Origin of the sequence: Clostridium yunnanense, assembly GCF_016595795.1 — a bacterium.
Classification (GTDB): Bacteria; Bacillota; Clostridia; order Clostridiales; family Clostridiaceae; genus Clostridium_AR; species Clostridium_AR yunnanense.
In genome coordinates, this window is sequence record NZ_JAENHN010000034.1 from 1 (window position 1) to 40,865 (window position 40,865).

36 protein-coding genes are annotated in these 40,865 nt (G+C 30.1%); 30 read left to right on the forward strand and 6 right to left on the reverse strand.

The genetic code is table 11. The features are described 5' to 3' along the window. The first annotated feature begins 443 nt into the window (after positions 1 to 443). Positions 444 to 677: a hypothetical protein gene (locus JHL18_RS11235; RefSeq protein ID WP_200269174.1), complete on the forward strand. Its 234-nt coding sequence runs from the start codon at positions 444 to 446 to the stop codon at positions 675 to 677. A gap of 12 nt (positions 678 to 689) precedes the next feature. Here JHL18_RS11235 and JHL18_RS11240 read toward each other — a convergent pair whose 3' ends face one another. Beyond that, on the reverse strand, positions 690 to 1,280 hold the full coding sequence (locus JHL18_RS11240) for a J domain-containing protein (RefSeq protein ID WP_200269176.1): 591 nt from the start codon (positions 1,278 to 1,280) through the stop codon (positions 690 to 692). After that, a complete protein-coding gene (locus tag JHL18_RS11245) occupies positions 1,273 to 2,184 on the reverse strand; it encodes a DUF5685 family protein (protein ID WP_200269178.1) in 912 nt (303 codons plus the stop codon). Before JHL18_RS11245 ends, JHL18_RS11240 begins: the two co-directional genes overlap by 8 nt. A gap of 575 nt (positions 2,185 to 2,759) precedes the next feature. On the opposite strand from JHL18_RS11245, the gene JHL18_RS11250 reads away from it, so the two are divergent. Beyond that, entirely contained in the window at positions 2,760 to 3,104 is a 345-nt protein-coding gene (locus JHL18_RS11250; RefSeq protein WP_200269180.1) for a hypothetical protein, read from the forward strand. Between the two features lie 226 nt (positions 3,105 to 3,330). Here the strand turns inward: JHL18_RS11250 and JHL18_RS11255 are convergent, their stop codons facing one another. Further along, the gene (locus tag JHL18_RS11255; protein ID WP_200269182.1) at positions 3,331 to 3,843 is read right to left on the reverse strand and encodes a QueT transporter family protein; all 513 of its coding nucleotides are present in this window, start codon (positions 3,841 to 3,843) and stop codon (positions 3,331 to 3,333) included. 138 nt (positions 3,844 to 3,981) lie between these two features. Between JHL18_RS11255 and JHL18_RS11260 the strand changes: the two genes are divergently transcribed. Both JHL18_RS11260 and JHL18_RS11265 read left to right on the forward strand, forming a co-directional pair. Further along, the gene (locus JHL18_RS11260; RefSeq protein ID WP_200269184.1) at positions 3,982 to 5,175 is read left to right on the forward strand and encodes an EAL and HDOD domain-containing protein; all 1,194 of its coding nucleotides are present in this window, start codon (positions 3,982 to 3,984) and stop codon (positions 5,173 to 5,175) included. A gap of 120 nt (positions 5,176 to 5,295) precedes the next feature. Then, on the forward strand, positions 5,296 to 5,511 hold the full coding sequence (locus JHL18_RS11265) for a hypothetical protein (RefSeq protein WP_200269186.1): 216 nt from the start codon (positions 5,296 to 5,298) through the stop codon (positions 5,509 to 5,511). Between the two features lie 485 nt (positions 5,512 to 5,996). Here the strand turns inward: JHL18_RS11265 and JHL18_RS11270 are convergent, their stop codons facing one another. Then, positions 5,997 to 7,472, reverse strand: coding sequence for a nicotinate phosphoribosyltransferase (locus JHL18_RS11270; protein ID WP_200269188.1), 1,476 nt, complete (start codon positions 7,470 to 7,472; stop codon positions 5,997 to 5,999). Positions 7,473 to 8,046: 574 nt separating this feature from the next. On the opposite strand from JHL18_RS11270, the gene JHL18_RS11275 reads away from it, so the two are divergent. The 16 genes from JHL18_RS11275 (at position 8,047) to JHL18_RS11350 (ending at position 25,758) form a co-directional block, all read left to right on the forward strand. Beyond that, positions 8,047 to 10,053 (forward strand): ATP-dependent helicase, encoded by a 2,007-nt coding sequence (locus tag JHL18_RS11275; protein ID WP_200269190.1) that lies wholly within the window; start codon positions 8,047 to 8,049, stop codon positions 10,051 to 10,053. A gap of 569 nt (positions 10,054 to 10,622) precedes the next feature. Further along, a complete protein-coding gene (locus JHL18_RS11280; RefSeq protein ID WP_200269192.1) occupies positions 10,623 to 10,949 on the forward strand; it encodes a hypothetical protein in 327 nt (108 codons plus the stop codon). Between the two features lie 727 nt (positions 10,950 to 11,676). Continuing rightward, entirely contained in the window at positions 11,677 to 12,996 is a 1,320-nt protein-coding gene (locus JHL18_RS11285; RefSeq protein WP_200269194.1) for a DUF6271 family protein, read from the forward strand. 16 nt (positions 12,997 to 13,012) lie between these two features. Continuing rightward, on the forward strand, positions 13,013 to 14,038 hold the full coding sequence (locus JHL18_RS11290) for a glycosyltransferase family 2 protein (protein WP_200269196.1): 1,026 nt from the start codon (positions 13,013 to 13,015) through the stop codon (positions 14,036 to 14,038). 27 nt (positions 14,039 to 14,065) lie between these two features. Beyond that, the gene (locus JHL18_RS11295) at positions 14,066 to 15,088 is read left to right on the forward strand and encodes an ABC transporter ATP-binding protein (RefSeq protein WP_200269198.1); all 1,023 of its coding nucleotides are present in this window, start codon (positions 14,066 to 14,068) and stop codon (positions 15,086 to 15,088) included. Continuing rightward, the gene (locus JHL18_RS11300) at positions 15,085 to 15,897 is read left to right on the forward strand and encodes an ABC transporter permease (RefSeq protein WP_200269200.1); all 813 of its coding nucleotides are present in this window, start codon (positions 15,085 to 15,087) and stop codon (positions 15,895 to 15,897) included. The genes JHL18_RS11295 and JHL18_RS11300 overlap by 4 nt, the downstream gene beginning before the upstream one ends. Positions 15,898 to 15,899: 2 nt before the next feature. Further along, positions 15,900 to 16,709: an ABC transporter permease gene (locus JHL18_RS11305; protein WP_243277864.1), complete on the forward strand. Its 810-nt coding sequence runs from the start codon at positions 15,900 to 15,902 to the stop codon at positions 16,707 to 16,709. 30 nt (positions 16,710 to 16,739) lie between these two features. Continuing rightward, complete coding sequence (locus JHL18_RS11310; protein WP_200269202.1) at positions 16,740 to 17,909, forward strand: DegT/DnrJ/EryC1/StrS family aminotransferase; 1,170 nt, start codon at positions 16,740 to 16,742, stop codon at positions 17,907 to 17,909. Positions 17,910 to 17,927: 18 nt separating this feature from the next. Continuing rightward, positions 17,928 to 18,644, forward strand: a complete 717-nt coding sequence (locus JHL18_RS11315) for a PIG-L family deacetylase (RefSeq protein WP_200269204.1) — start codon at positions 17,928 to 17,930, stop codon at positions 18,642 to 18,644. Next, positions 18,622 to 19,644, forward strand: coding sequence for a hypothetical protein (locus JHL18_RS11320; protein WP_200269206.1), 1,023 nt, complete (start codon positions 18,622 to 18,624; stop codon positions 19,642 to 19,644). Before JHL18_RS11315 ends, JHL18_RS11320 begins: the two co-directional genes overlap by 23 nt. After that, complete coding sequence (locus JHL18_RS11325; RefSeq protein ID WP_200269208.1) at positions 19,641 to 21,029, forward strand: methyltransferase domain-containing protein; 1,389 nt, start codon at positions 19,641 to 19,643, stop codon at positions 21,027 to 21,029. Before JHL18_RS11320 ends, JHL18_RS11325 begins: the two co-directional genes overlap by 4 nt. A gap of 62 nt (positions 21,030 to 21,091) precedes the next feature. Further along, entirely contained in the window at positions 21,092 to 22,228 is a 1,137-nt protein-coding gene (locus JHL18_RS11330; RefSeq protein ID WP_200269210.1) for a glycosyltransferase family 4 protein, read from the forward strand. Then, positions 22,225 to 23,172, forward strand: a complete 948-nt coding sequence (locus JHL18_RS11335; protein WP_200269212.1) for a GTP cyclohydrolase I FolE2 — start codon at positions 22,225 to 22,227, stop codon at positions 23,170 to 23,172. Before JHL18_RS11330 ends, JHL18_RS11335 begins: the two co-directional genes overlap by 4 nt. A gap of 25 nt (positions 23,173 to 23,197) precedes the next feature. Then, the gene (locus tag JHL18_RS11340) at positions 23,198 to 24,196 is read left to right on the forward strand and encodes a Gfo/Idh/MocA family protein (RefSeq protein ID WP_200269214.1); all 999 of its coding nucleotides are present in this window, start codon (positions 23,198 to 23,200) and stop codon (positions 24,194 to 24,196) included. 25 nt (positions 24,197 to 24,221) lie between these two features. Beyond that, positions 24,222 to 24,698 (forward strand): HD domain-containing protein, encoded by a 477-nt coding sequence (locus JHL18_RS11345; RefSeq protein ID WP_200269216.1) that lies wholly within the window; start codon positions 24,222 to 24,224, stop codon positions 24,696 to 24,698. Between the two features lie 61 nt (positions 24,699 to 24,759). Further along, a complete protein-coding gene (locus JHL18_RS11350; protein WP_200269218.1) occupies positions 24,760 to 25,758 on the forward strand; it encodes a glycosyltransferase family 2 protein in 999 nt (332 codons plus the stop codon). A 726-nt stretch (positions 25,759 to 26,484) separates the two neighbouring features. On the opposite strand, the gene JHL18_RS11355 is transcribed toward JHL18_RS11350, so the two are convergent. Beyond that, on the reverse strand, positions 26,485 to 27,324 hold the full coding sequence (locus tag JHL18_RS11355; RefSeq protein WP_200269220.1) for a class I SAM-dependent methyltransferase: 840 nt from the start codon (positions 27,322 to 27,324) through the stop codon (positions 26,485 to 26,487). A 797-nt stretch (positions 27,325 to 28,121) separates the two neighbouring features. Here JHL18_RS11355 and JHL18_RS11360 point away from each other — a divergent pair. The 8 genes from JHL18_RS11360 to JHL18_RS11395 all read left to right on the forward strand — a co-directional run bounded on the left by JHL18_RS11360 (position 28,122) and on the right by JHL18_RS11395 (position 36,753). Further along, a complete protein-coding gene (locus tag JHL18_RS11360) occupies positions 28,122 to 28,466 on the forward strand; it encodes a PadR family transcriptional regulator (protein ID WP_200269222.1) in 345 nt (114 codons plus the stop codon). Continuing rightward, a complete protein-coding gene (locus JHL18_RS11365; protein WP_200269224.1) occupies positions 28,456 to 29,118 on the forward strand; it encodes a permease prefix domain 1-containing protein in 663 nt (220 codons plus the stop codon). Before JHL18_RS11360 ends, JHL18_RS11365 begins: the two co-directional genes overlap by 11 nt. Before the next feature lie 421 nt (positions 29,119 to 29,539). Beyond that, positions 29,540 to 30,013 carry a hypothetical protein gene (locus JHL18_RS11370; RefSeq protein WP_200269226.1) on the forward strand — a complete coding sequence of 158 codons (474 nt, stop codon included), beginning with the start codon at positions 29,540 to 29,542 and terminating at the stop codon, positions 30,011 to 30,013. A gap of 134 nt (positions 30,014 to 30,147) precedes the next feature. Next, the gene (locus JHL18_RS11375; RefSeq protein ID WP_200269228.1) at positions 30,148 to 30,624 is read left to right on the forward strand and encodes a hypothetical protein; all 477 of its coding nucleotides are present in this window, start codon (positions 30,148 to 30,150) and stop codon (positions 30,622 to 30,624) included. Between the two features lie 289 nt (positions 30,625 to 30,913). Next, positions 30,914 to 32,908 (forward strand): cell division protein FtsA, encoded by a 1,995-nt coding sequence (locus JHL18_RS11380; RefSeq protein WP_200269230.1) that lies wholly within the window; start codon positions 30,914 to 30,916, stop codon positions 32,906 to 32,908. Positions 32,909 to 32,920: 12 nt separating this feature from the next. Beyond that, a complete protein-coding gene (locus tag JHL18_RS11385; protein WP_200269232.1) occupies positions 32,921 to 34,111 on the forward strand; it encodes a M20 metallopeptidase family protein in 1,191 nt (396 codons plus the stop codon). Positions 34,112 to 34,163: 52 nt separating this feature from the next. Beyond that, positions 34,164 to 35,129 carry an RluA family pseudouridine synthase gene (locus JHL18_RS11390; RefSeq protein ID WP_200269234.1) on the forward strand — a complete coding sequence of 322 codons (966 nt, stop codon included), beginning with the start codon at positions 34,164 to 34,166 and terminating at the stop codon, positions 35,127 to 35,129. A 13-nt stretch (positions 35,130 to 35,142) separates the two neighbouring features. Continuing rightward, positions 35,143 to 36,753, forward strand: a complete 1,611-nt coding sequence (locus tag JHL18_RS11395; protein ID WP_200269236.1) for a putative polysaccharide biosynthesis protein — start codon at positions 35,143 to 35,145, stop codon at positions 36,751 to 36,753. 141 nt (positions 36,754 to 36,894) lie between these two features. Here the strand turns inward: JHL18_RS11395 and spoVB are convergent, their stop codons facing one another. Next, a complete protein-coding gene (spoVB, locus tag JHL18_RS11400; protein ID WP_200269238.1) occupies positions 36,895 to 38,391 on the reverse strand; it encodes a stage V sporulation protein B in 1,497 nt (498 codons plus the stop codon). A 127-nt stretch (positions 38,392 to 38,518) separates the two neighbouring features. Between spoVB and JHL18_RS11405 the strand changes: the two genes are divergently transcribed. After that, entirely contained in the window at positions 38,519 to 39,793 is a 1,275-nt protein-coding gene (locus tag JHL18_RS11405) for a PQQ-dependent sugar dehydrogenase family protein (RefSeq protein WP_200269240.1), read from the forward strand. Between the two features lie 145 nt (positions 39,794 to 39,938). After that, on the forward strand, positions 39,939 to 40,664 hold the full coding sequence (locus JHL18_RS11410) for a zinc dependent phospholipase C family protein (RefSeq protein WP_200269242.1): 726 nt from the start codon (positions 39,939 to 39,941) through the stop codon (positions 40,662 to 40,664). Positions 40,665 to 40,865 lie beyond the last annotated feature (201 nt).

Genomic DNA, 40,865 nt, shown 5'->3' on the forward strand with positions numbered 1-40,865 from the left:
TTTTAATCATTTGAATCACCCACATAAATTTAATAATTTAAGTATAACATAAAAGACCTAGAAAATTGTCTCCTGACAATTTTCTAGGTCTAATTTGCTAAAAGGGACTTTTTCAGTGCCCTCGAAAACCGCTTCAGTGATTTTTTTGCGCATCTGCCTTTTCGAATGCATATCTTTAATACTTTTTATTAAATCTTTTAATATAATAGGAAATTGCTACTGTTAAAGCATAGTCATATATTAAAAATACAGCTTCAGCTGCTAATATAAGCTGCCAAAGTGGAAAACTATTACTAATATTAGTTAGTAAAAAAATATTATAAAACTTATATATTACAAAGAAGCATAAACTAAAGAATAAAGTTTTTAGTATATATTCTATAACAATAATATTGATGCGTTCCACAAAGTATTTAATAAATCCATAAGAACCAAAAAATATTATGTATGCAAATGCAATAGATTTATTTACTAATAATAATGCTAAAATAGAAGATGCAATATATACGAGTACTGAAGATGATATAGAAGTTGCCATAATAGATATTGGAATTATTATTGAAGCTAGGGTAACAAGAGCTAATTTATTTGTAGGTAAGATTCCAGACAAATATAAAAAAATTATTGTTAGGGCTACAAACAGCCCTCCCTTTGCAATATGGCTTGCTTTCATATAAACTCCTTCTTTCTTAGCAGCAACCAATAAGGTCTCCGCCAAAGCATTCACAAATTGAATCTAGACACCATAGCTGTAAACAGCAGTCAAGATTATCGTTGGTTCTTGTTGTTCTATAATAAGATTGTCTATATGAATTATTTCTTGACGATATTCTATTTAAGGTATCTCTATATTCCCCATTAGTAGGGTCTAGATTGCATGCTTGTTGAAGATAATTATAAGCTGAATCCATATGGCCTTTTTGAAGCATAACTACGCCATATAAATAATTCCATTCTGCATCACGCATTCTCATATTATTTAGCTTATACTCTGCATCGGATATTCTTCCAGAAGCTAAGTCTCTACGTATTTCAGCATAATTTGTAGAACCATTAGAAGAATAGTTGGTGTTATTACTATAGCTAGTGTTTTTTGCGTTTTTTACAAGATAATCATAAGCTTCATTTAATTCTCTCATTTTATCTTCTGCTAAATCCTTTAATGGATTATTGCCATACTGATCTGGATGATATTTTTTAGCCATTTCTCTGTAGGCTTTTTTTATCTCATCCTCTGAAGCGCCTTCCTTTATACCAAGTATTTCATAAGGATTATTCATAAAGTGTCCTCCCGTCGGTTGTATTATTAATTTCATACTTTTTAATTACTGAATCATATTTTTCCATTAAACCTAATCCGAGGATGTTATCCAGGATTTCTTTGTTTTTGGCTAAATCTAACTCCATAAGTGAATTATAACATCGAGATGCATAGCTTAAAAGAGAAAACTCTGCTCTTGGAACTATACTTTCATAAAATTCATGAAAATTTAAGTTTTTGTCATTAAGACAACTATTGAAAACATTGAATTTTTTCTTTTCCATATCATCTTTAAGGTCATCCAAAGCATCTATTAAATAAATCCATTTTCCAAGATTATATCCTAAATTGTATAGTATGTCTCTTAAATGCGTGGAGTCATTGATGAATTTTGAAGGGAATTTACGCATCAGCTCTCCAGTAAGATTGCCAAAGGGATGAGCTATTTCGTCTAAGGTATATTTTGAGTAATTGTTCTCTTTTTCTGTGAGATTATTTAATTCAGTATTTATTAATTCATTGATAACTGAATATTTCTTTGAAAATAGATTTTTACTGTTAACAAAGATTAGTGACATAATTTTAGCTTTTGTACTTTTATCATCATTAATATCATCTACTAACTTATAATAGAATAAAGCTACATTTATATGTGCAGCATAATCTAAGGCTGAAGTATTCTTTGCAATTATTTTTTTTTGTGTAGGATGAAGAGCGCAGGTTATTTTCTTATAATCAGTTTCTTCTTCGATTAAAGAATTAAGTAAAATAGAAAGAAAGGTCATATCGTAATTTAGTGATAATCTAGGTATGTTACCATAAATAGATTTTATAGAATGACATAAACCACAATAATAGGATTTGAATCTTTCATAATCTTTAACCTTAAGCTCAAGCCTACATGGTACTACATATCCAAACAAATATATACACTCCTTAGTTTTGAAATTAATATAAATAATTATAACAAAAAAAAGCAAAGTTAATAGGTTTTTAAGGTAAATTTTATATAGAGGCTTGAATTGCTATGCTTTTTGATTGATAAATATTAAACAATGCACAAAATATTAGATATATAGATGAAAACTCTAGAGAAACTTTAGAAGATTATTTTTCTAATTGATCTTAGAAACTTATTATACAAGGGTTCCAACTTCAACTATTAAGTTATGTATGCCTAAAATTCATAAGTGCACGATTTTCGAACATGCATAACTTAAGTTTTCGTAATGGAACCCTATATACTGTATAGAAGAAGAAAAAGTAGAGCAAAATTATTGGTAGGAATTAATGTTATGATAATAAATACAAATAAATAAACTTTAGAAATATCTTTCATTTATTATTGATACAAAGTATAAGTGTTACTTGACAAAGTGCTTTTAACATATAATTAAATAAAGAATATCGTCAAATTCCTTTACTACAGTATATGAAAGTGGTAAACTTAACCTTAGTAGCGGAAGTCATATATTTTATTTTAAGGAGGTACTAAAATATGGCAAAGTATAAAATCGGTGATGAGTTACTTATCATTAATGATCCAAACGAAGAAAAAGATAAACTTAAAGAACTAACTAAATTAAGTATAGATGGTGACTATGCTCAAATTTCTTGGGGATTAAAGGTTGTTAAGGTAGAATTTGAAAAACCTTATATTACATTAACATATAGAAATGCAAATGGCGAATTAAACAAAGTATTTGCTGAGTGTCGTGATGTTGAAAACTTCGATCAAGAAAAAGTACTTGAAAAAGCATTACTTAAAGCATTCCAAAATGAAATCATAAATATAAGTGTTTCTAAAAATACAGTGCATCCAGAATGCAGATATAATAGATAGTATTCACCTAAACAGTAAATAGTGTAATTAATATAAATAAAGGGAAGATGTTATACTACATCTTCCCTTTGTGATATTAAATATCTTAAAGGATTTGCAAATTAATACGATATAAGTAATAATTGTATATAAATAACCAGTAAGTGTATTTTTTCTAACTGATTACAATATTACAATAAGAGTAGAGATGAATATATAAAATAAAAAGGCAAAGGTTGTAACACCTTTACCTTGTAATTTTTAGTATATTTAATATAGAACTATTTTTTAACAATCCTTTGAAAAGTATGTATCCTGCTATAGAAACTACTACAAACTCTCCAATTGCTACTGAACCGGAAGTAAGTATTAGTGGATGGATCCATAACTTTGTTTCGGGAATAAATCCTAAATAGAATAGCTCTCCACCTACTAAAAGTCCATTTATTATTGTAGGCCACAAAGTAGCAACAAATAAGTTTTTTGTTCTGCTAATGCAAAATACAGATAGAAATGTAGCAGAAGTGCCTACTATCCAGTCAATTGGACCTAATGGGCTAGATATATTAGCTAAAAAGCATCCTAAAACCAAACCAGGTATGTACTTTTTGTCTATAAATGCTAGAAGGACTAAAACTTCTGAAAACCTAAATTGGAAAGGTCCATAACTTATATAAGATAGAGTAACTGTCATAACCACGTATATAGCAGTAATTACAGCGGTATAAGTTAAAAATTTAATATTGGATTTTGTACTCATTGAAATTCCTCCTTTTTTTTAGTGGGTACAAGGATAAAACACAAAAATCTAATGTATTATATCACAAATATACATATAATAAAATAAGTTTTAAAAATAGACATAATTTTGATTACATATAGAACTAGAGGAGATTATATGGAAATATTTATAGCTAGACAACCGATATTTACTAGAAGCAAAAAAGTTTTTGGGTATGAACTACTCTATAGAAATAGCTATACTAATAAGTTTGAGAATATAGATGGTGATTTAGCGACTAGGGAACTTTTATCGAATACAGCTATAATCGAACTGAGTAAACTTACTGAAGGGAAAAAAGCCTTCATAAACTTTACTAAAAATACTTTGATTGATGAGTTACCAAAGCTTCTTCCAAAAGAGATAGTTATTGTAGAAATACTTGAGGATGTAGAATTTACAGAGGAAGTCATTGGTGCATGTAAGAATCTGAAAGCTAAGGGGTATACGATTGCAATAGATGATTTTAGTAATGAACAAGATATAAGTTCTTTAGTTGAGATTATAGATATTGTTAAAGTTGATTTTTTATTAACCACAGAAGAAGAGCAAAAAGTAATATGTAAAAACTTAAAGAGATTGAATATTAAAGCATTGGCTGAAAAAGTAGAAACAGTAGAGGATTTTGAAAAAGCTCTAAAGGTAGGATATGACCTTTTTCAAGGATATTTCTTTAGTAGACCAAAGATAGTTACAGGTAAGCATAGTCCTATAGCTAAATCAAGTTTTATAGTGTTTATCAAAGAATTGAAAGATAGTAATTCAGATTTTGAGAGTTTAGAAAGATTTATTAGAAGAGACCCCTCATTATGTTATAAGTTAATTAAATATATTAATTCAGCACATTTCGGTATGCCAAACAAGATTAATTCTGTAAAACAAGCAATTACATTACTCGGACCAAGAGAATTAGAAAAATGGGCTATACTAGTAAGTTTCAATATTTTTACTAACCAAGAGTATGAGGAACTATCTAAAAATGCAATGGTGAGAGCTCATTTTTGTGAGACTTTATGCAATTCTATTGACAGTAAATTGGGAGCCTCAGCCTTTCTAGTAGGGCTTTTCTCTTATTTGGATGTTATTTTTTCAACCGATATGAAAAATTTGATGGAAGAATTGCCTATAGAAGAAGAAATAAAGAGAGCGCTTATAAAAAAGGATAATTTTCTTTATGAAATACTTAATGTGGCGATTAACTATGAAGCTATGAACGAAGATGAAATCACTAATTTTAATCAAAAGCATAATATTGAAACTTTGTCTAATATATATTTAGAATGTTTACAATGGTTAAACATAATTACATAAAAAAATTTAACTAAGTGAAATTGTTAACAAAATGTTTCTTTATTTTTTTGTCAAATTAAAATATAATAACTCTATAGAAAAATGGCAAAGATTATCTTAAATGTTAAAGGGGGGATAATTATGGGGCAATGTCCTTTTTGGTCAAATTATAACCATGCAGTAGAGTGTGATCAGGAATGTCCTATGAAGAGTTCATCACAGGATAAAGATGAATGTGTCTTTAATACACATCTAACAGCAACATCACTAAAAGAAGTGACAAGGATTACAGATTTTACAGAAGAAATTGAAGAGGATTACTTTATTAAAAAATTTAAAGCTTCTTCAAGCTACTAATTTTTTGAAGTATCGATTAAAGTTGAACATATTCAATTACATAGTATATAATTGAAAATTAATTAAAGATGTGACCGCTTAGTCTTCAAATTATTTTGAAAACTTGTCTTATTTATGACGAGGCTTTTAAAATATGAGCTTAGTAATTAAGTGGAACATTTATAAATGTTTAACATATATAAAAGGGCATTACCTAAACTGAGGATAATTTTAAAAGCCTTCATATGTTTTGTTGAAGGCGTTTAAAAATTTAAAATACAGTATGAGGTAATGCTCTTTTATAGGGTTCCATTACGAAAGCTTAAGTCATGCACGTTCTAAAATCGTACACCTATGACTCTTAGCATTGATAAAGTAATAGTTGAGCTAGCAACCCTATGCTTTTTTATACGGAATTATAACAAGGTAAAGTTTGCTGAAAATTATTTTTTTGTGGAAATGAAAAAACAGTCTAAATAGCGTTAGACTGTTTTTGCTGTAAAGTATTACTTGTATTGATCAGTATATTTATGTAATAAGCTTTGTTTTAAGCTCCATAAATTACTTGATAAATCTACATAATAAGTATGTGGATTCTCAAATCTTAAAACTTCAGGCCAAAGTTTCTCTGTCTCTTCACTTGCAAAATCTTTTATTTCTAGAACAGATGGACTTTCGTAAACTTGCTTTCCTTTGTCAAATACTTGAACCATCAAATCTTTAACATAGAAATTTGAAAGTTTCTTTCTCTTCCATGTGTATACAGGATCAAAGATCTCTAGGGTGCTGTCAGTACCTATTACTTCGTTATTTAAAGCAATTAAATCTGCAATGGCCATATCATTATCTTTATCAAATATTCTATAAATCTTTTTAAAACCAGGATTAGTTATCTTTTCTTCATTTTCACTTATCTTAATCTTTGGAATTATATTATCATCATCTTCGATAGCCACTAGCTTATATACACCACCGAAAACAGGTTCTGATTTAGCTGTTATAAGTCTTTCGCCAACACCAAAAGAATCTACTTTTGCACCTTGAGCTATTACATCATTTATTATGTGCTCATCAAGAGAGTTGGATATTACAATTTTGCAATCACTATAACCAGCATTATCAAGCATTTTTCTGCATTTTTTAGTAAGATAAGTTATATCACCACTGTCAATTCTTATTCCTTTAGGTCTAAGACCTTTTGGTTTTAGTACTTCATCAAAAACCTTTATAGCATTAGGGATACCAGATTTTAATACATTATAGGTATCTACTAAGAAAGTACAGTTTTCTGGATAAACTTCAGCCCAAGCCTTAAAAGCTTCATATTCACTTGGATAAAGTTGAACCCAAGAATGTGCCATAGTTCCTGATGCCGGTATATCAAACATTTCCTCAGCTATAGTACAAGCGGTTGAAGCACAGCCACCTATTACCGCTGCTCTTGCTCCGTAAATTGCACCATCATATCCTTGAGCTCTTCTAGAACCAAACTCCATAACTGTTCTGCCCTGAGCAGCTCTACAAATTCTGTTTGCTTTTGTAGCAATTAGAGTTTGATGATTTATAGTAAGAAGTATCATAGTTTCAATAAATTGAGCTTGGATAACTGGACCACGTACAGTTACAAGAGGTTCATTTGGAAATACAGGGTTACCTTCTGGAACAGCCCATACATCACAACAAAAATCAAAGTTTTCAAGATAATTCAAAAACTCTTCAGCAAATATTTGTTTGCTTCTTAAGTAATCGATATCTTCCTTTGTAAATTTCAAATTGCTAAGATACTCTATAAGCTGTTCTACTCCAGCCATTATACAGTATCCACCACCATCAGGTACTCTTCTAAAAAACATATCGAAATAAGCGATCTTATCTTTTAATCCATCTCTTAGATATCCATTTCCCATAGTAAGTTCATAAAAATCTACAAGCATTGTTAAGTTTCTTGAACTTCTCACATCGAAGTTAGTTTCTTTTGTCATAGCAAATCTCCTTTACATGAAATACCATAAGGATATTGTAACCTTATAAATAAATTATTACAATATACTTAGTGATTTTTAGGCTTCATAAGGGGAAATAGCTTAAGTTTTAATTAATAATGTCAATAATATAGAGGGAAGCACTGAAACTTGAGCGTATGATTTTTAACTATATACGAAAAGTGAAATTTTAAAGATAGCTAAACCACATTTCAGTGTTTTAAAAGGTTTTTATATATTTTTTATAAAAGGGCAGAGTATTTCAGTAATGGAAGACATATGCCAGTTTATCAAATTTAAAATAAATGTTATACTTTACTTATTTATGTGGATGAACTGCTTCATAATTAACTTTATATTTTCAAAACTCCTCTCAGAACCCAGAGGAGTTTTGAAAATAGATTTAGGGGTGAAGTGTTTCATCTGCTTAAGCGGAATAGATAATCCAGTTCTATCTAATAAAATCAAGTAATACTCGTGTTAACTGCTAATGGTAATAAGATTATGAAGGATAGATCTTATTTGGAACTGGTTTATCTATATACATATACATTTCTAGAAAGTAGGAAATAAGTTGGCTAATTTAGATGAATTTCAACAGAGAGCAGTAAGATGTAATAGTAGAAATACCTTAGTTATTGCAGCACCTGGTAGCGGCAAAACTATGGTTATAATAAATAGAATTAAGTATTTAATAGAAGAAAGAAAGGTGGATCCTAGTAATATAGTTGTAATAACTTTCACTAGAGCTGCAGCTCTTAATATGAAAGAAAGATTTATGAAGCTATGTAATTTGAGAAATTATCCATTCTTCGGTACCTTTCATGGTTTATTTTATAAAATACTAAAAAGACATGAAAAAAATGTAGATTTAATAAATCCAGGTGATGGATATAGACTAATAAATAAAATCTTACTTGGTAAGCTTGATGAAGTTGGAGAAGAAAAAGTTAAAGAGGTACTAAATAATATATCAATTTTCAAGACCTCCAACACATCAATGGTTGAATTTGAGGCTTCTATAAGCAAGGATGTATTTATTGAATGTTATGAGGCATATGAAGAGTATAAAAATCAGAGAAATCTCATGGATTTTGATGACCTGCAGCTAAAATGTTTGGGACTTTTTATGAGAGAGCCAAGGATTCTAAATGGTTATAGAAATCTCTTTAAATACATTCTAGTTGATGAATTCCAAGATTGTGATGAACTTCAGGTAAGTCTTCTTAAACTTTTAAATGGACAAAATTCAGTATTTGCAGTGGGAGACGAAGATCAATGTATCTATACCTTCAGAGGTTCTAGACCGGAATATATGGTAGAGTTTGATAAAAACTTCGATCAAGGCGAAAAATTTTATTTAAATTATAACTATAGAAGTACTAGCAATATTGTTGATTTGTCTAAAAATATTATATCAAACAATAAAAATAGAAATAATAAAAAGATTCAATACTTTAGGAAAGAAAGCGGCAGACTTGAGGTTGTTATTCCCTTTAATGAAAGCGAGCAAATAGAAGATATAATAAGCAAGGTAGAAAGCTCTAAGAATAAAGGAGATAGATATAAGGATAACGCAATTCTCTATAGAACTAATATGGAATCAAGAAGTATAATAGATGGATTAATAAGACATAAGATTCCTTTTAAGCTTCTTGATAAAGAGTATAACTTTTTCCACCACTTTATTTGCAAGGATATTTTGGCGTACTTAAAGTTATCTATTGATCCTTGGGATATAGAAAGCTTTACAAGAGTGATAAATAAACCTTTCAGATATATATCTAAAGGAAGTTTAGAAAAGGTAAGCAGATCTATAATTAAGGAAAGCAATTTTAAGAAACTAATGGAACTAGAAGATATACACCCCTTCCAATTAAAGAAGTTGGACGAACTTCAACGAGATATATCTAATCTAAATAAAATGACCTTAAGCAGTGCAATAGATTTTATATTGTTTGAACTAGAATACTACAGTCACCTTAGAGAATATAGTGATAAGTTTAAGCAAAGTATAAGCGAACTTGATGAAATAGTAGAGGAATTTAAAGAAATAAGCAGAGAGTTTAAATCAATAATAACTCTCTTAGCTCATGTAGAGACTGTAGAAGAAAACATTAAAAATAGTATAAGAAAAAGTGAAGAAGATTCTGTAATACTAAGTACTATCCACGGCGTAAAAGGTATGGAGTTTAAAAATGTATATGTTATAGACGTTAATGAAGAGATAATCCCTCATAAGAACGCAGAGGAAGACGGAGAAGAAGAGAGAAGATTATTTTATGTTGGAGTAACCAGAGCTAAGGATAACCTATTTATATACTCTCCGAAGATGCTAAGAGGAAAGTTTAAAGTCAGATCAAGATTCTTAGACGAGATAGCTATTGATAAATATATAGTAAGAGAAGATTATGGATTTAACTCTGGAGATAGAGTGTTCCATAAGAGCTTTGGTAGTGGAACTGTTAAAGGGACAACTGAAGACAACATTGATATAACTTTTGATGATGGAATGGTGAGAGGGTTCTCTATAAAGATACTGGTTGAGAATATGCTTATAAGTAAGATTGATAAGCAGTAAGTAATAAATTAAATTGAGTGGAAGTGGAGTGCTTAATTAAAGCTTTTAAAATGATAAAATGCCTTTAAACACTGATTTTAAGCATAACTTCTTAAATTGTTAAAAAGTTTTCATGTTAAGAATATAACTTCTTAAAAATATAAAAATTTAACATTTTTAATAGTGAAAAACCTTAATATTCACTGTGAAATTCAAATAAATGTAGAGAAATCTTATAATCTATAGTAGCATCTATAAGATTCAGAATAAAAAAGAAGAGTATTATTTTATAATTAAATAATAATATTGTTATGATAATCAAAAGGGATGAACTTTAAATTCATCTCTTTCTTCATATACACAGTTAATTTAATCTCTATATGTTAAGTCAGATAAAAGTGCAGGTAAAGTAAATCGGTTCTTAGCAGGATCTTTAGTGCGGATTAAAAGCAATTTTGATGAAACCTATGAGTAAACAGATTGTTGGCGCAGTATGTGTTTATAGAGTGATAGACAAATGAGATTAGTTTGACTTTATATGGTAAAAATAGTAACATTAAGCTAAAAGTAATTATTGAAGGAGTTTTCTTATGAGTAGTAGGTTCAGAAAATTTATAATCTTCTTAGGCATAGTTAATTTGATTTTTTCAGCTTTAGTTTTTGCAAATCTAGCATCGCCAATGGAAAGAGTCTATGGAATACCATCTTTAGTGACTTTCATTTCAGTACTTGGGATATTAAGATATAAGAAATGGGGAGTTTATCTATATTTTTTCAGCTTAATGATTTCACTTATAATACACATTTCGATGAAAGCTGATTACATCAATCATCTGTTTTTAATTTTAAATCTTCTGCTTATCTATCCGGTAAGATATTCATGGAGAAGTTTTTCGGGAATAGGCACTATAAAATAAATATAGTTAAAAGTTTGTTATGTTTTAAAAGGTACTTCGAAAGAGAAGTACCTTTTAACTTTTTTATCTGCCAAATTTTCTTGGTGTATTTGAGATAAGGACCAGGGGAAGAAGAAGATATCATAAAATAACATAAGAGAGGCTTGATTATCTTAAAAGTATGCAAAATCTTCTAAAGGATAAAAGGAACCTTAAAAATATACATTGTGAGAAAGAGATATATCTATTTATTTGGACAGATGTGCTATACACTTGTGGAAAAACTAAAATGGGTAAGCTGAAAAATATATAAAAGAGGTGTATAAATTTTAAATAAAATGGCTTTTAGTAAAAAATATCTATTACTATTTCGTGAAAGGAAACAAAAAAATAATTATTTTTTATATAGTTAGAAAAAAATTACAGGAATATATTCACATGCGGATAGTGTTGTGTTAATATAATTAGGTAAGCAAGCAATATATTAACAATAGTAACAGAATATTGGGAACTAAAAAATATCACTCTTGTAGATTTGTATAGATTATAAAGTAGTTATTAGCAATAAAATGAAAAATTTCAATGCTAATAGTCTAGTAAATTATACAAATTTTATTTTTATTAAGTTTGATGTTGAAGTTGCTTTGAAACTAAATGTAAAGGATTAGATTGTGAAACACTTATTTATTAAAAGTTACGTAATTTATACGTAATCATTAAACAATGTAAGGAAGAAGGGAAGAAAAAAATGGAGTTATTTGTAATACCCACTCATAGGATTTGTAATGAAGCAGTAGAGTCAATCCTAGAAGAGATTAACTATATTAAGAATCAGGAAGTCGATTTTGGACTTGTGGTACTTGATAATAGTAAAAAAGAAATATTCTTGGATAATCATGATTTTTTACTAAGTGTGAGAAATAGTCACAGAAATTTACACATATATCATATAGGATTAGATTCTATGTTGAAAATAGTTAAGGGAATAAGCGATAAATGTTTAATTCCTTATGATGAACTTAAAGAAATGCTTTATCCTGATGATATTAACTATGGTAAGATTGGCAATTTTGTTTATCTAATAACAGTTTTATTAGGAGCTAAGGGGTTTCATCGTAGAGATTCAGATTGCTTTGTTTTTGAGATGGAAAAGGAATCTTATCCTATTATTCCCGAGGCTAAGTATTTAGGAAATAAAGTTAAAGAAATTGAAAACGTTATGAAACAGGAAGAGTTAGATTATAAAGAGGATGAAAGAGTCTATATTGTTGGAGGAGATTACTCTGGAAACTGGGATTTAGATACACAGAAGGTTAATGAAGCAAATCCTAGGGCGATGGAATATATGATGAGAATATGTGGAATTCCAGAAGAGGATATTCATGAACAGTTCGAGATTAAATACAATCAGGAAGAAGATGAAGAAAATAAACTACCGGTTTTAAGCAGTGTTTTTGAAGTGAGTCAGTCCCCAGAATGCGGAAACATAAGTATGTATGAAGTTTTTAGGTATATTCCTAATTTCATTGGTCAAAACGGGATAGGGTTTGATAATCATACTTATTTCATTACTTTTTTGGTTAAGGCACCCGTGATATATCATTTTAATAGGATTTTGCATATGCATGATGAAAATAGAATCAAGGATATAAACTTATCCAGCTATTGGAGAGGAATAGCGAAAATGGTTGATTTTGATTGCTATCATTTAGAGTTTATTGAGGCTGGATTTGGAGATATGATGTGCAAAGATGGAGTTGGAATTAATGCAATAAAAGAGAGCTATCAAGAATTTTTACCAGATTCATTTGAAAAAATATTCGATGAATTACAGTATGAGAAAAGAATTAATAGAATTGAAACAATTGCAGAAAAGGTATTAAGACCTACTAATATTGAGGATTATGTAAAAGTAGCTGACTATTTACAAGAAGAAAAGCATAATATAATCAATCAATTAGATGAGGAATATAAGTTAAGTATCAAATTACAAAGAAGTTGGAAGGATATCATTAAAGCATTAGATGCAATGACATTACATTATAATGATTTTATTCAAGAAATTTAAAAGAAGGGAAGGAAAAATGGTTAGTATAATTATGCCAACTTACAATCGGTGTACAAGCATAGAAGCAGCTATCCAATCGGTGGAAAGACAAAGCTACAAAGATTGGGAACTTATTATTGTGGATGATTGTAGTAGTGATGATACATCTAGAATTGTTGAAAGAAAAATGAAAGTTGATGAGAGAATTTTATACATTAGAAATTCAGCGAATATGGGACCAGCTGCTACGAGGAATGTTGGAATCTATAAAGCAAGAGGTGAGTATTTAGCATTTCTAGATTCGGATGATGAATGGATGGATTATCATCTAGAAGAAAGCGTTAGTTTACTTGATAACTCTGATTATCAAATTTGTAGTGCTCTATGGACTGAAAAAAAAGGAGATAACTGTGTTAATGTGGCTGAAAGTGACTGGTTTAGAGAATCAGCAAAACAAATGAGTTCGGACCTAAAGGTTGATATATCAGAAAAGTATTGGTTTTTTGGAAATGATTTTTTTGAATATATAATTAATACAGGTTTTTATTGTTTCCACATTAATACAATAGTTATGGACAGGAGAATCGTTGAAAAGATAGGTGGATTTGACGAAAAGCTTAAAGCAAGTGAGGACATGGATCTCTTATATCGTATCTTCGAAAACTATAAGTTAGCTTTTATCAATAGGGAACACTTCGTATATAATTTCGGAAATGATAATATATATGCTTTCGTAGAAAGAGATAGAATATATGAAAATAGATATAAACTAGATAGAAAAACAAAGGACAAGGTCCTCTTAAATCTGAAAAATAAGATTGAGTTTTTCCAAAAATTAGATAAACGTTTAAAAGAGAATAAAGAGTTATACAACAATGTTAAAAAGAGCATTAAATTTAATATATTAAGGAGATATTTAACAATCTTTCTTTTGAAATCAGATAATAAAGATAATAAAAAAGAAAGATACGTGTGGAATTATGCAAGCAGCTTAAAAGATTATTTAATGATACTTTTTTATAGAAATGAAAGGTATGTAAACCTTTATTTTTGCGACGATTAAGATTAAGAATATATAGGAGATATGGCAATGAGTACAATTGTTGATATTAAAAACTTAACAAAAGATTTTAAAGTATTGAATAGAAGATCTAGTTTAAAAGGAAGCATTGCCGATCTATTTTCAAAAGACTACAGTATAGTAAAAGCTGTAGATGGGTTGTCTCTACAAATTAATGAAGGCGAAATTGTTGGATTTTTAGGGCCGAATGGAGCAGGTAAATCAACAACAATTAAAATGATGATTGGGGTTTTGAAACAAACTAGCGGTGAAATAGTTATAAATGGGTTAGATCCATATAGAGATCACTCTAAATATTTAAAAGATATAGGTGTAGTATTTGGACAAAGAACTCAATTGTGGTGGGCACTGCCAATTAGAGAATCCTTCAATATCTTAAAGGATATTTATGAAGTTAATGATGAGGATTTCAAGGATAATATGTTACTGTTTGATGAGATAGTGGGTATTAACAATATAATTGATAAACCTGCTAGGCAGTTATCTTTAGGACAGAGAACTTTGTGTGATATACTAATTGCTTTTTTGCATAATCCTAAAATTGTGTTCTTAGATGAACCAACAATTGGATTAGATGTGTTAATGAAATATAAGATTCATAAGCTGATTAAAGATTTAAATGAAAGAAAAAAAACTACAGTAATTCTAACAACGCATGATATGGGCGATGTAGACGCATTATGTAATAGAGTTATAGTAATTAATAAAGGAAAAAGCATTTATGATGATAGCATTGAGAGCTTAGTTAAGTTTTTTGGAGAATATAAAACACTAAATATTAGATATAGTAGTGAGAAAAATTATTCAAAGGGAGAGCTTAAGGCAATAATAGAGAGTTGTTGTGAGGATATAGATGCTGTACAAGTAACTGAAAATGAACAGTGTCTAGACTTGCTAGTAGATGAAAGAAAAATACGGGTATTAGATCTTTTAAATTCTATCCAAAGTTATATACAAATAGCAGACATTAGAATATCAGAAGTATCGACTGAAGATATTGTGCGAAAAATGTATGAGGATGGAGTGAAATGATGATAGTGAGCGCGAAAAAATACTTTTCAATGATTCGAGGCGGAATGATTGAAGGAATAACTTTTAGATTTAGTTATCTATCCACATTAATTGGGAATATAATTTATCTTATTGTCATCTATTTCCTATGGAAGTCCATCTTTGCTTCAAGTATGCGTGATACGGTTAACGGGATGAATTTCAATGAAACTATGATTTACTTAGTAATAGCTGTTGCTATTAGTAACTTTATTGAGGTCCAAGTTGTTTGGGAGATGGAAAGAATTTTTCAAACTGGAAAGATAATATTAGATATAACAAAGCCGATCTCCTTTCCGAAATATTTGTTTTTTCAAATGATGGGGAGGCGTGTTGATTATTTTATCACTATATTTATCCCAATGTTTATTATTATTTTTTTTATGACAGACGGATTCATTAAAATAGGATTAAATTTAGTCTTCTTTTTCATTAGCTTATGTATCGCAATTGTTATCAGTTATTTTATAGATTTTATTATTGGATTGATAGTTTTTTATACTCATGCTACTTGGGGAATTAACACTATGAAAAGTGTAATTATATCACTTTGTTCTGGAGCATTGATTCCGTTAAGTTTTTTTCCTCCAAAAATAAAGAATATTATGGATTTGCTACCCTTTAAAGCCATTTATGATATACCAATAAACACTCTGATCAGTGGTGATTTAGATGTTTTCAATTGGGTAAAGCTTTTTGCATTTCAAGTTTTTTGGTGCATAATTTTGATGATTATCGGAATTTGCTTTTGGAATAAATCTAAAAAAGCAATTGTGATAAATGGGGGTTAAAAATGAGAAATACTAAAAGATTTTTGGTTCGCTATATGAGCCTATATAAGCATTTGTTTATTCAAGAGCTTAAGAATAGGATGAGCTATAGAATGGATTTTTTAATTTCAGTTATAGCTATGATTTCTACAAACATTGCAGGGTACTTAACTTTTTGGATTATATTTCAAAACTTCAATTCTATAGGTGGATATAACTATTATGAAATGATGTTTTTTTATGGGTTTTACTTAATTACCATAACACCATGCCAAGTATTTTTTTCGAATAACTGGAATCTATCAGACAAGGTATATACTGGTGACTTTATTAAGTATTGTATAAAGCCAGTTAATACATTTTTTTATTATTATTCAGAAACGTATGATTTTAACGGAATGATACAAGGTTTTATTGGACTAGCTGTAATGGGGTATTCATGGAAACAATTAGGTATAAGTATAACACTTTTTAAAATTATTTTAGTTATATGTGAAGCTATTTTTGCATCGCTAATTTTAATATCATTAATGAATTTAACAGCAGCAACCAGCTTTATCACAATAAATTCCGATAGTTTACTTGAGTTAGTCAACAAATTAAAGGAATATGCAAGGTATCCTATTACTGTATATAATTATTTGTTTACATTTGTATTTTCCATGATTATACCAATAGGATATATTTCGTTTTATCCCAGTATGATTATTTTAGATAATGGATATAAAACATTTTATTGTTATCTGACTCCGATTATGGGAGTAGGTATGTTTTATTTAAGTTATAAAATCTGGATGATGTGTGCAAGAAGATATTCTGGCACTGGTTCGTAATGTTTAACATAAATGAAAGGGATGAGGTATATGGAAAAGTTGGCCATCTTTGGTGGTAGTAAAGTATTTAATAAAGATTGTGAAATGATTAATAAATTTGGAAAGGAAGAAAAAGACGCCTTAGTAAGGGTTGTGGAAAATGGATGTTTGTCAGCCTTTAGAGGAGGTAAGGAAGTAAGAGGATTTGAAAAAGAGTTTAGAGAATATGTTGGAACTAATTATGCTGTAGCTGCAACGTCAGGGACAGCAGCATTACACACTTCTCTTGCGTCATTAAATCTGCCAATTGGAAGTGAAGTAGCAGTACCTGCGTTAACATTTGTATCAACAGCATCAGTTGTGCTGCAAGAAAAGTTAAAACCTATATTTATAGATATTGATGAAAATTACTGTATGGACCCAGAGGACTTGAAAAGAAAGATAACAAATAAAACTAAGGCTGTGATTCCTGTTCATCTATATGGACATCCAGCGAAAATGAATGAAATAAACGCTATTGCAAAAGAAAATGAAATGTATGTTATTGAAGATGCATGTCAATCACACGGTGCTGTATATATGGGCAAAAAGACAGGGAATCTAGGGGATATTGGATGTTTTAGTTTTTTTGAAACAAAAAATATGACCTGTGGAGAAGGTGGCATGATTACCTGTAATGATGAGGAATTAGCTAAACAAATTTGGTTAACTAAGGAACATGGTTCGCCAAGAAATTCTAATACATGGTATTCATATATTCGATTGGGATACAACTATAATATGACTGAAATGCAAGGTGCAATTGGCCGTACTCAGCTAAAAAAATTAGATTTTAATAATGATATTAGAATTCACAACGGTTCACTATATAGAAAATATTTACTGCCATTGGGATTAGAAATTGCTAGCGATGCAAAAGATGTCAAGAGTGTATATCATAATATGCCTGTTTTGCTTCCTGAAGAGTATAAAACAAAGAGGGACTTTTTTGTACAAGCATTAAGGGCTGAGGGAGTGCCTGTGGATATAGCATATCCACAACCATTATACAAAACTAAGTTGTTTACAGAATTGGGATATGGTTATGAAAATCTTCCAAAAGTAGAAGATGTGACAGCAAGAATGTTCACGTTATTTACTGATAGTAGTATTAATGAAGAAATTATTATCAATAGTACAACAGCAATTGAAAAAGTTTTAGAGTATTTAAAGAAATCTTAATTTAAAGGGGTATCAAGTATGGCTAGTTTAATTGTCTCACCTCATTTAGATGATGCAATATTATCACTAGGAGGGTATTTGCAATCAAATAACGATGAGAATAATACAATAATTACTTTATTTAATACAGCATGGACAGCTATTGATGAAAATATGGATTATGCTTCAATTACGAGTATAAACTTAAAAGAAGAACTAACAGTTGTTAAGAAAATAGGGTGTAAGCATATTTTTTTAGGATATGATGAGGCATTATTAAGAGGTTATAAGCAATGGAATGAAGCATATTCCAGTAGTAATGACCAAAAGGTCTTTAATAATATTGTTAATGAAATAAAAAGTGTTCTAAATAACAATAAATACAGTGAAATATTTTTTCCAATGGCTATAGGAGAACATGTTGATCACGTTATGGTATATGAGGTAGTAAAACTTTTATTGGATTTCTGCGCTGAAAAAGACATACAAATTTTGTTTTATGAAGATTTACCATATGCGTCATATGGAGGAGCTAGCGAGAGAATTCAGAAGGTTGCTAAAGACTTTGACATTATACCGCATTCGTTTGAAATAACAGAATATTTTGAAGAAAAATGTAATTATTTAAAAATATATAGATCTCAATTAATGCTACAAGATATTGATCGTATAAAAAGATATGTAAAACATATGGATGGTGACAATATTGTAAATGAAAGAGTGTGGCGAGTGAATGGATGGCATAAGAGAGGATAGAACTAAAAGACTAAGTTATATTACTGACATGTTCAGGAAGTTTTATGGTGAAAAGGGATATATAGAGATTAAAAGAAGAAGTTTAGTTTCGAGACATGATTTAAGTATCAGGTTTACTAATTCTACAACCAGTGTAATGAAACCATATTTTACTGATGGAAGGAAGTTGGATGAAAAAATAATGCTTATACAGCCGGCATTAGGATTCCAGGGAATAAACTATTGGGAAAGAGAAAAAGGAATCGGATGTTTTTCTTCATATTTTTTGTCATTTGGGGTTATGTCTGAATTTACAAACTTAGAGGAATTGGTATCAAATTCAATTGAATTTTTTGCTGATGTTTTGCGCATTGATATGTGTAATTTTTTTGTCCAATTAAGAGAGGAAGATATCCAATTATGTAATATTTTTAAACAAAAAGATGTAAATGTATGTAAAGACCTGTTTCAAGATAAATATTATCTGCACCAATTTGGAATTGATGGAGTTATTGGGAAAACTGCATGTTATACCATATTCAATAACGACGAGTATAGGTATATAGGAAGCATTATTATAATTGAGCAACAAGGTGTTCCAATTGCTATTGAGCATTCTTTTGACTCAACATTATTTTTAGCAGCACTTAAAAAAAATGGACATCCAGTTTTGGAGATGTCAGGAGCTAAAGAATGCTATGAAGAGATGTTAAAAACGATGCCATATGAAGAAAGGTTGGTATTAGTAGATTTTCTTAATGTTTACGTAGTACTGAAAATGGAGGGGTTAAATCCTTCTTCTAGAGGAAGAGGAGGAAATTTAAGAAAAGTTATTAAGCTTATTTCAGAAATTGTCTTTGAGAACAGGCTTGATGAAAAACTATTACGAAATGCTGTTTCACTTATTTATGATGAAGAAGATGAGTCTAGAAAGAGTTTAACAGAGAGAGCTATAGATTGTTGTAATAAGGAAGAAGTTGTTGAGTGTTTAATTAATGAAATAGAGAGGTTGAGAGCATGAATAATAAAGTAACAATGATAATGGTGATGACTGTTGATGGTATAGTTGTTAAAAATAATGAGGATGTTTCAGAGTGGACTTCGTTAGAAGATCAGACCCATTTGAGAACATCTCTAGAGAAGTTTGATGCTGTGATTACAGGTAGAAAATCATTTTTTGGAAGAGTAGTGGACAAGCCTTATTTTGTTCTTACAAACGATAAAAAATATTTAGAGGATGAAAGAATCGAAAATGAAGAAGTAGTGCATTTAAGTGGAGAAGCTGGTGATGTTACAAATAAGATATTCGAAATGGGGTATCATAAAATTGCCTTAATTGGTGGACCAAAGACTAATTATGAGTTTTTAAAAAATAATCTAGTTGATGATATTTATATAACTGTAGAACCAAAAATGTTTGGAAGAGGAAAGCATTTGAACATTCAGGAGGAATTAGGTTGTAGTCTATTTCTGTTAGATTCTAAACGTATGAATTCACAAGGCACTATGTTACTACACTATAAAGTTAATAACAATGATTGTGAAGAAAGTGTTGAAGATCTATGTGCACCAAAAAAAGTGCCTGATATGAACGATAAAGAGCTAATGTTGATTAATAGAGACTTTTGGAATGAAAGGGCTCCATTACATGAGAAATCTAATTACTATAACATTGATGAACTAAAGTATGGAAAACTTTCACTTGTTGATTATGAAATTGAAGAATTAGGTGATATAAAAGGTAAAAACTTAATTCATCTACAGTGTCATATTGGTACAGATACTATTTCTCTTGCCAAGTTAGGAGCAAATGTAACAGGACTTGACTATTCAGAATCTTCAATAAAGATAGCGAGAGAGTTAAATGATAAATGTGGTGAAACATGCGAATTTGTTTGTTCTGACGTTTATGAAGTAAGGAAAGCAGTTGGAGAAAAGAAATTTGATATTGCTTATGTGAACTTTGGAGCAATTACACTACTTCCAGATTTAAATAAGTGGGCTAAGGTTATTTATGAAATACTGGACGATGATGGGTATTTATATTTAAATGAATTACATCCTGTATCATCAGTTTTATCTGTAGAAGAACCTTTATTTGTGGCAGACTATTTCAGCAAGGAGCCACGTATGTTTGAGGAGTCTGGAAGCTACGCAGATGGTGTTACTGATAGATTTAACGTTGAAACTAAAAATAATAAAATTATTGTTTGGGATAGAACTTTGGGAGAAATAATTTCTATAATAGCTGCACAAGGATTTAGAATTGAATTTGTTCATGAATATTCAGGTTATGTTGATCAAAGATTTAATTACTTAGAAAAATCAAGTAATGGGTTGTGGTATCCGACAAATGGATTTCCTAATACACCTGCAACATTCTCTTTAAAAGCAACAAAAAGATGAGTATAGAGCAACATTGAATTTGCAATGAAAATCACACGTATATATGAAGTTTGGAGGATAAAATGAGTATTTGCAAAGTTGCATTATTCTGTGACTTTTTTAGCTCCTTAGGGGGGACTGAGTATTACAATTATGTATTGGTGCAGTCGTTAATAAGGATAGGGATAGATGTAAAAGTATTTATAGGTGAGAGACCAAGAATAGATTACTGGATAAAAAAACTTGATGAGCATAATATAGAGTATTATTATCCAGATGAGTTCACAGAAGACTTAAGAGCTAGGACAATTGAAAAGAAATTTGTTATAGAAGTTCGAAGGATATTGAAGTCATGGAACCCAGACATTATTCATACTAATCCACCTGGCAAGATGATTGTATCATGGTTAGAATTATGTGGAGAAAAGAGTATTCCTATAGTAGCAACTGAGTGGACTATGCCATCTAAAAATACTGCCCATTGGTATCCAGAAGAATTGCATAAATTTATAAATAAAATTGATGTAATGATTGCAACATGCAATAGGTTGGTAGATGGAATTAAAAATTATCATGGATATAGTGGGAGAATAGAAGTTGTTCCGCATTTAATTCTTAAGCAAGATGATGTAAAAGAGGAATTTTCCAATGATACATTATATTCTGTTGGTTGTGTAAGCAGGCTTTCGCCCGAGAAAGGTTTAGATTATTTGCTTGGAGCATGGGAGAAGGTTGTGAAACTTTATCCTAATGCTACATTGCATATTTATGGACATGGTGAAGAAGAAGGACACTTAAAGGGTATGGTAGAGGCATTAGGCCTTAAAGAAAATGTTTCTTTTGAAGGAATTTATGAGCCTATTATAGGAATTGAAAAGATTGCATATAAGCATCAAATATATGTGCAACCATCTCTTTTTGAGAGCATACCAACGTCTGTTATAGAACTCATGGGTCGTGGACGTATTATAGTTGCATCCGATGTAGGTGGAATATCAGAGCTAATTAGCAACGATGGGAAAAATGGTGTTCTTGTTCCAAGAGCATCTACAGATAGTATTTTCGAAAGTATAATTAAATTATTTCAAGATGAGGAGTTAAGATTAGAAATAAAAGAGAAAGCTTCGAGACTATTTTATGAAAGATATAATATTGAGTTTACTATTGAAAAGATTGTAAGTATTTATAGATCTCTTATGAGAAGAAAGGATTTACTATGAGAAATTTACCAGATATACAAAAAAGTACTGATGGTTTTCCCCATTTATTTATTGAAAAGGTAGGAGTAGAAAATATAAAGATACAAATTCCAATAAGAATGAAGAGTAATGACATACAGTTTGTGATGGCTAATATTAAATCTTATTGCTCACTTGTAGGAGATATTAAGGGAATAAATATGTCGCGTATTGGACAAACTGTATACAATGTCATAGAAGATAAAGATGAAAAAGAAGGATTTTCATGCATGGAAGAGTTTGCGTATGAATTATTAAAGGCGCACGATTCCGAAAGTGTTGAGATTATTGCTGAGTTTGATTATATATTAAAACAGAGTACACCTATAACCAAATTATATTCACCAAGAACTGTAAATGTCCAAATGGTAAGTAAGCACATTGATGGTGAAATACGTAATTATTTAACAATTAAGGCTATCGAGATGAGCCTTTGCCCATGTTCCAAGGAAATGAGTTTATTAAAGAACAATTTATCTGAAAAAGAACTAGAGGAATTGAGTAGATTGTCTTATGAAGTGAGAGAAAAAGTGTTATTGGCTGGATATGGTGCACACAATCAAAAATCAGAAATTACAGCTACTGTGGAAATCTCACCTGGAGAACATTTTTATATTGAAGATTTAGCGTCTATCATTGCATCTTGTGCATCAGCACCAACCTTCTCTATTCTTAAAAGGCCAGATGAAAAATGGGTAACAGAAGTTGCTTACCTTGGAGGTTATTGGGATGATGGTAACTTTATAGAGACTGGCGGAGGTCCTAAGTTTGTAGAAGATATAGTTAGAGCACTTGGGGAAACTCTGAATTCTATTTTGGATGATAAGATAACGGATTATTTGTTGAACATTAGGAATTATGAGTCAATTCATAGTGACAACATTGTAGCAGCGTCAATTATGTCTGCAGGTAGAAGCTTGAAGTAACTGGCCTAGTTATAATGGTATTAACATGCTAGTGATGTTAGTAAAGGCTGGTAGTGATTATGGAGAAAAATTATTTTTAGGTGGGGATTATATGTACAAGGTGGCGATTATAGGAGCGGGCAATATAGCTGGAATTCATGCAGAATCTTATAAGTATATTAGTAATACAGAATTAGTTGCAGTTGTTGACATAGATTTAGAGAAAGCTGAAAAAATGGCATTTGAGTATGACTTACATGCATATGAATCATTTGATAAAATGGTGAACTCTGAGAAGGTAGATATAATTGATATTTGTCTTCCATCGTATTTACACAAAGAATATGTTATTAAAGCATTAAAGCATGAATTCAATGTAATATGTGAAAAGCCAATTGCATTAAATAGTATGGATGCAGTTGAAATATTGAATGAAAAGAAAAAAAGTAAGTGTAAGTTTATGGTTGCACATTGTTTGAGATTTGCAAATGAGTATAATTTTTTGAAAAAATGCTTAGAGAATAACACTTATGGTAAGCTAAATCATATAAAAATGTTTAGACATGTTTCAATGCCGAAAGAAATGGAGAAAAGTTGGATTTTTGATGTAAATAAGTCAGGTGGAATAGTGATGGATTTGCATATACATGATGTTGATATGCTAAATTTTTTATTGGGTGAGCCAGTAGATTACAACAGATATGTAAGTGAACGATTTGTTGATAGTATTTATGAATATGATGATGTAATAGCTACAGCTGAAGCCAGTTGGAGGCCTCAAGAAAAATTTGGCTTCAAAGCAGGTTATGATGCTGTTTTTGAAGGAGCAAGTATAAGTTGTACAAATGGAGAAATAGAGATTATTACTGATAAGAATTGTCATATAGAGAAAATTGATGATTTATATGGAGAAACTGTAGAGGAATATATAAAAATGTATTGTGATGAAATTAAGTATTTTATTGAGTGTATTGAAAATGATAAAGAAACCAGTGTATGTACTGCGGAGGATAGCTATATTTCTCTTCAAATGGTTTTAAATTAATATTTTAATGGAAAGTGAAAAAACGATGCGTAGAGTTAATTTAATTTTAAATCATCCTTTATTCAAGGAAAATATTTCTCTATGTGAGGAATATGAAAGGGATAGGGAATTTTGCAAGCATGATATTCAACATTCCTTGGACGTAGCTCGTATAATGTATGTTAAAACTATGGAGAAAAAAATATCTATAGATAAAGAGTTAATTTATGCCACTGCTTTACTGCATGATATTGGACGAGCGAAGCAATATAAGTTTTCTATTCCCCATGAAATTGGGGGGAAACAACTTGCAGCTTGTATTATGAAAGAGGTTGGTTTTAATGTTGATGAAATTGAATTTGTTAGTGAGATAATTTCTAACCATAGAGGCAACCAACATCAGGAAGTAGATGATTTAGAAAGTTGTTTTTATCAAGCTGATTTTATGGCAAGAAGTTGCTATATATGTAACGCAAGAGAAAAATGTAAGTGGATAACTAAAAATGATGTTTTAGTGTATTAAACTTGACTTAAATCTAAGAAAGGAATATATGATGTGTTTATGACATCATTACTTTTTTAAAATGGAAAATAAAATTGAAGTATCAGTTATAATACCAACATATTGTAGAGAAGCAGCTTTGGAAATGACCTTGATAGGTTTTGCAAAACAAGATTTTAAAGATTTTGAAATAATTATAGTTAATGATGGTGGAAATCTAGATGTCAAAAAGATTGTAAACTTATATAAGAATAGGTTAAGGATAAAATATTATTACCAGGATAATCAAGGACGTTCTGCTGCCAGAAACGAAGCATTAAAGCACGTTGAAGGTAGATATATTATATTTAATGATGATGATAGAATTCCTGAAAAGTCGTTTGTAAGAAATCATTATGATAAATTGAGAGAAAATCAAAATCAAGTTATTATTGGGCATAAGAAAGAAATACTTGCATTTTATTCTCCAGAACTTAATTTGAGAGAAGAAAAACTTAGAACCTTATATAAGAGAAATACAAAGTGCTTTGAAAAAATGTATGGATCTGATTTGAATCAGATGATTAGTCTTATAGATTTGGAAAATGACTTTGACAATGTTATTGAATCTTGGAGTCTAGGAGATACAGATGATAACATAACAGTCGCAGACGATTATGTGTATAAAGATATACATAATTTTAAGTTAGGATGGATGATTGCTACGACTGCTAATATGTCATATGACAGAAGTGGTTTTGAAGATGTTAGATTTGATACAAGTTATGTTGGATGGGGTGTCGAGGATAATGACTTTGCATATCAATTAAAGCTTAAAGGAAATGAAATAATCTATACTGATGAAGCAGTAAACTATCATATTATTCATAACAAAAACGGTGATCCGTTCAATGAACTAAGGGAAAATGTTAAAAGAATTTGTGATAAATATAATGATTTTGAAACTAATCTGTTTGCTACAGTATCAAAGGAAGTTATATATTTAGATGAAGCGCAAAGTTTAAGAAATTATGTTAAGAATAAAACTGAAATGGAGTCTATCGTACTAAAATTAATTAAAAAAATTAATAATTCATACTAATTATTACAATAGTATTCCTAATATTAGTATTTATTTTAGAAAAATAGGATTTTCCAGTTCTGAAGTAGTATGTTCTTAAGTTATCCTAGGAAAAAAGCTTATGATATGCTTGAATCAGTAAAATTCAACTAGATTAGTCATTATATCACGTTATTTTTAAAGCAGGAGTATTCCTGCTTTTTTTTATGAACTTAAAAGTACAGGGTAAAGGGAACTTTAAAAGTATATATTGAGAAAGAGAAATATTAATATCATAGCAGTGGTATCTTTAGTAACTATAGCTCTGTTATTTGCTTTCATAATTCTTATAATAAATTTGCAAGGAGCTAATTTTGAATCTAAAGCAATTGTATTAGTGTTTTTTATTTACATTTTGCATTTAATTGGAACCACGTCAGTATTTCTAATACGAACGTATCCAAATTTTTACGGTAGGAATGTTAGAGTTTTAGTTGGTTATTTTATATATAACACTAAGTGGAAAAAACTTTTTAATCATAAGGTTTGTTTTAAAAAGCTGTTGATTACAGACGAAAACATTAGGCAACCACAGAAGGTTGCCTATTTTATTATAATTAAAATATTTTTGAATTACGACGTAAAAACACTGCAAAATTCAATTGAATAATGCAGTGTTTTAATTAATCATTCGTTTTTATTTATGTGGAGTTAAATAAGAAGATTATGAACCAACTAGACTTCGTATTAGGATTATAACATACATCTTTAATTATTTTTTTCTAGCACATAAATGATATTCATTCCACAATCAAGAGTTCCTTGCATTTTAGTAAAAGCAATTTCTTTTTCTATAAGGAGTTTCCAAAATTCTTTATCCTGTCTAGCATTTTCTAACGCAGAATCGCCAGCTTGTGTAAATAATCCAGCAGAACTTCTCTCTTTTATAGTTATAGGAAAATCGGCAAATAGTGCATCCATTTCTGAACTTCTCATCATATGTACATAGTGCTTACTTGGAACAGGATAGTGTTCTTCGTCTTGAATCCCTGTATTAAATACCCACTTTGTAGCTTCAATGCCAAATTGATCTTTTTCATACCTAATGCCATCTAAGTAATATAGTGATGCACCGATGAAACTCATAGCACCTACAATCAATGTTCCGCCTGGCTTTAGAACTCTTAACATTTCATTTATGCCATCTTTTTCTTTATCTAAAAGATAGTTTATTACTCCACCAATGCAAACAATACAATCAAAAGAGGAATCTTCAAAAATTCCCATATCTAGCACATCTAATACACAAAACTTCTTGATTTTCTCAAACAATGATAGTTCTTTCGTTTTAGATTTATTAAATTCTATCTGATGAGCTGATATATCTCCTACAGTTAGTTCTTTGCACATTTTCACAATATCTTTTGTGTATCGTCCAGAACCAGCACCTATTTCTAAGACCTTGTCATTTTGATTGATGTAACGCTTTAATATATCAAAATGCACATGGTAAAGAAGTTCTCCGTGGCCGTCTTTTTCAAGACGAGTCCATTCACGGTCTCCATAATTATCATATCTGTTTTTTGGGATTTCGGGGTTGTAACTCATAAAAGCATCTCCTTATTATTTTTAGATTTATAATCGGTATAATGTCACTAATATCGCTTTCACTCATATAACCACCACCTCTCAAAATATAAATAATCAGTAGTTAGGTTTTTTTTGCATATCCACTTAATTACTTGTAATTATACCATTTATAACCAATACAGTCCATGTGATATATTGATACTTGGAGGTTTTAATACTATTCTCTACACCGCATTATTCAATTTTCAAAGAACATTATTAATATTTTTAAATTTATAAGTTATATCGCCTTATTTTCACAGTCTAACCCAAGTAATTATAATTACCTCTATAAAAAATTAGGATTTATTACTTTAATCTTTAAAACTCTATTAAATAAAATTCCTATAAGTATCTTAAATATAACTACTCAAACTCTCATATCTTATAAATTTGAACAAGTATGTGTATATAATTTATACTATTAGCTTCTGTATTAAATAAATGTTGGTATTTTATAGCTTGTCCGTTTAGTTATAAGTAACAACATTTATTTAATAAATAATAGAAGGCTTTTATTATAGTAATACCGAGTATACATCTTCAGCATAATCTCGTACAACTTCGAACCGCAATCTATTTCTGAGATTCCCACAGTTTCTTGTGAGAGAATTTTAAAATATAAGTTTTGTTAAAAAGGTTAGTAAAAGTCAAGTTATAAAGCTTTACTGACTTTTTTATTTTGCAATTAAAGAGAGAAAAGAAATGCATTTTATTATTAAGTACCTTGCATTGTTAAGTACTATATGTTAATATGCGGATGGAAGGTGAAAAGTATGGAAATGGATAAGGAAATGCTCAAAGGCTACATAGATACCATATTGATAAGTCTTATTAAGGATAACTCAATGTATGGCTATGAAATTGCAAAAAAGGTAAAAGAGATTAGTGATGGAACCTTTGAATTAAAGGAAGGAACTCTCTATCTATCATTAAAGAGATTAGAAAAAAACGGCTATGTAAAATCTTATTGGGATGATAGCGAAAGCGGTGGAGGAAGACGAAAATATTACTCAATAACAGAAGAGGGTTTAGATTATATACAAAAGAAAAATGAACAGTGGATTTTTATGAGGGATTTAATAGATAAATTTATGGGAGGGAAAAAAGATGAAAGGTGATGTGCAAATTAGTAAGGAGTTAAATAGGAAGGTAGATAAGTTCATAGAAAATCTATCTTCAAATTTATCAGAGGATAAGGAAACTATTAGGGATTTTAGAGATGAGATGAAAGTAAATTTTACTGCAAGTATAATTGAATTATTAAAAGAGGGACATAGTGAATCAGAAGCTTTCGATATAGCTGAAACTAAGTTTGGTGATGCGGATAATTTAAAAGAAGATTTAAGTGGAGCCTTTAAGGTTAGAAATAGAGGTAATAAGATTTCGTTTTTTATTGCTGCGATCTCTTTGTTAATATCAATATCCTGTTTTGCCTATTATGAGAAAGTAGATGCTGTAAGAAATGAAGCTTTTCCTAATGACCTACAAAATGAATTGAGTTTAAAACTTCAAGAAGGTTCTGCGGTTAATCAAGATAAAGTAGAGGAACTAATGAAAAATCATAAAAAAGAATTAAAGCTAGTTGCTCTTTATAAAGAAGAAAATAATAGAATGGTTTTAAAAAATCTGTATCCTTCAGACTTTGATAAAAGTAAAATCGATAAAGCACTATATCAATTTAGAAGCAGTGAATATTCTTTTCAAAACCATAATAAAGAACAGTATGAAATGAAAATAGTAACTACTGAAAATAGATACTCATCATATTGAGTATTACACCAGCATAATATCTTTATTAATATACTGGATATTTTTTACCATATGGGCATGTACTTATGCTTTCAATGTAAAAAGATTAAATTTAGGTTGGGGAGCGTTATTTTTCTTCTTCAATATTTTTGGATACTTTATATTTAAGTTAAATAATAAAGTTGGCGTGAGAAATAGGACTATTTTTAATTAATAAATATATTTCATTAGATAACAGTAGACATTAACAATTATGTTTACTGTTTTTTTATTCTTTACGAAATTATAACTAAATAATATCTGTAGATAAATATGAGCAATGACTTATAATTAATTATTTAGGCGAACTTTTACTTCTTTAAATCCGTATACAATATTAGGAAGTCTATGCATAATCACTAGATTTATAACTTAAACAAATCAAACTTTTGAGGTGATTTTATTGAGTAAGAAGCAAATAGCAATTATAAGTCTATTTACCTTTGCAATAACATATCTTGCTTTATATTTTCAGTGGGCTGAGTTTTATAAAGGTTACAGCTATAGTAGTTTCAATCTTTTTATTTCAATAATATTTTTATTAGCATGGTTACTATTTAGTTTTTACTGGGGAAAAATTCAACGAAATAAATATATAAAATTTATAGTAGTATATTGGGCGATAAATATAATCTCTGCTATAGCTATTTATGCTTCTTCTAATAATCAATTAATTCAGGCTGTGTTATTTCCATTCTATATATGGTATGGAGGTCCACTATATGGATTTAGATACATTTTTCTTGCACCAGTTAGATTAAGTATAGATATACCTATTTTAATGGTAATAACATCTCCGTTAGGCTTATTATCATGTTTTACTGGGTATTGGTATGGTGATAAGACAGCTAAGCTGAAAGAACATAGGGTTCTTTAAAAATTGTATATAATCAAAATTATTCTCGAACTTAGACTAATTAAGATGTTTTTTACTAAATATTTTTGTTATGTATATCTTTAAATGATTTAGGGAAGAATTAGAACTTTTAAATTTGAGGGGAGTAGATGTCTGTGAGGAAGGTGATAATTCCTGCAAGTATATGTGTAGTTGTAGTGATATTACTGTTAGGTTTTATAGAAAAGCCTATATCTAACAATTCAGCTGATAAAGCTTCAATTGAAAAAAGTGCCGTAGTAGACCTTAAGGCTGAAAACTGCAAGGAGTTTATCGAATATTTAGAGAAAGCCGGGTTTAAAATCAAAGCTATAACAAAAGGTAGCGATATGCTTTTAAAGGGTGAAGTGACAGATATAAATATAAATGAAGAATTTATTAATGTATATGAGTATAAAAATAGTGATCAGATGGATGGCGATTTAAAGACAATAAGAAGTGATGGAGCTATTGTAGGAAATGCATTTGTTGATTGGGTTTACACACCACATCTTTATAAAAACGGAAACATAATCGTACTTTATGTAGGTGAGAATAAAGAAATTAAAGATATGATACAAAAATCAGTAGGAAATCAATTCGTTGGGGGATAGGATATAGATTTAATTTGTTTTTTATAAAATGGGTATGTTTAATTAAAGAGTTGTTCATCTAAAGAGCATTGGGTGACTATATACTTAGTTGGATAAAGTAATTTAACAGCTCTATAAAATAATTTATTACTATAATACACTTTAAAAATGCCACTTTCAACAAACTTTGCTATCAAACAGCAAAAGTAAGCGTTGTTCACTTGACAAATTTATAATATAATTTTAATTAAGCATAGGCTCATGTTCTGTAGAATGTGAGCCTTTAGATTTTAACGTAAGAGAGGGTAATATGATTATAGATAATATTGTTGAGCAAGATGTCATATTTTCTTTAGATATTGGGACAAGAACTATTAAGGCAACAGTGGGAATAGTTAAAGATAAAAAGTTTCATGTAGTATGTGAAAGATTTTTAGAACATGATGAAAGAGCCATGATAGATGGACAGATTCATGATATAAACTTAGTAGCAGCAGGAGTTAGTCAAGTAAAGAGAGAACTAGAAGAAGAACTTGGTTTTAAACTGAAAGAAGTTGCTATTGCAGCTGCTGGTAGATTCCTCAGAACTGTAGAAAGTAAAGGGGAAATGGAGCTAAATGATGAAGAGATAACAAAAGACACTCTAAGAAGCCTTGAGATGACTGCAGTGTTAAAAGCAGAGGAAGAGATAAATAAGACAACTGATGGTAAGTTATACTGCGTAGGATACAGTGTGAAAAATTATTATTTAAATGGCTATGTTATTTCGAATCTTTTGGGTCATAAGGGGGAGAATGTAGCTGTAGAGGTGATTTCAACTTTCTTGCCTAGATCTGTAGTGGACAGTCTTTATTCTGTTATGAATAAGGTAAATTTAAATGTTGTAAATCTAACTCTAGAACCTATTGCAGCAATGGAAGCAGTAGTTCCTAAAAACTTAAGACTTTTAAACATTGCACTAGTGGATGTAGGAGCTGGAACATCAGATATAGCTATCTGTAATAAAGAGAGTGTAACTGCTTATGGTATGGTTCCTCAAGCAGGTGACGAAGTTACTGAAGCTATTGCTCAGGCATATCTTGTAGATTTTAATACAGCTGAAAGAATGAAGAAGGAATCTACAGAAAAAGAACAAGTAGCTTATACTGATATTATTGGCTTTGAAAACACTATAAGTAGCGAAGAGATTTATAAACTTGCTGAACCTATTGTTCAAAAAATAGCAGAAGAAGTTTCTAGAAAAATAATTGATTTAAATGGGGCTAAGGCACCTAGTGCTGTATTTTTAGTTGGTGGTGGAGCTCATACTCTATATTTAAAGGAATTAATCAGTGAAAAGTTAAATATACCTATACAAAGGATTGGTATAAAAGGACGTGATGCTGTAACTGATTGTGTATGTACCGATTTAACACCAGGAAGTTCTGGGGTTACAGTGCTTGGTATAGCCTTATTATCAATTAAAAGTTTAGGGCATAATTTTATTGATGTTTCTTTAAATGATACTTTGATAAGTTTATTTAACTCTCATAAGCATAGCGTAATGGATGTTTTACTCCATGCTGACATAAATCCTAAAGTTTTGATGGGCAAAAATGGGAAGAATATAAGGTTCACAATCAATGGATCTAAAAGAATGGCCTTTGGACAGCTAGGGACTAATGCAAAAATAAAGTTGAATGGTGAAGATGCAACTTTAGAAGATTTAGTTGTAGACGGAGATAAGGTAACGATTGAATATGCACAAGAGGGCAAGGATGCTGCTCCTAAGATTATAGATTATCTAACTGATTTAGAAGATATAATATGTTATTTCAATGATAAGCTTGTTACAGTAGAGCCTGTGATTGAGATAAATGGAGAGAAGGCAAGTATAGACACTATCATAAAGAATAATGATGAAGTCAAGATTACATATCCAAGAACTTTAAAAGGAATTAAAAAATACATATTAAACTTAGAAGAAGAAATGAGCTTAACTGTAAACGGTGAATTGCAAAATGAAGCATACGAAATAAAAAATGGTGATAGAATATGTATAGTAGAAGAAAAAACTAATATTAATTCTATTACTGAACAACCGAGCAAATCAAAAGACTTAGGTATAACAATTAAAGTGTTTGCAAATGGTGAAAAAAAGGAGCTTAAAGGCAAAAGGGAATATGTTTTTGTAGATATATTTAATTATATTGAGTTTGATTTGACAGTTGTAAAAGGAAGACTCAATCTTCTGTTAAATGGAGAGGGTGCATCTTATACAGATAAGTTGAGTGAAGGTGATAAAATAGAAGTATTTTGGGATTAAGGGGGCTAATCTATGAAAGTGAACTTTTTTAAGGAAGCTTTATCAATAAATGATGAGTTAGTATCGCTAAGAAGAGATTTTCATGAAAATCCTGAATTGGATTTTGAAGTTTTTAGAACTTCAAATAAAGTTAAGGAGTTCTTAGATAAGGAAGGGATACCTTATAAGTCTTATGCAGGAACAGGTGTATGTGGCATAATAGAAGGTACTGCAATTGGGGCAGAAGAAGGTGAAACTATAGCACTAAGAGGTGATATGGATGCACTTCCTATTCAAGATAAAAAAAGTTGTGAATATAGTTCTAAGGTTCCAGGAAAAATGCATGCTTGCGGGCATGATGCTCATACCACAATATTACTGGGAGCGGCTAAGCTCTTAAATAAAAATAAGCATCTATTAAAAGGAAAGGTAAAGCTCCTATTTGAACCAGCAGAAGAAACTACAGGCGGTTCAAGAGTTATGATAGCAGAAGGAGTTTTAGAAAATCCTAAGGTGGATGCGATACTTGGTCTTCACGTAACAGAAGATCTAGAAGCTGGAAGCATAATGATTAAAAACGGAGTGGTCAATGCAGCGTCAAATCCATTTACCATAAAGATAAAAGGAAAAGGTGGGCATGGAGCAGCTCCAAACAATGCAGTTGATCCTGTAGTTATTGCAGCGCAAGTTGTATTAGCGCTTCAGACCATAGTGAGTAGAGAAATAAATCCTTTTAATCCAGCAGTACTTACTATAGGTAGTATTCAAGGTGGTACTGCACAAAATATTATTCCAGATGAAGTTGAGTTAAAGGGAATAATAAGAACGATGTCTTCTGAAGATAGAGAACATACAAAGGTTAGATTAGAAGAGATTGTAAAAGGTATATGTACTGCTATGAGAGGCACCTATGAAATAGATATAGAGGAAAGTTATCCTTGCCTCTATAATGATGATGACATGGTAGAGCTTGTAAGAAGTTCTGCAAAAGAAGCTATAGGTGAAGAAAATGTTCAGTTGCAGCAGCTTCCAAGAATGTGGGTGGAAAGTTTTGCATACTTTGCAAATGAAAGACCAGCAGCATTCTTTATGCTTGGAGCAGGAAATGTGGAAAAGGGTATTACAGCACCTATTCACAATGCAAGATTTGATATAGATGAACAGTGCTTATCTGTTGGAGTAGCTGTTCAGTGTCAGTCAGTATTTAATTATTTGACAAGATAATGAATTAATATTAAGCTAAACAATGGAAGAAACTTAATTAGGAGTTGATTGTGTGAGAATAGAAATAGGAACAAATGAAGCAGGTCAAAGATTGGATAAATTTCTTAGAAAGCTTTTAAAAGATGTTCCACTAAGTGCTATATTTAGAGCACTAAGAAAAGGCGATGTTAAAGTTAACGGTAAAAAAGAGAAGGAGAAATATTCACTTCAAGTTGGTGATGAAATAGAGATTAAGTATATAGATTCTAAAAAGGATAAGACTGAAAAGTTCCAGTTAGTAGATCCTAAGTCTTTAAAGATAACTTATGAAGATGAAAATATGGTTTTAGTTGAAAAATGGCCAGGAGTGTTGGTACATTCTGATAAGAAGGAAGGGGAACCAACTCTTACGGATTATGTTTTATCATATCTTCATAAAAAGGGAGATTACACTCCAGAAAAGGAACTTACCTTTACACCAGCTCCATGTAATAGATTAGATAGAAATACATCTGGAATAGTATTTTTTGGAAAGAACTTTGAATCTTTAAAGCTTCTTAATGAAATGATAAGAGAAAGAAAAATACAGAAGTATTATACTGCTTTAGTTAGAGGTAGAATCAAAGACGGCAAATACGAAGCATATATATCTAAAGATGATGAAAATAATACTGCTACTGTATATGACAAATATGTTCCAGATACTAAGGAAATAGCTATGGATGTTAAGACTATTCAAAGTAATGGTGCATATTCACTTATAGAATTAGAATTAATTACAGGTAGAAGTCATCAACTAAGAGCCCATTTAGCGCATTTGAATAATCCTATTATAGGTGATCCTAAGTACGGTGACAAAAAGCTAAATAATTTCTTTGAAAACAAATTTGGACTTAATTATCAATTTTTATATGCATATAAGGTTATATTTAGGGATGTACCAGAAAAGTTCAGCTATCTAAATAATAAAACTGTAGCTGAAGGTCTTCCTCCTATGTTTAAAAAGGTGAAAAAGGACGTATTTAAATTTGTTATTTAGTTAGGGGTATATTATGAAAGAGCAATCAACCACTAAAGGATTTGCCATACTTTCATTAGCAGGCATATTAGCAAAGCTTTTGTCTTTGCTATATGTACCTTTGCTTCAAGGGATAATTGGAACTGGAGGATATGGTATATATCAAAAGACTTATGAGGTCTTTACCTTTCTTTATGCTGTTTTAAATCTCGGAATGCAGACAGCAATAGCAAAATATATATCTGAGCTTTCAGCAGTTGAAAACCATAGAGATGCTCAGAGAACCTTTAGATTAGCAAGAACACTATTACTTCTTTTAGGAACTGGAATTACACTTGTACTTATAGCCAGTGCTAAGTTTATAGCTCAAAAAAGTCATAATCCAGATATATATATAGGACTTATAACTTTAGCACCTGCTATAGCGGTAACATCTGTTTTATGTGCATACAGAGGGTATTTCCAAGGAAGAAGACTTATGGGACCTTTAGCTGTATCTCAAGTGGTAGAGCAGTTTATGAATGTGGCAGCAAGTTTAATATTTGCATTTGTTTTCATAAAGTATGGTGTTGAAAAAGGAAGTGCAGGAGGAACCGTCGGAACTTCTTTAGGTGCTTTTATAGCAATAGTTTATCTAATATACATAGCAGCAGTTGAAAGAATCGATAAGCAAGTAGTTAATAAAGATAAGGACATTAAGAGAATAAGAACAAAGACAATAATAAAGAAGCTTGCAACCTATGGGTTCCCAATAGCATTAAGCGCAGGTCTTCAAAATTTCGGGGCATTAGTAGACATGTGGAATGTAACCGCTAGACTATTACATGCAGGATTTACAGACGTGGAAGGTAATGTTCTATATGGAATATTAGGATATTATAAAACTCTTTTATATGTTCCTTTGACTATAATAACGGCATTAGCTACAGCAGTAATGCCAGCTATAGTAAGAGCATTAATAGCTAAAGATAAAAAGAGTATGAAGGAAAGTATATTGTTTGCAATAAGAATAAGCTATGACATAGCAATTCCAGCTGCATTTGGACTAGCTATTTTAAGTGCGGAGATATATAAAGTACTTTTTGGCAGGACTACAGGATATGAACTTATGATGTATGGATCAGTAGTGGTTGTTTTTATGGCTATAGTTCAAATACAAAATACAGTTTTGCAAGCAGTAAATAAGTTTTATTTTGTAGTTGGTTCTTTATGTGTAGGTATAGTTCTGAAAATAGCATCTAATTATATCCTAATAGGATACAGAGACATCAATGTCAAAGGTGCAGTGGTAGGTGGAATTCTATGCTTCTTTGTACCTATGATATTAAATCACAGAAAGATGTGTAAAACTCTTAAGTTTAAGTTTTCCTTGCTTAAAGTGGCATCTAAGCCTATATTAAGTTCTATAGCTATGACTGCAGTTATATTTGTTCTAAAAATATCTGTATTCGGAATAATGAACACTTATTTAGGTGAAGGTAGAATGGTAAATTCAGTGATTTTATTTATTGCCATAGTATTTGGTGGAATCGTATATCTATATACAATGATATCCATAGGAGGCATAACAAAAGCTGAGATGGATTCTATGTCACCAAAAGTATCTAAATTATTACCAAGATTTTTAAAAAGACGTCTTAGATAGATTTATAAATAAGTAAAGGGATGAGGTTTTCCTCATCCCTTTACTTATCGTAAATTTTTATAGATTCTTTAATAATTTTTTAGTGTAATTTAAGATTTTATTCAATATTAGTTTGAAGGATTTGTCTTTGTAAATATCAAATTACTCTAACTTTAGTTTTAAGGATACAAATATAAAGAATGAAAAACAGGAAACTATAAGTAATATATTTCTTATTATCAAATTAATGCCTGATAAAAAAGGCATTAAAACTGTTAGTAGATAGAAGGTTAAAATACCAATTAACATGTATATAATTATTTCACCAAAAGATATATTTATATCAATGACTTTGTTAACTTCATATAGATTTAATATCAAGCTTAAGGTTGAAACTATGAAAGCTGTTATTGCATAACCATAAATGTTTATAGATGGAATGCCTGTAAGTACATATAAACATATTAGTTCAATTATTTCAGTAATTATAGAGTTTCTTAAGATAGCAGTTTGTTTACTCAGTCCGTTTAAGATTCCAAACATAGTAGCAGCAGTAAAAGAAATAGGCGTACAGAAGCCAGCTATTTTTATATAAGTACCCAAGTCATTTCTTTGAAAGAACATCTGACCTAAAGAGGTTGGTATTAAGGTACATACGATTGTAGTGCATATTCCAAGTAGAAATACTAATCTTATAACTTGTCTTATTCTACGTGTGGCTGAATAATAGTCTTTTTTGTTCATAGATTGAGATAAATCCGGTATTAATAAAGTGTTTAATGACTGTATTATAATAAGAGGAAAAGTTACAATTGTTAAAGCCATTCCGCCATATTTTCCAATCATAGATAGAGCAGTACTATATTCAAAGCCTGCTTGTACAAGTCTTCTTGGTACAATTAGCGCCGACATAGTATAAAATATACTTGTTAAAAACCCAGTAATGCAAAGTGGTACAGATACTACTAAAACATCAAATAATAACTGAGCTCGTCCTTCTTTTTTTGCTGGCATTACAGGTATTTTTCTAGTTATAGCTTTGTAATATATAAATAATAAAGCTAAGCTCTGAAATTCACCTATGCATAAAGATATATAAGCTACTGTAACTAAAGATGAAAGAGAGTTTACTCTTAAAAAGTAAATTAAGAGTGCGATTACAAAAATTCTTATTCCCTTTTCTAAGATATCTATAAAGGAAGGTATAACTATCTTCGAACTGCCATAAAAGTATCCTTTTAATATATTGGATAATGCAATGAAAATCATAGCAGGACATGTTACCTGAATTGCGTTTATAGTTCTTGCATCCTTAACCCAATAACCACCAATAGCTGGGGCTGCTAAGAATACTAGCACTCCTATTATGGTTGCCCAAATTAAGTTGAACATTGCAACTGTTCGTATTGTCTTAAACAGATTGCCGTAATCATTTTTAGATGAATATACTGCTGAAACCTTTGAAATAGCAGCAACCACTCCAGCAGTCATTAAACAGATAAACAAATTGTATATAGGCATAACTAAACCGTAAAGACCCATTCCTTCTGGCCCTAATACCTTTGAAAGATAAATGGAAAATATAAATCCTAACATTCCAGTTGTTAGGTTAGCTGCAGTTAAAAGAATAGAATTTTTATAAAAACTATTTTGCTCCAATATAATCACTCCTCTAAGCCTCAATAATAAAAATTATTCAAAAAAGTGGACAAATATTCATTGGTTATCATTATTTGTACTAAGTAAAAATATATTTAGCATAGGAGCTTGGATAATGGAGGAAGATATGAAGAAAATAATAGTAATTGCTTTTACTATAATTCTATCCCTTATAGGAGCAGCTCTTATCTTTAATAATGTAATGAAATCTGATATTGCATGTTTAGATAGAGAGATTGGTGTATCCGTAAAATTTAAGGGGATAAAAGATGCTAACTGCTTTACCTATGATAGTTTAAATAATATTTACTTAGGAACTGATAATGGAATAAAACTAATTAAGACAGATGGAAAAAGTGAAGATATAATAAAAGAGAAAGATTTAAAAGTTTCATCAATAATTTATGAAGATAAGAAATTATATTTTATAAGTGATAATAAACTTATTGGCTATGATCTTGAAAATAAAAAGAAAGATATTTTAATAAGTGATCTTCCGAGGAACAATGATATAGGGAAATATAGTATTATAGCACAAGAGAATAGTATATTTATTTCGATAAGTTCTGCAACTAATTCAGGGGTAGTTAATGATAAGAATTCTATCCCGGATATATCGCCTATAGAACTTACTCTAAGAGGGGTAAACTTTGGGCAAGATAATACTGGAAGTTTCTCTAGTTATGGAGTTAAAACTAAAAATGGACAAGTGATAAAAAGAGGTTCTGTGGGAAATGCATGCGTTATAAAATATGATATAAAAAATAGAAAAAGTCAGTTGTTCTCATCCGGGATTAGAAATATTGAAGGATGGGACTATAATTCCTCTAGATCTCTAATGGCCATAGTTGGAGGAATTGAAAATAATGGACTAAGGGCAGTACAAGGAGATACCGATTATATTTATGAATTAAAGAAAGATGTATGGTATGGTTGGCCGGATTATAGTGGCGGTGATCCATTAAGTTCTCCTAAATTTACTGATGAAAATGGTAAACCTGTAAAAATGCTTTTAAGCAAGTTACCTATGCTAAACCCTCCAGCTCCGTTTTATGTTCATAGTAATGCTGGTTCGATTTATGGTTTAGTAGTAGATAGTACAGGAGTTATAAAAGAAAAAGATTCTATGTTTTTTTATGATAAAAATGAAGCCACTCTTTATAACTTGGACAACAATGGACTAAACAAAAAAATATTGAAATTTAATGATAAGATTGAATTAAAAGATATGAAGCTGGTTAAAAAATCAATATATATACTGGATAAAAAAAATGGAATAATGTATGATGTGAAAAAAGAAGAGAAAAGTTTTGTCAGTGGGTATAGAGATATAATGTTTTTTTCTCTTTGTGTAATAATATTAGTAATGGTTATAATTCTAATGAAAATTAAGAAATCATAGAAATAGTTTAAAATTGATTTTTTATGTATATGGATTACTATTTTTTAAAAAACTTAAATTTTCAAATCTTCATATCAGAAGTTAGAGGCATTTTGAAAAAGGTTATGGATTGAAGGGGTACATCTGTAGAAACGAGGAGAAATTTATGAGAAAACGTATGGAAAAAACTTATGGAAGAATGGCCCGTAGTGTAATGGTAGCTGTAAATCCTATTAAGAAAGTGGCAATCAAAACTCACTGTGTGGTTCATAAATATATAAACATACAAGCAATAGAAATATTAAAAAATGATGGCTATGAAGATGCACATATGTTTTATAAGAAACATTTAAAACAGTTGAATGATGGAGTAACTTGGGCAGATCAAGATTTCAAAAGTACTAATCATTTCTTTCATTATGAATTGGAGAAAGGTTTATATGGTTTTTCTAATGCATTGGTAGAGTGTCAAAAGTACTATAATGAATCAGTAGATTTGATTAAATATGGAGAAGAACATAAAGGATTGTTTTTTCTTGGAGCATCTGCACATTTAATACAAGATATGACTGTCCCACACCATGTTAATAACAGGCTTTTAAAAAGTCATAGAAAATTTGAACTTTGGATTATTGATAGGTTATTTAATCATAACAATTTTGGGATAAATAATGGTATAAAAAAATATAACAGTGTAGAAGAATTTATTAAAAACAATGCAAAATTTGCAAATGAAGTTCATAATAAATATCTGAATATTGAGGATACAGAGCAAAGGTATTTTAAGGTTACCAGTGAAATACTAAAAGAAGCTCAAATAACTACAGCTGGATATCTTTTATATTATTACGACAATATTATCGTAAAATATGATAAAGAAAAAGATCTATAAAATAAATATAAGCTAAGTATAGGGTTCCTAACTCAACTATTAATTTATACATGCCCGAAAATCCCCAGAAGCCGGGATTTTCGAACAAGTATAAATTAAGTTTCGATATAGGAACCCTTTATAGGTATCCCAGATTAAAGTTTAAGTTATACAAGGTAGTTTCTGGCATATGCTAACGAACAAATCTCATCCTTTTTCGAA

What these genes read in the sequence shown, in the direction of transcription:
- JHL18_RS11235 (WP_200269174.1), top strand. Translation starts at nt 444, where the DNA reads ATGTATGCAAATGCAATAGATTTATTTACTAATAATAATGCTAAAATA.
- JHL18_RS11240 (WP_200269176.1), bottom strand. Translation starts at nt 1,280, where the DNA reads ATGAATAATCCTTATGAAATACTTGGTATAAAGGAAGGCGCTTCAGAG.
- JHL18_RS11250 (WP_200269180.1), top strand. Translation starts at nt 2,760, where the DNA reads ATGGCAAAGTATAAAATCGGTGATGAGTTACTTATCATTAATGATCCA.
- JHL18_RS11255 (WP_200269182.1), bottom strand. Translation starts at nt 3,843, where the DNA reads ATGAGTACAAAATCCAATATTAAATTTTTAACTTATACCGCTGTAATT.
- JHL18_RS11260 (WP_200269184.1), top strand. Translation starts at nt 3,982, where the DNA reads ATGGAAATATTTATAGCTAGACAACCGATATTTACTAGAAGCAAAAAA.
- JHL18_RS11265 (WP_200269186.1), top strand. Translation starts at nt 5,296, where the DNA reads ATGGGGCAATGTCCTTTTTGGTCAAATTATAACCATGCAGTAGAGTGT.
- JHL18_RS11270 (WP_200269188.1), bottom strand. Translation starts at nt 7,472, where the DNA reads ATGACAAAAGAAACTAACTTCGATGTGAGAAGTTCAAGAAACTTAACA.
- JHL18_RS11280 (WP_200269192.1), top strand. Translation starts at nt 10,623, where the DNA reads ATGAGTAGTAGGTTCAGAAAATTTATAATCTTCTTAGGCATAGTTAAT.
- JHL18_RS11285 (WP_200269194.1), top strand. Translation starts at nt 11,677, where the DNA reads ATGGAGTTATTTGTAATACCCACTCATAGGATTTGTAATGAAGCAGTA.
- JHL18_RS11290 (WP_200269196.1), top strand. Translation starts at nt 13,013, where the DNA reads ATGGTTAGTATAATTATGCCAACTTACAATCGGTGTACAAGCATAGAA.
- JHL18_RS11295 (WP_200269198.1), top strand. Translation starts at nt 14,066, where the DNA reads ATGAGTACAATTGTTGATATTAAAAACTTAACAAAAGATTTTAAAGTA.
- JHL18_RS11300 (WP_200269200.1), top strand. Translation starts at nt 15,085, where the DNA reads ATGATGATAGTGAGCGCGAAAAAATACTTTTCAATGATTCGAGGCGGA.
- JHL18_RS11305 (WP_243277864.1), top strand. Translation starts at nt 15,900, where the DNA reads ATGAGAAATACTAAAAGATTTTTGGTTCGCTATATGAGCCTATATAAG.
- JHL18_RS11310 (WP_200269202.1), top strand. Translation starts at nt 16,740, where the DNA reads ATGGAAAAGTTGGCCATCTTTGGTGGTAGTAAAGTATTTAATAAAGAT.
- JHL18_RS11315 (WP_200269204.1), top strand. Translation starts at nt 17,928, where the DNA reads ATGGCTAGTTTAATTGTCTCACCTCATTTAGATGATGCAATATTATCA.
- JHL18_RS11320 (WP_200269206.1), top strand. Translation starts at nt 18,622, where the DNA reads ATGGATGGCATAAGAGAGGATAGAACTAAAAGACTAAGTTATATTACT.
- JHL18_RS11325 (WP_200269208.1), top strand. Translation starts at nt 19,641, where the DNA reads ATGAATAATAAAGTAACAATGATAATGGTGATGACTGTTGATGGTATA.
- JHL18_RS11330 (WP_200269210.1), top strand. Translation starts at nt 21,092, where the DNA reads ATGAGTATTTGCAAAGTTGCATTATTCTGTGACTTTTTTAGCTCCTTA.
- JHL18_RS11335 (WP_200269212.1), top strand. Translation starts at nt 22,225, where the DNA reads ATGAGAAATTTACCAGATATACAAAAAAGTACTGATGGTTTTCCCCAT.
- JHL18_RS11340 (WP_200269214.1), top strand. Translation starts at nt 23,198, where the DNA reads ATGCTAGTGATGTTAGTAAAGGCTGGTAGTGATTATGGAGAAAAATTA.
- JHL18_RS11345 (WP_200269216.1), top strand. Translation starts at nt 24,222, where the DNA reads ATGCGTAGAGTTAATTTAATTTTAAATCATCCTTTATTCAAGGAAAAT.
- JHL18_RS11350 (WP_200269218.1), top strand. Translation starts at nt 24,760, where the DNA reads ATGGAAAATAAAATTGAAGTATCAGTTATAATACCAACATATTGTAGA.
- JHL18_RS11355 (WP_200269220.1), bottom strand. Translation starts at nt 27,324, where the DNA reads ATGAGTTACAACCCCGAAATCCCAAAAAACAGATATGATAATTATGGA.
- JHL18_RS11360 (WP_200269222.1), top strand. Translation starts at nt 28,122, where the DNA reads ATGGAAATGGATAAGGAAATGCTCAAAGGCTACATAGATACCATATTG.
- JHL18_RS11365 (WP_200269224.1), top strand. Translation starts at nt 28,456, where the DNA reads ATGAAAGGTGATGTGCAAATTAGTAAGGAGTTAAATAGGAAGGTAGAT.
- JHL18_RS11380 (WP_200269230.1), top strand. Translation starts at nt 30,914, where the DNA reads ATGATTATAGATAATATTGTTGAGCAAGATGTCATATTTTCTTTAGAT.
- JHL18_RS11385 (WP_200269232.1), top strand. Translation starts at nt 32,921, where the DNA reads ATGAAAGTGAACTTTTTTAAGGAAGCTTTATCAATAAATGATGAGTTA.
- JHL18_RS11395 (WP_200269236.1), top strand. Translation starts at nt 35,143, where the DNA reads ATGAAAGAGCAATCAACCACTAAAGGATTTGCCATACTTTCATTAGCA.
- JHL18_RS11405 (WP_200269240.1), top strand. Translation starts at nt 38,519, where the DNA reads ATGAAGAAAATAATAGTAATTGCTTTTACTATAATTCTATCCCTTATA.
- JHL18_RS11410 (WP_200269242.1), top strand. Translation starts at nt 39,939, where the DNA reads ATGAGAAAACGTATGGAAAAAACTTATGGAAGAATGGCCCGTAGTGTA.